Annotated in this window: 38 protein-coding genes (1 of these 38 running past the window's edge); 21 read left to right on the top strand and 17 right to left on the bottom strand. The window is 59.2% G+C overall.

The window, feature by feature from the left end; translation table 11 throughout:
* Nucleotides 1–73: 73 nt before the first annotated feature.
* A complete protein-coding gene (locus A4R35_RS04385) occupies nt 74–364 on the bottom strand; it encodes a hypothetical protein (RefSeq protein WP_112426901.1) in 291 nt (96 codons plus the stop codon).
* A gap of 176 nt (nt 365–540) precedes the next feature.
* Between A4R35_RS04385 and A4R35_RS04380 the strand changes: the two genes are divergently transcribed.
* Nucleotides 541–1,206, top strand: coding sequence for a thiaminase II/PqqC family protein (locus tag A4R35_RS04380; RefSeq protein WP_112426899.1), 666 nt, complete (start codon nt 541–543; stop codon nt 1,204–1,206).
* A 228-nt stretch (nt 1,207–1,434) separates the two neighbouring features.
* Here the strand turns inward: A4R35_RS04380 and A4R35_RS04375 are convergent, their stop codons facing one another.
* The 4 genes from A4R35_RS04375 to A4R35_RS04360 form a co-directional block, all read right to left on the bottom strand.
* Complete coding sequence (locus tag A4R35_RS04375; protein ID WP_112426897.1) at nt 1,435–2,295, bottom strand: class I SAM-dependent methyltransferase; 861 nt, start codon at nt 2,293–2,295, stop codon at nt 1,435–1,437.
* A 196-nt stretch (nt 2,296–2,491) separates the two neighbouring features.
* Nucleotides 2,492–3,259 (bottom strand): 3-oxoacyl-[acyl-carrier-protein] reductase, encoded by a 768-nt coding sequence (fabG, locus tag A4R35_RS04370; protein WP_112426895.1) that lies wholly within the window; start codon nt 3,257–3,259, stop codon nt 2,492–2,494.
* Between the two features lie 243 nt (nt 3,260–3,502).
* Nucleotides 3,503–5,371: a pentapeptide repeat-containing protein gene (locus A4R35_RS24950; protein WP_317615963.1), complete on the bottom strand. Its 1,869-nt coding sequence runs from the start codon at nt 5,369–5,371 to the stop codon at nt 3,503–3,505.
* A 193-nt stretch (nt 5,372–5,564) separates the two neighbouring features.
* Nucleotides 5,565–6,467 carry an IclR family transcriptional regulator gene (locus A4R35_RS04360; protein ID WP_112426893.1) on the bottom strand — a complete coding sequence of 301 codons (903 nt, stop codon included), beginning with the start codon at nt 6,465–6,467 and terminating at the stop codon, nt 5,565–5,567.
* 498 nt (nt 6,468–6,965) lie between these two features.
* On the opposite strand from A4R35_RS04360, the gene A4R35_RS04355 reads away from it, so the two are divergent.
* The 5 genes from A4R35_RS04355 to A4R35_RS04335 all read left to right on the top strand — a co-directional run bounded on the left by A4R35_RS04355 (nt 6,966) and on the right by A4R35_RS04335 (nt 11,921).
* Nucleotides 6,966–8,057 carry an amidohydrolase family protein gene (locus tag A4R35_RS04355; protein WP_112426891.1) on the top strand — a complete coding sequence of 364 codons (1,092 nt, stop codon included), beginning with the start codon at nt 6,966–6,968 and terminating at the stop codon, nt 8,055–8,057.
* Between the two features lie 150 nt (nt 8,058–8,207).
* Nucleotides 8,208–9,017 (top strand): iron-sulfur cluster assembly protein, encoded by an 810-nt coding sequence (locus A4R35_RS04350; protein WP_189361315.1) that lies wholly within the window; start codon nt 8,208–8,210, stop codon nt 9,015–9,017.
* Nucleotides 9,014–10,048 carry an NAD(P)-dependent alcohol dehydrogenase gene (locus A4R35_RS04345; protein ID WP_112426887.1) on the top strand — a complete coding sequence of 345 codons (1,035 nt, stop codon included), beginning with the start codon at nt 9,014–9,016 and terminating at the stop codon, nt 10,046–10,048. The genes A4R35_RS04350 and A4R35_RS04345 overlap by 4 nt, the downstream gene beginning before the upstream one ends.
* A 610-nt stretch (nt 10,049–10,658) precedes the next feature.
* On the top strand, nt 10,659–10,988 hold the full coding sequence (locus A4R35_RS04340) for a hypothetical protein (protein WP_112426885.1): 330 nt from the start codon (nt 10,659–10,661) through the stop codon (nt 10,986–10,988).
* Between the two features lie 243 nt (nt 10,989–11,231).
* The gene (locus A4R35_RS04335; protein WP_112426883.1) at nt 11,232–11,921 is read left to right on the top strand and encodes a hypothetical protein; all 690 of its coding nucleotides are present in this window, start codon (nt 11,232–11,234) and stop codon (nt 11,919–11,921) included.
* A gap of 1,097 nt (nt 11,922–13,018) precedes the next feature.
* On the opposite strand, the gene A4R35_RS04325 is transcribed toward A4R35_RS04335, so the two are convergent.
* Both A4R35_RS04325 and A4R35_RS04320 read right to left on the bottom strand, forming a co-directional pair.
* Complete coding sequence (locus A4R35_RS04325; RefSeq protein ID WP_112426879.1) at nt 13,019–14,581, bottom strand: APC family permease; 1,563 nt, start codon at nt 14,579–14,581, stop codon at nt 13,019–13,021.
* Nucleotides 14,582–14,718: 137 nt separating this feature from the next.
* Nucleotides 14,719–16,227, bottom strand: coding sequence for an APC family permease (locus A4R35_RS04320; protein WP_112426877.1), 1,509 nt, complete (start codon nt 16,225–16,227; stop codon nt 14,719–14,721).
* Between the two features lie 406 nt (nt 16,228–16,633).
* Here A4R35_RS04320 and A4R35_RS04315 point away from each other — a divergent pair, with 406 nt between their 5' ends.
* Nucleotides 16,634–17,035: a hypothetical protein gene (locus A4R35_RS04315; protein WP_112426875.1), complete on the top strand. Its 402-nt coding sequence runs from the start codon at nt 16,634–16,636 to the stop codon at nt 17,033–17,035.
* A 159-nt stretch (nt 17,036–17,194) separates the two neighbouring features.
* Here the strand turns inward: A4R35_RS04315 and A4R35_RS04310 are convergent, their stop codons facing one another.
* Together A4R35_RS04310 and A4R35_RS04300 are read right to left on the bottom strand one after the other, a co-directional pair.
* Nucleotides 17,195–19,405 (bottom strand): S9 family peptidase, encoded by a 2,211-nt coding sequence (locus A4R35_RS04310; RefSeq protein WP_112426874.1) that lies wholly within the window; start codon nt 19,403–19,405, stop codon nt 17,195–17,197.
* A gap of 589 nt (nt 19,406–19,994) precedes the next feature.
* On the bottom strand, nt 19,995–20,201 hold the full coding sequence (locus tag A4R35_RS04300; RefSeq protein ID WP_112426870.1) for a DUF3311 domain-containing protein: 207 nt from the start codon (nt 20,199–20,201) through the stop codon (nt 19,995–19,997).
* A 421-nt stretch (nt 20,202–20,622) separates the two neighbouring features.
* Here A4R35_RS04300 and A4R35_RS04295 point away from each other — a divergent pair, with 421 nt between their 5' ends.
* From A4R35_RS04295 to A4R35_RS04285, 3 genes are all read left to right on the top strand, one after another.
* The gene (locus A4R35_RS04295) at nt 20,623–22,215 is read left to right on the top strand and encodes a sodium:solute symporter (protein WP_399358674.1); all 1,593 of its coding nucleotides are present in this window, start codon (nt 20,623–20,625) and stop codon (nt 22,213–22,215) included.
* A gap of 249 nt (nt 22,216–22,464) precedes the next feature.
* Nucleotides 22,465–23,097 (top strand): DUF4388 domain-containing protein, encoded by a 633-nt coding sequence (locus tag A4R35_RS04290; RefSeq protein ID WP_112426868.1) that lies wholly within the window; start codon nt 22,465–22,467, stop codon nt 23,095–23,097.
* 5 nt (nt 23,098–23,102) lie between these two features.
* Nucleotides 23,103–24,242 carry a pentapeptide repeat-containing protein gene (locus tag A4R35_RS04285; RefSeq protein ID WP_223258192.1) on the top strand — a complete coding sequence of 380 codons (1,140 nt, stop codon included), beginning with the start codon at nt 23,103–23,105 and terminating at the stop codon, nt 24,240–24,242.
* A 197-nt stretch (nt 24,243–24,439) separates the two neighbouring features.
* On the opposite strand, the gene A4R35_RS04280 is transcribed toward A4R35_RS04285, so the two are convergent.
* The 7 genes from A4R35_RS04280 to A4R35_RS04250 all read right to left on the bottom strand — a co-directional run bounded on the left by A4R35_RS04280 (nt 24,440) and on the right by A4R35_RS04250 (nt 39,236).
* On the bottom strand, nt 24,440–28,804 hold the full coding sequence (locus A4R35_RS04280; protein ID WP_112426866.1) for an ATP-binding protein: 4,365 nt from the start codon (nt 28,802–28,804) through the stop codon (nt 24,440–24,442).
* Complete coding sequence (locus A4R35_RS04275; RefSeq protein ID WP_223258191.1) at nt 28,801–30,000, bottom strand: RNA-guided endonuclease InsQ/TnpB family protein; 1,200 nt, start codon at nt 29,998–30,000, stop codon at nt 28,801–28,803. The genes A4R35_RS04280 and A4R35_RS04275 overlap by 4 nt, the downstream gene beginning before the upstream one ends.
* A gap of 110 nt (nt 30,001–30,110) precedes the next feature.
* A complete protein-coding gene (locus tag A4R35_RS04270) occupies nt 30,111–30,704 on the bottom strand; it encodes a hypothetical protein (protein ID WP_112426862.1) in 594 nt (197 codons plus the stop codon).
* 805 nt (nt 30,705–31,509) lie between these two features.
* Entirely contained in the window at nt 31,510–32,403 is an 894-nt protein-coding gene (locus tag A4R35_RS04265) for a hypothetical protein (RefSeq protein WP_112426860.1), read from the bottom strand.
* A gap of 26 nt (nt 32,404–32,429) precedes the next feature.
* A complete protein-coding gene (gene mads7, locus A4R35_RS04260) occupies nt 32,430–34,133 on the bottom strand; it encodes a methylation-associated defense system protein MAD7 (RefSeq protein ID WP_112426857.1) in 1,704 nt (567 codons plus the stop codon).
* Nucleotides 34,130–38,128 (bottom strand): serine/threonine protein kinase, encoded by a 3,999-nt coding sequence (locus A4R35_RS04255; RefSeq protein WP_112426855.1) that lies wholly within the window; start codon nt 38,126–38,128, stop codon nt 34,130–34,132. The genes mads7 and A4R35_RS04255 overlap by 4 nt, the downstream gene beginning before the upstream one ends.
* Before the next feature lie 247 nt (nt 38,129–38,375).
* Nucleotides 38,376–39,236, bottom strand: a complete 861-nt coding sequence (locus tag A4R35_RS04250) for an SPL family radical SAM protein (protein ID WP_146747110.1) — start codon at nt 39,234–39,236, stop codon at nt 38,376–38,378.
* Between the two features lie 198 nt (nt 39,237–39,434).
* Here A4R35_RS04250 and A4R35_RS04245 point away from each other — a divergent pair, with 198 nt between their 5' ends.
* The 7 genes from A4R35_RS04245 to A4R35_RS04215 all read left to right on the top strand — a co-directional run bounded on the left by A4R35_RS04245 (nt 39,435) and on the right by A4R35_RS04215 (nt 48,992).
* Nucleotides 39,435–40,508, top strand: a complete 1,074-nt coding sequence (locus A4R35_RS04245) for a LacI family DNA-binding transcriptional regulator (RefSeq protein ID WP_223258190.1) — start codon at nt 39,435–39,437, stop codon at nt 40,506–40,508.
* Nucleotides 40,509–40,857: 349 nt separating this feature from the next.
* A complete protein-coding gene (gene iolC / locus A4R35_RS04240; RefSeq protein ID WP_112426848.1) occupies nt 40,858–41,904 on the top strand; it encodes a 5-dehydro-2-deoxygluconokinase in 1,047 nt (348 codons plus the stop codon).
* Between the two features lie 179 nt (nt 41,905–42,083).
* Complete coding sequence (iolD, locus tag A4R35_RS04235; protein ID WP_223258189.1) at nt 42,084–43,970, top strand: 3D-(3,5/4)-trihydroxycyclohexane-1,2-dione acylhydrolase (decyclizing); 1,887 nt, start codon at nt 42,084–42,086, stop codon at nt 43,968–43,970.
* Between the two features lie 174 nt (nt 43,971–44,144).
* On the top strand, nt 44,145–45,095 hold the full coding sequence (locus A4R35_RS04230) for a TIM barrel protein (RefSeq protein WP_223258188.1): 951 nt from the start codon (nt 44,145–44,147) through the stop codon (nt 45,093–45,095).
* 124 nt (nt 45,096–45,219) lie between these two features.
* The gene (gene iolG, locus A4R35_RS04225; protein WP_112426844.1) at nt 45,220–46,239 is read left to right on the top strand and encodes an inositol 2-dehydrogenase; all 1,020 of its coding nucleotides are present in this window, start codon (nt 45,220–45,222) and stop codon (nt 46,237–46,239) included.
* A gap of 95 nt (nt 46,240–46,334) precedes the next feature.
* Nucleotides 46,335–47,351 (top strand): tagatose 1,6-diphosphate aldolase, encoded by a 1,017-nt coding sequence (locus A4R35_RS04220; RefSeq protein WP_112426842.1) that lies wholly within the window; start codon nt 46,335–46,337, stop codon nt 47,349–47,351.
* Between the two features lie 510 nt (nt 47,352–47,861).
* Nucleotides 47,862–48,992 (top strand): DUF929 family protein, encoded by a 1,131-nt coding sequence (locus A4R35_RS04215; RefSeq protein ID WP_112426840.1) that lies wholly within the window; start codon nt 47,862–47,864, stop codon nt 48,990–48,992.
* Between the two features lie 104 nt (nt 48,993–49,096).
* Here the strand turns inward: A4R35_RS04215 and A4R35_RS04210 are convergent, their stop codons facing one another.
* On the bottom strand, nt 49,097–51,442 hold the full coding sequence (locus A4R35_RS04210; RefSeq protein ID WP_112426838.1) for a xanthine dehydrogenase family protein molybdopterin-binding subunit: 2,346 nt from the start codon (nt 51,440–51,442) through the stop codon (nt 49,097–49,099).
* Between the two features lie 339 nt (nt 51,443–51,781).
* Between A4R35_RS04210 and A4R35_RS24165 the strand changes: the two genes are divergently transcribed.
* From A4R35_RS24165 to A4R35_RS04180, 4 genes are all read left to right on the top strand, one after another.
* Nucleotides 51,782–53,512 (top strand): cellulose binding domain-containing protein, encoded by a 1,731-nt coding sequence (locus tag A4R35_RS24165; RefSeq protein WP_189361313.1) that lies wholly within the window; start codon nt 51,782–51,784, stop codon nt 53,510–53,512.
* A 345-nt stretch (nt 53,513–53,857) separates the two neighbouring features.
* A complete protein-coding gene (locus tag A4R35_RS04200; RefSeq protein WP_112426836.1) occupies nt 53,858–55,027 on the top strand; it encodes a LacI family DNA-binding transcriptional regulator in 1,170 nt (389 codons plus the stop codon).
* Nucleotides 55,028–55,576: 549 nt separating this feature from the next.
* A complete protein-coding gene (locus A4R35_RS04185) occupies nt 55,577–57,184 on the top strand; it encodes a glycoside hydrolase family 16 protein (protein ID WP_112426830.1) in 1,608 nt (535 codons plus the stop codon).
* A 301-nt stretch (nt 57,185–57,485) separates the two neighbouring features.
* Nucleotides 57,486–57,671, top strand: partial view of an ABC transporter substrate-binding protein gene (locus A4R35_RS04180; protein WP_112426828.1) — the 5' end (the start) only. Its footprint extends 1,524 nt past the window's final position; 186 of the gene's 1,710 nt are visible here — the first part of the coding sequence; the start codon lies at nt 57,486–57,488; the stop codon falls past the right edge of the window.

The raw sequence follows: 57,671 nt of genomic DNA, 5'->3' as shown, positions 1-57,671 counted from the left end.
CTGCCCTCTGGTTGAGTGGCGCCAGCTCGGCCAGCACATACATGTCTGGCGCGCTTCCCTCTCTTTTGCGCGCTTAGCGCCTGGGGCTGATGAGACGGGCAAGCTGCCCCAGCAGGGCACAGAGTGCTGCTATCAGCAGCAAAGCAGTGATTCCAATGAAGATGTACCACTCGCCGCTGGCGTCAAGCAGGACATAGGCCACGGGTAAGAGCAGCAGACTGCTCAATGCCAGCTCCAGGCAGAAGCGTGCCAGGCTAGACAAGGAGAGGCCACGCTCAACAAAGCTGTCGATCGCCAGTCCCATAAACATGAGTGCGGCCAGGGTAAAAGCAAACAGTGGGATAAGCGTCAAGTTATCCAGCATGCTTCTGTTCCCACCTCCTCCCGATCCTGTTCAGGTGCAGGCAGCATTATGCAGCGGCTGCACCTACAGTGTAGCCGATCGGTGGTCTACCCGGCAACAATGAGACGGCGTCAGCTGTCTGAGCCGGACCGTCAGCATGAGATAAGAAAAAAGAACAACCGAGAGGGAACTGAGTAATGGTATGGTTTGATCAGCTGCTCACGCCAGAGCTACGGTCACTGCGTGAGCGCATTCTTCACCATCCCTTCTGGAGCGGCATAGAGACAGGTACGCTGGCTCGAGAGAGACTGGGTCTCTTTGCTCTGCAGGACTGGCTCATTGTCCAGGATGCCTATCGTCTTGATGGTCTGGCCATTGCGCGGGCCGCCCCCAATTTAGAGCTGCAGGAGATGCTCATCGATAAGCTGGTGGCTAAAAAAGGAGGTCCTGAGCTGCTGCTGCGCTTCGGAGCGGCGGTCGGAGTACCGCGAGCGGCCTTTGCCCAGGTTGAGCCGTTAGCGGCCTGTCTGGCGCTGCTCAATTTCTTTTACTGGATTGTTGAGACGGGTACCCCTCTAGAATGGCTGGCGGCGGTAGGGGCCAGCGAGGAGGTCTTTGCCCAGCTTTGCCTGCGCGTCTACCCGGCGCTCATGCGCCATTACAAGCTGGAAGCCTCCCAGGTAGCCTTTTTCAGTGCCCATCTGGCCATCAGTGAGCAGCTCACTCCCCTGGAGCGCTGGCTCAGCGAACGGCACTTCGAGCCGGCAGAGCGCCAGCGCCTGACCCAGGTGATACGTCTCAGCCATCAGTACGAAATGCAGTTCTACGATGCTGTACTCCAGGCGCCGCTGGCCTCCGCTTGATGCCTGCCGGCGAGCAGCAGCGCCGGCATCCCGGCGCCTGGAGCGGCTTCTCTCAGACCACTACAGGGGAAGGATGACCTGGGCCAGTGGCCCAGCCCAGGAGAACCTCTCCGGCGGCGGCTGATTGAAAGTGGGTAGAGAGCAGATGGTGTCTGGCTAAGCGAGAGCGAGCAGTGAACCGTGGCGCAGTGGCTTCGGCTTCCCGTAGGCTCGCTGTTGCCGGCTTCGTCAGGCATCCTTTATCGCCACCATCTGGAGCCACATGCGAGGAACCTCCTGCACACCTAGCTCCTGACCAGCCTCATAGACGGCTACTGCCAGCGCCTGGGCCCCGATCGGCAGCGGTACACCGGGCAGAGCGCCCTCAATAAAGAGCCAATACTGGCCCAGGTCCTTCCAGGCATCGAGCGAGATTGATACCTGTCTCTGCGTCATTTCCACACGGCTGAAGCCCCCGTCGCGGAAAAGCGTGGCGTATTCCTCAGGAGAAAGCCACTGCATCGCCTGAGCCTTGGTCTCGCGCGAAGGACGAATATCCGGGTGAGTCTTGCGCAACCAGCCCACAGCGCGGCGTGTCCACATCCGATAGAAGCGCTCGGTTCCTGCGACATAGGTGCCTTCATAAAAGGCGCTGTTGCAGGCGAAGATGCCGCCCGGGCGCAAAATAGCGGCGATCTGACGGAAAGCGGTCAGCTTGTCAGCAACCAGATGGATGGCATTGCAGAAGAAAGCCATGTCAACGTTCTGCACAATGCGTGGCAGGTCCTCGCTTTCGCCCTGGATAAACTCGGCCTGCATTCCCAGGGCCTCCATGCTTTTATGCGCGCGGCGCAGGGCCTCCGCGGAAGGGTCGACCCCGATTAGGCGTGCCTGTCGTCCGCGGCGGGTCAGCTCTTCCGCGATCAGGCGTGTGACTGCGCCGGTGCCACAGGCCATATCGACGATGGTCAAAGGCTGCTCACGGGGTTGCCCTTCCAGATGAGCCAGGGCCTGCTGCACGAGCGCGCGGTTAATCTCCGTATAGAAGTGGTGTGCGGCGAACGGTTCGAACGTGAACTGGTTGGTTTCCTCGGTTTCAATCAAGCCCATCAGTTGAGCCTCCTGAGCTGGTGTCGGTGTTATCGAATTAGAGCAAGTTCGCCCCAAAATTGTTTCAGGATCAGTCGCCCTGCGCCGAAAATCCTCCTGTCAAAAAAGGGAGAGCCGAGCAAGGCGGAGGGAAAGAGGAGCAGCAACAGAGGGAATGATCGAAACCGAGGAGCCAATGGAGAGGGAGGCCGGCTGATCAGATATGCATGGCCATGCCTCCGTCAACGCAGATCACCTGACCGGTGATATAGCCGGCCTCGGGCGAGCAGAGGAAGCAAATGGTGGCAGCAACCTCCTCGGGGGTCCCAAAGCGCCCAAGAGGAGTCAAGTCGAGCATCTGCTTACGCTGCTGCTCTGTCAGCTTGGAAGTCAGCTCCGTCGGGACAAAGCCGGGTGCCACGGCGTTAGCTGTGATGTTACGGCTCGCCATCTCGCGAGCGGTGCTCAGCGTTAGCGCGATGAGGGCGGCCTTCGATGCGCTATAGTTAGCCTGGCCGGCATTGCCGAGAAGGCCAGCGACCGAAGTGACATTGACAATGCGACCCCAGCGTGCCTTCATCATCGACCGGAGGGCAGCGCGGGTGCAGAGAAAAGCTGAACGAAGGTTGATATTCAAAATATCTTCGAAATCAGCGAGTGACATCTGCAGAATCAGCTTATCGCGAGTGGTTCCTGCATTATTCACCAGAACAGTGACCGGTCCCAGCTCTCGGTTGATCTGCTCGAAGAGCCGGCTGACCTCTTCCTCCTGGCTTACATCGGCCTGAACCACGATAGCCCGCCTGCCGAGGGCTTCGATCTGGGCCCGTACCTCCTCGGCGGCTTCTGCGTGGCGATAATAGTTCACGGCGACATCAGCTCCCGCCTGAGCCAGACGCAGAGCCACTGCCCGCCCGATACCCTGACTACTTCCAGTCACAAGTGCGATCTTGCCTTCCAGTGGCAGATGCTGTTCTCTGGCCATAAAACATCTACTCCTTGTCAAGTACCTTGGCGTCCCCGCCCGTTTGCCGCTCTAGTATAGCATATTTGTGCTGCCTGTGGAGTGCCGGAATGGCGGAGCCGCTCAGCTGACAAGGGCGCCCCGCTCGCCCTCGGGCGGAGGCACATCACTCTCCCTGTAGCGCTGTAGGGCGCTGCAGCGTGAAGGGAGCCTTGGGTTTGTTTGGGGAAGTGCCAGGGAAAGCCCAGGGAAAGCCCAGCCTCTTTATGAAGAGGCCTGCTCTCCAGGGGCTGGTGACTTCTGCTTGATCGCCCGCAGCTCCTGGGTGTCGACAATATGATCAGTCACCTGGGGATCGAGCAGGCTTTCGGCGCTGGTGCGCTCCGACTGAGGCAGAGGATCAACCAGGCGCTCGATGAAAGGTAGAGTATCCAGGGTAGGAACAGAGAAAGGTGTTTCCGGAACCTGCGGGAAGGTCGTGGAGGAAGCAGAGGCGGAAGGCTCCTCCTGCGCCTCGCTGCCGCTGATGGACTGAGTCTCGTAAGCGGTATCAGGTACGCGGAAGGTGAACGGGGCGGCGTTGGCCGTTGATCCCTCGGCTTCTTGATTGTTTCCCCCCTCAGCTGCGCCTGTCTCTTCCTGAGAGAAGGAGCTGAGGCGCTCAACGGCCTCCTTCCAGGCACGTTCCCAGGTAGAAGCTGTCCAGGGGAGAGTAGCAGAGGCAGGAAATTCCTCCTGCTGCTCAAGGCTCTCAGAGGCGTAGAACGAGGTTTCTGCGCTCTTAGCTGCAGTCGCCCCATGCTCTTCATCAGCGATGCTTGGCGAAGGGAGGCCCTGGGGTTCAGCCTCAGCACTGGTGGTGAAATTCAGAGATGCGCCTCCAGCCGAGGTTTCAAGGGCCTTCAGCCAGGCAGGGATCTCAGACTGCTGGCCGGCTGGTCGCTCTTCCATCATATAGGCCAGGCTCTCGGGGGAAAAATAGTCCTCGTTGCTCCCCATTTGCTGGCCTGTCTCATCGGTTTCGGCATCTGGCAAAACAGCCGGGGTCGACGGCTCTTCCTGCTCCTCATGGCCCGGCAAAGAATCTGCTGCCGAAGCTGATTCAGACGCTGCGCTGGCTGTGAACAAGGGCGAAGCGGTCGACGGGTTCGGCGGTTCCGGGTTGGCCGGGGAACCAGTCGTGGGTGGGGTGACAGCGCTGGCAAAGGAAGAGGCCGCCTCTTCCACACGAGGGGAGGCACTAACGGAACTGGAACGCGGGCTGCTGGTGCTGGTTGCGTTAACTGGAAGGGTAGTCTCCGCTGCGGCAGAACCATCGTGGCTCCGCGAGCGTGAGGCACTGCTACCCGCGCTAGGAGCCGGGCGTTCGGGGATAATGCGCGTTGGACGGACAGCTGGCATTCGTGGCGAGGTTTCTTCTACTTCAAGCTCGCTGTGGATCTGTGAACCACGGATGGCCGAGCGCAGCTGCTCCTCTGTCACGCTATAGACATTATCCAGACGAGCCCCTATCAGGTTGGTCTGGTGCAGATCGGCGACCAGCAAGGTGGCCTCGCTCAGATTAGCCTCGCGCAGATCAGCGTACGAAAGATTGGCCCCTGTCAAATTAGCTCTCGTCAGATCGGCGCCAGCCAGGCACGCGCGCGAGAGATCGGCCATCGAAAGATTGGCGCCAACCAGACGGGCCCCACGGAGATCGGCGCGTCCCAGATAACGATGGGAAAGGTCGCGCTGCGAAAGGTCGGCCTTATAGAGATTTGCTGGCCGCCAATGGGCAGGCATGGCGGCCCCCTCCTCGGCAGCTTTCGAGAGAATGGGGGTCTCATCCACTCGCGGCAGGCGCGCTAGCTCTAGCTCCACCCCAAACTGGCTGATTGCCTGATTGAGGCGTTCCTCGTATGCCTTGCGCAACTGCTCAACCTGATTGGCCAGGCTCTGTTTCTGGGCTGCCATCTCGCGCTGCTGCTTCTGCTCCCAGACCTGGCGGCGAGCCTCCTCTGCCCGCTCCCAGGCTGCTTGCTGCTTACGGACGCTTTCGATGAATAGGCGCTGAACACGCAAGCCGAGGAAAATTCCCAGGCCCCCTGCCAGCACGAAGATAATAACGCCCCCAATAATCAACGTTTCGACCATAGCACTAGACTCCTGGCTTGATCTCTCTTCTCCGCACTATTGTGAATGGTAGCAGCTCCTGTGTCCCTTATTATAAACAACTACGTACGTCCCGGTCTATTTTTGACTGTCGAACAGGACTTTTGCGAGGGATAGACGATGGTCAGAGATCAACCGGCCACGATGCCGGTCCTCTCCAGCCTGCAGGGGCCAGCTAGCATTGCTCGCATGGCCTGCTGAGGCGTAGCTCGGCACTGGCCTGGCGAGCGGCGCGCAGGACCTGGGCGATGAGCCATTCCCCGCGACGGGAGAGCAGATCACTGCGAAACGAGATAGCGATAGCTGCCATCACTCGGCCCTGGGCATCTCTGACAGGCGCTGCCAGACAGGCAGTGTCAGCATGTAGCTCTTCGCGATCAATACTGTAGCCCTGGTGGGCGATGGTGTGAAGCTCCTCGCAGAGAAGAGTGCGTTCCACGATGGTCCGTTGAGTCAGGCGAATCAGAGCATGACGGGCCAGGTAGTCCTCGACGAAGGCCGGTGAGCTATAGGCCAGGAGGACTTTGCCCAGGGCGTGGGCATGAGCCTGGCCGCGATAGCCGATGTAGATGCCCGGAATGCGTTCGGCGTGAGCTGGCTCGACGATGGCCTGTAGTTCCACCTCACCGTAGCGCCAGCCAGCCAGATAGGCTGGCTCCTGGCTGCGCTCGCTCAGACTGTGAAGGATGGGGCGCAGCCGCTGCGATAGCGAAGGCCGATGAGCTGGGACTCGCGCTACGGCTTGCCAGCTCTCCTGCGGGTCCGTCGCCGGCCAGTCGTGGGTGAGTGTGCGCAGGTAGGCGTCATTCAAGTACGGGATCTGTGGCCCGAGCACGTAGTGGCCACTGGGGAGGCGCTCGACATAGCCAGCGGTCAGCAGCGTATTCAGACTATGATAGCAGGTGCTGATATTAAGCTGTAGCAGTTTGCTCACTGCTCGGACGGTCAGTCCACCAGGAGTACGGGCAATTAGCTCAAGGATTGCAAGCACGCGCTGCGCCGAGCGTAGGATATCGCGCTTAGACTCGGAAGGGGACGATGCCTGAATGTGAGGGTGGGCGTGAGAGCGCTTGGCCATAACTCTATTGCTCCTTTGCACGGCTGGGCATACGGGCTACGGTTGGCTTGCTTGCCGGTAGTGGCTACGATCTCTCCTTATAAAGCAGGGCCTTCCTTACCTGGGATTATACTGAGCCGCGTCTTAGTGTCAAGCAGATTGAGACGGTATTTCAAATAATGAAATCGCAATCTACACACTGATACCGTTTTGTGCTATGCTGGCAATGGAGGCAAGGTGGCTGGAACCGGTTTGACCTCAGCCCTGACTGGAGTCTGTGGCCGGGTCGAATCAGCCTGCGCAGGCATGGCCCCAAGTCGTACCGCCCAGCAAGCAAACAAGCAAAAAGGATTCGCCTGTTCTGAAGGAGTAGGGAGCGTAGTGCGTTTTGACTCCCGCGCTTGCTCGTAATCTAGTGAAGGCCGGGGCTGGCTCTGAAGCTGGCCTCGACCGAGCGAGTTGTGGAGGAGTCACTACCCGGGTCGCTGTTGACCTGCTGGACACAAAGGAGGCCAGCTAATGTTTCGTACCTCGACGGGCGAAGAGATCTTCATCATTGACGCCCACACTCACCTCTGGGATGCCAGTCCTGCCAACCAGCGCAACCAGTACGGGCGCGGCTGGATCGACTGCTTCTATGATTATCACCGCAACCTTTCCCCAGCTGAGTATGTCTGGCCGCTCAGCGACTTCGAGCGCTATAGCCCGGAGCGCATGGCCCAGGATGAATTTGTCAAAGGCTATGTTGATATGGCCATTCTCCAGCCTACCTACCTCACCGAGTTCTTCATCAATGGCTTCAACACCATTGAGCAAAACAGCGTCATGAAACAGCGCTATCCTGAGCGCTTTATCCTCAATGGCGCCTGGGATGCGCGCGATGGCGATGCGGGCCTGGAGTATCTACGGCGTCAGAAAGACGAATGGGATATCAAGGGGGTCAAACTCTACACCGCGGAGTGGCGTGGCGCCTCCAAGGGCTACAAGCTCTCCAGCCCCGAAGCCTATCGTTACCTGGAGGAATGTGCCAGGTTGGGAATCACTAATATCCACGTGCACAAAGGCCCGACCATTTATCCACTCAATCGTGATGCCTTCGATGTCGCTGATGTCGACGATGCTGCCTCCCGTTTCCCCGAGCTGAATTTCATCGTTGAGCATGTCGGCCTGCCGCGTTTGGAAGATTTCTGCTGGATTGCTGTTCAGGAGAAAAACGTCTACGCCGGTCTGGCGGTGGCCCTGCCTTTTATTTACCCGCGCCCACGCTACTTCGCTGAGATCATGGCTAACCTGCTCTTCTGGGTTGGGCCGGATAAGATCCTCTTTGGCAGCGATTACGCCATCTGGGAGCCGCGCTGGCTGGTTGAGCGCTTCATGGCCTTTGAGTTGCCCCAGGATCTCAAGGACGAATTCAAGGTTGATTTGACACTCGATGTCAAGCGCAAAATTATGGGCCTCAATGCGGCGCGTCTCTACGGCATTGACCCCGAGGAGCAGCTTAAGAAGCTAGGTAACGACGAGCTAGCCCAACAGGCGTCCAGTGTAGAAGGTATGAGCAAGTCCCAGGCGGGCGGGGCCGGCAGCTCTGCTCGGGCTGAGACAGGAGCCTGAGCTATACTGAGCGGCGGCCAGGCAGCTCAGCCGGCGGCCAGAGCCTGGCCTGATTGCCAGGAGCTGTCGCTACCAGTGCAGCTGCTGTCCCGGCTGCCGCTCTCCGAATGGATGGACTGTATCGATGGCGAGACAGGAGGAGAACGAACTATGCCCATCCAAGAAGCCGTGAGCGCTCCCCTCGTAAGGCCAGAGCAAGTCTGGGCGGCCATCGCCGATGTCCTTGATCCCGAGCTGGATACGCCCCTGGTGCGCCTGGGCTTCGTCGACCGTATCGAAATCAGCGGGACGAAGGTCGACATCTTTTTGAAGCTACCGACCTTCTGGTGTGCTCCCAACTTTGCTTATCTGATGGTCTCAGACCTGGCCGAGAGAGCGCGAACTGTGCCAGGGGTGAGCAGCGTTCAAGTGCATCTACTCGACCACTGTGAAGGAGAAACCATCTCGGAGGCAGTCAATAGTGGTCTCAGCTTTGCTGAGGCTTTCCCCAATGAGGTCACGACGGACAGTAACTTGCAGGAATTGCGGCGTACCTTCCTGCGCAAGGGTTTTCTGATGCGTCAGGATCTCCTACTGCGTCGTTTGCTGCGAGCTGGCCTCAGTGAAGACGTGCTGAGGACGCGGTGTCTGGAAGATCTCTCTTGGGATGAAGCGGCTGATGTAGCCTGCGTCTGTCTACCCGGGGCCACCTTGCAGTTACCGACGCTGGGCAGGTCTGCCCGAGCCTATGTTGAGCGGGGGCGGACTCTGGGAGTGTTGCGAGTGGGTGGTCCCCTCTTTGTCGACGAGCAAGGGGAGCCTATACCTGCCGGTGAACTCCAGGACTTTCTGCGTCGCCTGCGCTCTGTGCGTCTGAGCCTGCTCTTCAATACGGCTATGTGTAGCGCTCTCTTTCGCACCCGTTACCAGCACGCTAGCGCAGAGACAGCGCACAACGAAGAAGGAGAGAATCCCCTATGAAAGCCGTTCGTCTCCATGCTTACAATCAATCGCCGGTGGTTGAAGAGGTTGCCGAGCCGACCATCAGCGGCCCCTTCGACGTCATTGTGCGCATTGGGGGGGCCGGCCTCTGCCGCACAGATCTACACATTATTGAAGGACAGTGGGTCGAGAAATCGGGCGTAACGCTGCCTTATACGTTGGGGCACGAAAATGCCGGCTGGGTGCATGCCGTTGGCTCGGCGGTCAGCACCGTCGCCGTTGGCGACACGGTCATTGTGCATCCGCTCATTACCTGTGGCTTCTGCCGGGCCTGCCGTGCCGGGAACGACATGCACTGTGCCAACTCAGCCTTCCCGGGGATTTCCACCGATGGTGGCATGGCCACCTTCCTGAAGACCACGGCGCGCGCAGTGGTCAAGCTTGATCCCTCGCTGGCGCCCAAGGACATCGCCGCCCTGGCTGATGCGGGTCTGACGGCCTATCACGCCGTCAAGAAGGCCGTGCCTGTGCTCTATCCTGGCACCAAGGCGGTGGTTATCGGAGCTGGAGGGCTGGGCCATATTGGTGTGCAGTGTCTCAAAGCTCTGACCCCTGCCGAGGTGATCGTTGTCGACAGGTCGGCGGAGGCCCTGGAACTGGCGCGCGGCTGGGGAGCAGATCACACGGTGCTGGCCGATGGAGGTGAGGTGGCCAGGGTGCGCGAAATCACCGAGGGCCAGGGTGCCGAGGTGATCCTGGATTTCGTGGGCGAGGGTGGTGCTCTGGAGAGCGGGATCGCTATGCTGCGCCGTGCCGGCTACTACTATGTCATTGGCTATGGTGGTCGTCTAGTCGTGCCGACCATTGATATTATCTCGACCGAGATCAACTTCATTGGCAATCTGGTCGGGACCTATAACGATCTAGTCGAGCTGATGGCCCTGACTGCGCAGGGGAAGGTCCGGCTGCATACGGCGGTCTATCCGCTGGAGGCGGCTCTCGATGCCATTCACGATCTGGAGAGTGGGCGTCTGCACGGGCGGGGCATTCTGGTGCCGGAGGAGGCCTAAGAGGGCGCTGACGGCTCTTCTGAGCACAGAATAGAAGATCGGGGACCGGTCACTAGCCCCTACCACACCGCTGGTGGGTCAGCGCTTGACTGGTCCCCTTTCCTCTTCCTGACAAAGCAGGGTTGGGCCTCCTCCTTAGAGAGGCGAGCCGCTGTATGATATCTCAGCTCATCCGCGCGGAGGGCAGAGTTGACTTATAGAGCTATATCTGTCGTTTCTTCTGAGCAAGTGCTCTGTAGGACCTTGATTCTGTCAATATCTCATGGTTTCATCTAATATGATTAGATCCAATCTGACAGTTGACTGTCTGTATTCAGAAAGAAAGGGATAGTACCATGAGGTCAGTATTGATAGTTTTAATTCGATCATGGCTATCTTGGTAATTTTGTTTTTTTAATTTTCTTTTGAATTCAAAGAAGTATTTGCTGCCAAAGAAACTTGGAGTCCCACCGCATCGAGTGCTACCACCACCGATTTGGCCAAAGGCCGTGTTCAGGTCGGCATGACGCAGACAGGCATAAAAAGGTATGATCTGACCAGCGTACTCCGCAGACCACATCGCATAGTGAGGCAGACTAGAAGAATTCCGATTCTGGGGAAGAGTCGGGGGGTGCATCCCGCAGTCAACTTTACCCTCACTGTTGAAGCTGAAATTGACTATGTATTCTATGGGGATCAGTTTATCTGTGGCTATGGAGTGGGTCTGGCTTCTGCTGATCCTCTCTATGCCGAAGTTAGTGAGATGGGTGATCTTTATATTAACGGCAATCTGATTGATGGAACCGATACGCTAGGCATTGCTTTTACAGCAGGTGAAACGGCGTGTTACGCGGGAGCCTCTGGCTCTTTCTGGGAGATGTACATCACTGGAGCTGCAGAGTGGCTTGCTGCAGGGCCGGTGTTATTCCAAGAGGCTGATGTCTGGTCCTTCCAGCCTTAATCACGAAGGGGCAGCTAGATGTGGTGGGGGCTTTTGCCTCCTACTCTGCCGATAGTTGGGGCGGAAGGGAGGGAGAAGGCAACATATCCCCAGGAGGAAAGTGAGATCCTCCTGCAACCTTCCTCCTCTCAGGGGAAAGACAGGGAGTGAGTGACAGCGCTCTTGAGAGAGGTTGACCGACACTCTCCAGTAAAATGGCCGAGAGCAATCTGCTCATTGCAAGCGAGAAGGAGAGAAATTACCATGTTCCTTCACATGATGCCCTGGATTCAAGCACTGCTGCTGCTCTCTCCAAGGCGTCCCCCTGGGTTCGATCAACTGATAGAAGAGTTGCGTTCCAGATTTGGGGGAGAGCAGGCTCGCTCCTGGAGCGATGATATCCTGGAGGACATTCCGATTGGAGAGCAAGAGATCCCGCAGTCTCCTCAAAATCAACCCTCCTGGCATATCCGAAGAATTGAAAAAAGGGTCTCAGTGACTGTCAGTGATGGGCGATCGATCAGAGATACTGTCCAGGACGAGCCGTTCTGGCCGGGCCTGCTGCAGCCGCAGGCAAGCCTGCTCCTGTCCCTCGGGAACGGTGTAGTGGTGGCCCGTCTTCCGCAGCTCATTCCCTTTATCATCTACTGTGTTGTCTGTGGAGAGGGGAATCCCGAGCTGTCGTTTGAAATTAGCGGGCCGTATGACCAGGCTACGCCGGCCCGCTCTGTCCTGCGTTCCGCTCCCAGGAGCTTGCAAATGCGCCCTTTGAGCTTTTTTGGCCAACATGTGACGACCTATCCGCCTGGCAGGGCTGTCATACGGGAAGCCGTGCAACCTATCTTTGAAGCTGAAGGATTACATTTTGTGGTAGCCAGGTTGAACGGCCTTGAAGCTGGGCGTCTCCCCCTGATGGTGAAGGTAGCCGCCCAGGAACAAACCTCTGTCTTCTAGCGAGCGCTTCTCTCAGCTCATGGCCCGTTGGGGGGCGGAGCTGACTCCTTACGCCGTCAGCTATCCGCAGCAAGTCGAGGTACTGCTCAGCGCTGGTCCTGCCCTCAGGCCGTTCGCGCCGCACCTGCTGGCGGCTCCCGGAGCCGCTAACTGGTTTAGCGATCTTGATCGTCAGCACCAGGAATGGGTTTCTGTCACAGGCCAGCCTCCCCAGGCGGCTGCTTTTGTCCCCGACTTGCGGCCCTGGGGGGCTGGGATCACCAAACCGCGTCAGGCGTTGTGGACCTCCACCAGCTTGAGTGAATCAAGCAGTAACTGGCTGCATTACCTGCGCCTGAGATCGGAGCCTCCTTTCCTGGACCCTCCCTTCAGGCGCTGGCGCCTTTTCGTCGCGCCCTCGGCGCGGGTGTATGAGATTCACGGGCCACAGGACTGGCATGATCTCTGTCGGGCCTATCCGGCGCTCTCCTCTCTGCCTGGGGCCAGGCAGCTTCACGCGGACCACGGCAGCAGGCCGGTGCTGGTTGAGCTTCTCCCCCTGCTTGCCTCTCCACAGGCCGCCAGGCAGGGCAGAGGAACAAGGTTGCCAGGGAGACGGCCAGGCCTTTCCTTCAGGCTACCAGGCACATTCTGGCGCTGGCGGAGGCTGCTCACGGCTCACAGAGCCGCATCAGCCCGGCCTGAGTTTCCTTCTGGCTCTGGCACTGCTGACGCAGAAGAAACCTTCATTGAGCCGGACTGGCGAGCCGTGGCGCGCGACTGGGATGGAGTCCATCTGTCGCTTGGGGGCTTCTTGAGCAGCGAAGGGGTGATCTGGGGCAGTCCAGAAGAAGGACACGCCCACCTTTTTGGCTGGGGTACAGAAAGCACGCTTTGGTTACACTGGGCGTTCGAAGGCGTAGAACCTCTGCCAGATGCCCCCTAAAAGCCGGCCCTATCTCCTCGGCCAGCCGGTGCAGGTGCAGGGCTGTCACTCTCAAAAGAGAGGGGAGCGGCCAGGGAGTAGCCTGCCACGGACATGGCGGCTGCTGGCGATCGCTCCTCTCTCCTCTTCCTGACAAAGCGAGGTCAGAGCCTGTCCTCTGCCGCGTTAGCTATTAGTTGGTGCTGGAGGCGGCCTCGTCGGTCACTAGTTCGCCGGAGACACTTCCAAGGGTCGAGCGCTGCTGCTCAAAGCGGCCCCACAGATAGAAGACCACAGCCACCACCAAGACAATCGCGATCGGCAGCAGCTGAGTCAACTCATAGGTCAAGCGACTGATCTGGTAGCCGCTGACCGTTTCGTCCGTAGGGACCAACGTAAAATAGGCTGTCACCAGCACTGACGCTAGAGCCAGCAGAGTTACGATCCAGGGACCAACCATGCCCCCGGGCACCCGATAAGGGCGCTCCACCTCTGGATACTTGTAACGCAAGATAAGGTAGGAGATGAAGATGAACGCATAGGAGAGAGCCGTTGTCGAAATTGTGAAGCCCAGTACCAGTGAGAACAGCGTTGATAGCTCGCCGGAGCCGAAAGCCGTCACCAGAATCGCTGCCACCATTGCCACTGTTGCCACCGTACCCGAAAGCAAGTTCGTGGCCAGTGGGGTACCGAAGCGAGCGCTGAAGCGTCCCAGGATCAGCGGAGCGGCCCCGTCGAGAGCCGTCACCGCATAAGTGCGATCGGCCCCCATCAGCCAGGTACCGCCGGCGCTGGCCAAAGTCAGAATCAGAGCCAGGGCGATCAACCAGCCGAGAGCCGTCGCCACTGGAGTGGGCAGAACGCTCGCCACTGCCTGGTAGGCATCGAGGAAGCCCCCGACGTTGGAGAGCTGATTTTTCGGCAGCGCCAGCAGAATCACCAGAATTGGGATCGCATAGGCCAACACTCCGATCACACCGGCGCGTAGCAGTGAACGAGGGACATCGCGCTGAGGCTCAAACATCTCCTCGCCGGCTCCGTTCTGCAGCTCAAAGCCGGCCCAATTGAAGACCAGCACTGGAATAATGCTGCTGAAAATGAGCCCCAGATTTGTTGTCGGTAGCAGGTCTCCCCAGCTCAAGTGAGCGCCGCTCGCCTTGCCTCCGAAGAAGAAAGCCAAAGCCAGAATCACAAACAGCCCCAGCAGGGAGAGCTTCAAAATAATCCCGATCGTCGAGAACCACTTGCCGATGCGCAGAGAGACGATTGCACTCCAGGTCGTGAACCAGATAAAGATCAGAGCGATCAATATCTCAACGATTGCATCGCTAACTTTACTCCCACCGAAGAGCAAATCGCTGTTCCCGAACCAGAACGTCTTCAAAGCGGCGATAGTGGTCACAGCCAGAGTCCCGCCGACCCAGAGTGGATTAGACACCCAATAGAAGATCGAAGCGATGGCCGCAAAGAAGCGCCCGCCGGCCAGCTTGCACCAGACGTAGATGCCACCCTCCTCCGGGAACGTGCTACCCAGCTCTGCCGTCAGCAGGCCATACGGAATCAGAAACGTAAGAGCTGTAATCAGCAACCAGGGGAAAACCTGGCCTCCCTGGGAAGAGACAGCCCCCAGCGTATCGATATTGATCATCGCTGTCAAGGTGAAGCAAACCATGAAGAAGAGCGACAGCTCCTTGCGCAGCTTGCGCTTTTCTTTCTGGGCTGCCTCACTCAACACCAGTGGTTGCGGCTCTAACATAGCAAGCCTCCTTCAGATTGATCTTGTCCAGTATCATCAGCCGAACCTGGATGCATCGTCAAGGGAAGCAGGCGAGACAAGCTGCGGGCTGCTCATGGGCGTCTGCTTCCCTGGGGTGAGCGGCTGACCTGCAAAGGTCACAAGCCAGCCTGCCCTCGCCAGCGCTCCCAGCTTGCCTCTCCTCGCGCCACCATGCTGCCTAGCAATCCTAGCGTAAGACAGGCGAGCGTTGTACCGCCGACTGCCAGCCACCAGGCGGTAGGGGTCAACAGATCGGGAATCCAGGAATTGAGCAAGGTATCCACGATAGCCAAGAGGCAGGAGAGAGTACCCAACAGAGCAAGGAGCCAGAAGAGGGGATAAGGAAGAATGCGATACTTCTGGAAGAGCGCTGGCTGACGCCGCGCGGCCACAAGTACGTCGATAAAGAGAAAAGGGATCGAGGTGAGCCAGACCAGGGTGAGCGCGGCCAGGGAGACCGTGAAGATGATCGTTGACAAGTCGGCAGGCTGACCAATGGGGAAAAGGTAGGGAAGGGCGAAATAGCTGAGGGCAGTAAAAACCAGAGCCACTGCCGACTGGAAGTAAATGGCGTTGGCCGGAGCGCGTGCGCGATTCAGCTTGGCCAGACTTGTCGGCAGATGCCCATCGATGGCTGCAACCAGCAACAAGCGCGCAAAGGTGTAATTGTAAATCAACGGGGCGATTACGAAGAAACAGAGCAGGCAGACTGCCGTCACATTGCCTGCGATTCGTCCCAGTGCCTGATCAACCAGGCTAATGAAGACAACAGGATCAGAGGCTCCCTGCGGGCCGCGAACCACAAGCACTGCAAAGGTGGTCACAAGGTAGCTGGCAACAACAAGCAGGCTGCCCCAGCGCAGATGGGAGCGAATCACTTGCCTGCGCTGCTCGGGGCGGATTTCACTGGCCATCGCCAGAGGGACCTCAGTGCCCAGGTAAGATTGGATGAGAAAGCCGAAGAGCACAAAGTTGGCTGGTCCTGGTTGCCAGTCGTCCAGATGACTGAAACTGGTGGCTGGGGCGTGACCGGTGAGGAGCCAGGCGAAAGTTGCCACAGTGATCAGGAGCACTGCCAGCAGAAGCAAGCCTACTGTAACATTCAGCACTCCCTGTAACACCCGCAGTGGCTGCACGGTCAGGACAGTGCCCAGAAGAATGAGAATGGCTAGCACCACTCCCTGTTGCCAGGGGGCGGTCAGCCAACCATCGTGCAAACCTTGGAGATAAGTGATGGCTGTGCCGAAGCCGCTGACGAGGGCTAGAATGCCTGGGAGCCAGGCGCAGAAGGCAGCAAAGAAACCCCAGAAGGTTCCCAGAGTACGATAGGTCCAGTTGTAGAGAGCGCCCTCGTGGGGAAACAACAGGCCCAGCTGCGCCGTACTCAGGACGCAGGGGAGAAAGAAGACGACTCCGCAGATCAGCCAGTAGAGGAAGGAAACTGCGCCAGCAGCAGCCGCTGTGGCACTGTTCGTTAAGTAGAAGATGGCTGCAAAAAAGATAGCCGTCATGTCCAACTTGCTGAGGACAGGAGGCATCACCCGTTCCACGTAGTGCTCGGAAGGTAGTGCACTTCCTGATGGTGGGTGTGTTGCTAGCTGGGCAGCAGAACTTTCCACTTCCATAAGGTCCCTTCCTTTCTTTTGTCGTTGCCTCCTGGCAGGGAGAGACTAAAGCAGAGCTTTTAATAGAAGTCTACCTTTATATACCAAAATGTCAATGCTTTAGGGTATCTTATCCCATTCACTCAAGATAGATTGCATAGGGATGGTAAAGTTTAGAACTACAGGAAGCCAGGAGGCTCCTCGTTACTCGGCGGGCAAATCCTGGCCTGTGGGCAGCCGTGGCTCTAGAGATCACAGCGGCATTGCTGGGCTACCAGCCAGCAAGTATCTAGAGAAAAAGGGGGCCACTAGAAACCCAGAGCGTTGCTCACGCGTCTACTCTAGTGAACTTAGTTTCAGTTTCATAGGGCACGGAAGCACTTATGAAGAGCAATCCGCCAAGGAAGTTTCTGTTCTAACGAGAGGTATGTCTATCTTTCTGTTCATCCTGCTCAGCCTGCTTGTATATATTGCTGCATTAGTGACCCTTGTCAGGGCCACAGCGCGCTTGCGCTACTATCGTTTCGATGAGGCCGGCTTTCTGGGTATGGCGGCCCTCGATATAGTCGCGGCTATTCTCCTTTTCTCGGCGGTCGCGACGCCGCTGGTTCTGCTGACCGGCAGTACCGTTGAGAACGTCGAGGGCCGTGTGCTGGCCTTTCTTCTCCTGCTAGGCATTATTCTCGTGACTGGCGCCACGGCCTGGCGGAGCCTGAGCTGGAGCCCAAGTTCTCAGACTCTCTCGCGTCTGCTGGGGGGGATCTATTGCCTGCTCCTGGCTCTCGCAGCTCTTGTCTGTATGGTCCTTATCTTCTTGCCGGGTCGTTAGCCCGCCTGATGCCCTCAGGCGGCGCTCGTCCAGCAATGCTACTGGACAGATCTGCAGGCGGGCGAGGGGGAAGGAAGGCCTGGCTCCCCCTCGTACCGCCGGACCTTCTCTGAGAAAGACCGGGTCTTTGTCTCCCTGAAAGCATTAATGATCTGCAATCTATCCTTCCTGCAGCAGAAAGCGCTGAAACCACTCCAACGTACGGCGCAGTCGATCACAGCGCTGAGCTGGTGTGCCAACCGTTGGCCAATCCATCGTATGGCTGGTTCCCGGATAGCGCACCAGCTCGACAATCTGGCGACGTTTGCGCAAGGCGGTAAACAGCTGCAGCGATTCGCTGAAGGGACAGCGCAGGTCATCGCCGGCGTGCAGGAGCAGCAGAGGTGTCGTGATGCGGTCTATGAAAGCCAATGGTGAGCGTTCAAGGAGGCGCTCCTCTCCAGCGCCGCCCATCGCCAGGTCGAACCAGAGGGCTTGATCCGAGAGCAAACGGCAGAGCGGTAAGTAGGTCACCGGATTGCGGCTGACCGCGGCCTTAAAGCGCGTCGTCTGAGTAATGGCCCAGGCTGTCATATAGCCACCGTAGCTCAGGCCAGTGATGCCCAGGCGCTTCTCATCGATAGGAGCGGTGCTGATCACGTAATCCAGACCAGCCAGCAGATCGCCCAGATCCTCACCGCCCCAATCGTTGAGGATGCGACGGCGAAAAGCCTCGCCATACCCGTCGCTGCCACGTGGATTGGCGGCCAAAACGGCGAAGCCCTGGCCAGCCAGTACCTGGAACTCGTGGACGTAGGCGTCGCCCCAGGCGCAGCTTGGACCACCGTGGACGGCCAGAATCAGCGGGGCCCGCTGACCAGCGGCTAGCGGCGGCAGATAGAGCCAGCCCTCGATCGTCAGTCCATCAGTGGCCTGCCAGGTCAGGCGTCGCGGGCGAATCAGCTGATGGCTGCGCAGAAAGCGCTCATTGACGCCTGTCAGACGCTGCAGCTGCGTACCATCGCCTCGTAAGGACCAGATATCGCCTGGTGTGAACCAGTCAGCCCGCACGACAGCGATCAGCGACCCATCACCTGCCAGATGAGGACTCAGGTAGCGCCCGGGGCCACTGGTCAAAGGCGTTAGCTGCTGCGTCTCGTGATCGGCACGGTAGAGGTGAGCTTGGCCACGCTCGTGGATTGTCACCAGGAGCTGTCGGCTGTCGGGATACCACTGCGGGCGGGTGAGCCACTCGTTGGTGGGACGTAGTTCATCAGTAATGGTGACCTGGCACGTGTAGTCGGCCTGCTCCGGAAAGACGGGGCGCGGCGCCTCGCTACCGTCGGCAGCTACGATCCAGGGGATGATATTGCAGGTCTCGGTCTGATCGGGGGCGTAATAGTAGGCAAGATAGCGACCGTCGGGCGACCAGGAAGGCATCTGGGCCAGCCCTTCCTCGGGAGTCAGACGCCGGAGCTGTCCTGTGGCCAGCGTCAGGACCCAGAGGGCCATGCTGGTACTGAGGTCGGGCTGTGGGCGGCGATTGGCACAGAAAGCGATTTCGCTACCATCGGGTGACCAACATGACTGCACCAGGTGCACCGGCTCAGCGGTCAGGCGTACCACTTCTCCCTCCAGGGGAACGAGCCAGAGCTGCACCCGGCGCCCATGCCAGTGCCCTATCCCGTCCCAGTGCTCGTCGAGCCGTGTGTAGACAAGTGCTGGCTCCTCCTCCCCCGGGCCGGTCTGCTGATCATCAGCTGGTTTCCAGGGACTATGCACAAGCAGGGCCTGACCATCGGGACGCCAGCTATACTCGCTGACTCCGTTGGGCAGGTGGGTTAACTGGCGTGCCTCCCCTCCATGAAGCGAGAGTAGAAAGAGCTGGGGCTGGCCGCCGTGGCGGGTGCTCAAGAAGGCCAGGTAGTCACCTTGTGGCGACCAGCGCGGTGCAAAATCCTGATAGTCGCCAAGGGTTAACTGGCGCGCACCACCGGCGGCTTCTTTGCGGCTCGGAACCAGCCAGATGGCGCTTTTACTACTCTGAGTACTACGATCGTTCCGCTGGAGGGTGAAAGCAATCAGAGAGCGATCGGGCGAAAGCTGGGGGTCCGAAGCAATCTGCAGATCTAGCAGCTCCTCTACCGTCACAGAGGTCAGTCTGATAGGTGCTGGAACTGCAGCTGAAACTGGGGCTCCAGCAGCAGCAGCCTCGACGGACACAGCTCTCTGGCCCTGGACGGTTGCTGTGTCTGAGACCTCCGGTTGCATGACCGTGCTACTGGCTTTCTCCTGATCTGGCTCTGCCTGATTGGAAGCTTCGGAGGAGGCGGTGACCTGCGCTGGCACCAGGCGCGGCTCCGTTTTGTTTTCATCTTGCTCTTCTAACATTGCTCGCTCCAGTACGTGTTCAAGAGAAACATCATCTTCATACTAATGAACAGTGGACAAAAAGGCGGCCAGCAGCAGTCGTGTCTGCCATCGGGCAGGTGAAGGCAATTTCACCTTCGATAGGCGTAGGAGCAGGGGCAGCCTGGCCCGAAGAGGGGGGTGACCTATCAAACACTGGCATGCAGAGAAGGAAAAGCTGTGATTATCTAACCTGAAGGCAATGGGCGAACAAGGCGCTCTTGGTCGTCGACGATGATTGAGACTTACTATGGGCAGACTGTCAAGCCGTGTCATAGGAAAGTGATACCACATTGAGGACTACCACGCAAGCGCCGCAATCGATGCTCAGGAAGGTGCTGACGGCTGCCAGCAAGATCAACGGCTTGCGAGCGAAGTCGCCGCTGAGGATAGGCGCTCGACGGGAATAGTTGTCGAGGAGGTAGGCGAGCAAGCAAGCCAGATACAAAAGATCCCCTAACTAGAGGAGCTGCCGAAGGCACACACCCCCAGCTACTACCCGCATCGAAGCGAGGGATGGTAGAGGAAGCGAGCGACCCGCTGCTAAAAGGAAGACCCTCTCTCCTGGCAGTTACTCGGTCAGTAGCGCCACCAGGCCCACGATGGTGGCCGTGACAATAATCCAGAGCATCTGAAACCAATAGAAGAAGGGCACCCCGAACAGCGTTGGCTCTACCTGGTTATAGAGAGCCGGGCAAACGGTGGTGAGGAAAGGAATAAGCAAAAGCGCAAAGGGCCAGAGGCGTCCTCGCCTTGGGAGCGATTCTTCGGGTAGCATCGTCGTCTCACTCTCTCCTGATCATAATCGTCTTGCCTTGTGGGAACAGGGACTACCTCTTTCCCCGAGGCTGGACTACTCAGGTTTAGTATAGGCTCACGAGAGAGGCTCATGTGGCTTTATCTTGTCAGAATTAGGAAAAAAAGGCTATGGTCCCGCGCTGTACTTTGATGTAGTGCTATACTGACACTTATCGAAGAGCATACAACATGATAAAAACGAACCAGGTAGAGAGAGGATGGAACAGACTGAATTACTTGGATGCAAGGTACACAAGATACAGTTAAGGAAATGAAGCACTACAGTTGAGTAGCTCTTCACGCAGGAAAACAGTAGGAGCGGGTCAGGCTCATTTGGCATACACAGCGCTGTGATGTGGCGTTTTCCTGAAAGAGTCGTGCCATAGGAGAAGAGACATATGATTCAATGGGGAATGCTGGCGGTCTTCGTAGGCGTTTTCATGGTAATGACCATCATGGGCCTATTGGCCTCGCGTTGGCGGCCTGGGGATCTGAACAGGCTCCAGGAGTGGGCCCTGGCGGGCAGGCGCTTTGGGCCGGTGGTGTCCTGGTTCCTCATTGGGGGCGATCTCTACACTGCCTACACGTTCATGGCGGTGCCGGCCCTGGTTTATGCCGAAGGTGCGCAGGGCTTTTTTGCCTCGCCTTATCTGACCCTGGCCTTTGTCTTTGCGCTGATCATGATACCCCGCTTCTGGGTTATTGCGCGCCATCGTGGCTACGTTACCCAGGCCGACTTTGTACGTGAGCGTTTCGGTAGCAGTGCGCTGGCGCTGGTCGTGGCAGTCACCGGCATCATGGCCACCATGCCCTATATCGCCATTCAGATCTACGGTATTCAGGTCTGCATTGCTCAGATGGGGATCAATGTCGAGCTGGCCCTCTTCATCGCCTTCCTTATTCTGGCTCTCTACACCTATGTCAGCGGTTTGCGAGGACCGGCTCTCATCGCTATCTTTAAAGATCTCTCTATCTGGCTGGTGGCCATTGTCAGCTTTGTAATCATCTCTCTCCGCCTGGGTGGCCTGTCACACATCTTCGCGACTGTCCCTGCTGACAAACTGACCCTCTCTCCGCCGCAGTACAGCACCTTTTCGACGCTCGTTCTTGGCTCGGCGATGGCGCTCTTTCTCTATCCACACGCCTTTACTGCAACGTTGAGTGCCAATAGCCGCCGTACGTTGAAGCGGACCCTGCCGTTTCTGCTAGCCTACACCTTTCTGCAGTCGCTCATTGGCTTATTTGGCTTTATGGCCATTGCTGCCGGTATCAAGCCATCTCCTCTCTACAAGACCAATAGTGCCCTGCCAGCGCTTTTTGCCAGCATGTTGCCGCCGTGGCTGGCCGGTTTCGCCTTTGCGGCCATCTCCATTGGGGCCCTGGTTCCCGCTGGAGTCATGTCGATTGCGGCAGCCAATCTCTTTACCCGCAACATTTATCGCGAATATTTCCATCCTAACTGTACAGAGCGTGAGGAATCGGCGGTAGCCAAGACAGCCTCCCTGGTCATTAAGTTTGGAGCTTTGCTGTTCATCCTCTTCTTCCCGACAGATTTCGCCATTAATCTGCAGCTTTTCGCCAACGCCTGGATTATTCAGGTCCTGCCTGCGGTGCTCCTGGGCCTCTATACACGCTGGTTCCATCATCTGGCTCTCATCTGTGGTTGGGCTGGGGGGATGATCCTTAGCACCTGGATGGTCCTTACGCAAAACTTTAGCACAGTCTATCCGCTGACTCTGGGCGGCCTCTCCTTCCATGTCTACGCTGCCTTCGCCGGGCTTGTGCTGAATCTGGCCCTGTGTTGTGCTCTGACGCCCCTCTTTGACCTGCTCGGTTTGCCGCGTGGGCAGGATAACACCAGTCCGGCTGATTATGCGATCCGCCCAGTGACCGGTTTCTCAGAGGAACGCCTCCTGCAGCAGGCGCGCCAGCTCCGCCAAACTACTCCTGCCGGGGCGTTCCCTCTAGAGGACGAGCGTATAGCCAATCGCTAGCGCCCGTTTTACTGGCTGGCTCGGAGACGAGCGAGGAAGCAACCCAAGGAAGGCGGACGCCAGGTCAGAAAAGGAGCATCTTGCGTCGGCAGAAGGGAGCCGCCTGGACACAGGCATCGCTTTCCCTGTCTTCTCTTTCGGATGGTCTGGTTCTGCTATGGGGCGCTATCCAGGCTCGTGCGTCCTTTGGCAAGGATGTCTTGATCTGGGGTGTGTCGGTTATGGCTGGTTTCTCTGGGGAGCAGGCTTATGTCAGAGCAGGAAGGCGTGACGGATCACCTGGTCACCGTTATTCAGCTGATCCAGCTCGCGCGCGGCAGCGGTACACTCACGGCCTGGCGGGGAACTGGCGATCTCTTCGAGCAGGGAGTGATCACCTTTGTGAAGGGGCAGGTCACCCAGGCTAGTGCTGGTCGCCGCAAAGATCATGCCGCGCTCAATTGGCTGAGTACCTGGGGGAGGTGTCACTATAGTTTTAGTCCCGCGGTGCTCGATGAGGCCACAAAGCAGTTGCTGGCCTGGCTGGCTGCTGGCATTATGCAGCCACCGCGCCCGGCGACGCCTGCGTCCTCGCAAGGGCCACCTTCTGCTGCGGCTCGTGGCTCTCTGCCGGGGGTGAGTGCTGGAGGGCATCGACAAGATGCTCGTTCCTCCGATGCTTCCTACTATGCCGTGCCTTATCCGGTGCTGCCCTTTCAGCAAGCCCTGCTTCTGATCGAGCAGTATCATCTCTCGCGCGCTCATCGCCAGCTCTTTTTGCTGATTGATGGCCGGCGCCGGCTGCTCGATCTGGCTCAGCTGATGGGCAAGGAGCCGCAGGTTGTGAGCCAGCTACTGAGCGATCTGGAGCAACGTGGCATCATTCAGCGGAAAGGATTGTAGGTTGTATGCTTGAAATTGAGCCACAGTTAGGAGGACTCGGACGGGAAGAGGCCCTGCTGGAGATCGTCCAGGCTTACCGGCAGGAGCGCGTTCCTATGCTTGACGGGGCCGATCTGAGTCGGCTTGATTTACAGAAAGTGGACCTCAGTGGAGGCAACCTGCGCGGGGCGAATCTCTCGGAGGCCAATTTAAGCGGGGCCTATCTCTGTGGGGCCTATCTGCGTAAAGCTGATCTCAGTCATGCCAATCTCAGTCGGGCGAACCTCAGTAAGGCCTTTCTGATCGGGGTCAATCTGATCGGGGCTAATCTGTTGGGGGCCTCGCTGCGTGAGGCTGACCTGCGCTCAACCGATCTGGGAGGGGTGGACCTGCGCGGGGCCGATCTCCACGGGGCGATGCTGGTGGAGGCTGGCCTTATTGGGGTCGATCTCCGGCGCTGTGATTTAAGCCAGGCTCGCCTGAGTCTGGCCAATCTGAGCCGCGCTAATCTCTCTGGGGCTGATCTGAGCGGAGCCGATCTGAGTGGTGCAGTTCTGGATGAGGCTGATCTGAGCCGCGCTGATCTGAGCGGGGCCAATCTGGTCGGTGCTCATCTACGCGAGGCCAACCTGAGTGGGGCCAATCTGAGTGGGGCCCGCCTCAATCTGGCCGTCTTGAGCAAGGCCAACCTGAACGGGGTCTATGCCTGTGGGGCCTCGCTCTATGGCGCCAACCTGGTCGATGCCGCTCTCCACGAGGCCAATCTTCGAGGGGCGAGTCTAAACCGTGCCTACCTGTTCCAGGCTGTGCTCAGGAACGCCGATCTGAGTAAGGTTGACTGCGCCAGAGCCAATCTCTCGCGTGCTGATTTGAGTGGCTGCGATCTTAGCCGGGCCTCTCTGGTCGAGGCGCTGCTCAAGGGGGCGGATCTCTCCGAGGCCTATCTGTACGCTACCGATTGTCGCGCTGCTAATTTACAGCAGGCGCGCCTGACCGGGGCAGTGTTGACTAACTGCCTCTTTATGCAGGCCGATCTGCAGCAGGTCCAGGCGGAGCCCGAGCAGTTCAACGGTCTTGATCGCGGAGCGCTGGAGGAGATTGTGATCGATGCCTATACTGGTTGGCGCCTGGGAATCGGCTCCAATGTGGTGCGTCGGCCCCTGTGAGCCAGTGTCATTGACGGATCTGCTGCATGGCAGCAGGCGATGACCCGGAAGCTGAGGCAGTTCTCTCACTCTACTGGGGAGGGAGCAGTGAGCAGGCGAGTTCTGCTGATAGCTGGTGAGGCAGCCCTTGCGAGCCTGCTTCACTGCTGCCAGCGAACCCGCCTGCTCGTTCCTCTCGCACCTCCTCTACGAGCTTACTAGGAGCCGACTCCCATGCGCACGATGAGGGCCCGAGACGTCTCGGGGGTCTGCACATAGGCGTAGCCGACGCTCAGTCGTTCGAGGTGTTCTGCCGCCTGACTGCCCCGACCAGTTTGGATGACGCTCGCTGCCTTGCGCGACTCGGGGGAGTTCATGCGAAAGAAGATGCGCGTACCTGCATTCTGGAGGATCTCGGGATGAAAGTCGCTCAGGCTCTGGCTGGCGACGATAACGACGATGCCGAACTTGCGCCCTTCTTTCATGAGTTTGGGGAGTGTTCGGTCCTTTGCCAGGCGGTGAGCCTCGTCGAGGACGATGGCCAGACGTGGACGCGCGGTAGGACCCCACTGGAACATGTCTTTGTAGATTTTGTATAGCATGAAAGACCCGGCGCTCAATTGCAGCACCTCGGCGTAGAGGGTATGCAGGTCAATAACAAGCCCATTGCCGATGAGGGAACGCAAGTTAATGGAAGAACTTCCAGGACGGAAGAGGTCCATGTCGAGCAAGGGCCGACAACGGGCAGTGACGTTGCTGATATGGCGCTGCTGCTCCTGCTGTCCGATACGCCGGAAAACCTCCTGGAGAGAGGGATAGGTCAGCTCGCTCTGTTCCTCTTCGCTCAGATCGTCTTCAAAGCCGTGAGCACGGTAGGCATCGCGAATGGCGGTGTAGACGACATCGCGTTGCATATCTCCGAGATTAGCCACCTGGGCGAAGATTTCCGAGATGGCCACAGTATTCTTGCGCCAGTCAGAACCCGAGACGCTACATTCGAAGGGGCTGAATGGCAGGCCCCTGGCTGCGTCGAGGACATTTGGATGAACGCGCTGGTAGAAGCGCCCTTGTGGATCGGCGAACTGACCATGAAAGTCCAGCACGAGAGCCGGCACGCCCTGCTGGCTTAGCTCGCTCAGGAGATGCTCGATTGTCCAGGATTTTCCTTGCCCGGGGATGCCCAGAATGAAGAGATGTGGGCTGCCCTGAATGGCTGGCTGCCAGTAAACTGGGCCACTGGCGGCCTGTCCCAGCAGGATACGAATAGGCGTGGAGCCTGAGTCTGCGGTCTTCCCCTGGCCTTCTTCATGGTCGGCTCGAAGAAGCAAGGTGCCCTCGGCCTCTTCTCCTCCGAGTCTCGCTAACCGCTGCTCAAGCCCATGCGGAAGGCCTGGCACCGCGGCTGGTTGAGTCCCTGCTTCCTCGGTGGGCAAGTCTAGAGCGGGAGTTGATGATATCTGCTCTTCAAGCTCGGAAGGCTCCTGCTGCTCGGATGTGGCCAGTTCGTCAGAGACAAGGGTCTCGTCCTGGCCATTATGGTCGGAAGCCTGCAAGAGTTCGGGCAGATGGTGGAAGTCGCTGGCGGTCAGCAGGCGAATGCGCGCACCCTCAACGAAGAGGGGCTTGCGCGGCTCGCTCTCTAGACTGACAATGTAGCCTTCGTAGCTGGGACGGAAGTCCAGCTCTTCTTTTTCGAAACGAGCCAGGTTGTCCAAGAACGTCGCTTCGGCTTCAGGGTCGAACAGCTGGTAACGTCGGGCACGCTCGAAATGAAAGCGCAGTACATTGGCCAGATAGGCACGCTGCAGTGCCCCATCGAGCTGCTGGCGATCGAAGAAGCGCTGTTGCATGGTGTTAGCGGTAGCCTGCAGCTGCAAGGCCATATCGGTGGCCAGGCGCTCGAGGGGTACGGTGCCGCGGCGCCACTTGACCTCGATAAAGGTGGCTTCGACGATATTGCGCTTGAGAGCAACGAGCACGAGATCGCAGCGGCGCTCGCCCCGTCCCGGTTGTCCTGTGCCGCTCGGGGAGAAGATGCGGGGATAGAGATCGACAGGTAGCAAGACCGCCTGCTTGAGACGATTCTGACGTTGGAGCCAGGCCGTGACCACGCCAAGGCCCACAGCGGTGGCGGCGCTGGTTGGGGACTCTAGAGCCTCCAGGGCCAGACGTCCCGAGATGATTTTCAAGTAGTGCAACAAGTGACTGACACTCTCCTCAATGCGCGAGAAGCCCAGCTCTTCCATAGCCTGAGCAAGCATCGAGCCGATTTCCTCGTGCCAGGAAGTCGTCACCATCATGCGATGGCCCAGCCCCTCGGTAAACTCCGGCGAATAATCCAGCACGTACTTGCGGGCCATCTCCTCCAATCCGGGCAGATGAGGCGAGTCGTAGTAGTCCAGGGTAAAGAAGCGGTCCAGCGTAATGACCCAGTTCGTTCGCTGGTGCAGCTTGTCCAGCAGTGCACGGCGCTCAGAGGTAAGGGCGACCTGCAAGGCCGGTTGCGCCTCCTCTTTGCCAGAGAGCAGGGAGCCGCCGGCTTTCAGGAGAGCTATATGGAGATTGACCAATGTCTCGCTGTAGCGCGGTCCCTGGGGATGAGGAAGGAACCTGCTGCCGAGGCTGTTGATCTGATAGCGCCAGAGCAGGGTATCGTTCTCCTGACTAAACTGGAACTGAGGCACGAAGCGCGCCAGCAGGCCATAGAGCGAAAAGCTGCTCACCTCGCTGTTCAGGGAGGGAGCGCCCTGCATGGGAACAGCAACCACGCTCGGACGCATGAAATCGCTGACGATGGCCAGGTGAGCCTCGGGTGGCTCCTTCTCTTCCTCTTGCAAGAGACGGAACGGGCGGGCAGTGGTCGCCAGCGTCGGCAGGAAATGATCGGTTGGATGCCCCTGACCCTGAGTGAAGCGATTGCCGTACTGTTGCAGGAACTGGGTGAGGGTCTGCAAAGTGCCGCTCTGCCAGCTTTCGCTGTATGAAGTGATCTGGAGGAGGGGCAGCGTACCGTCTGGCTGCTCGGTCTCCTCGTTCTCATCTGGCGAAGGGGTCAGGCCCTTCAGGGCCTCACCCAGGAGCGCCCCACGATCCGGGTTCACGAGCGTCAGGACCAGCGGATTGGCGTAGGGATGGAGGTCCTGGAAGCGCCTGAGATGCTCGCTGAGACGCTCGGGACGGATATCGCCAGGGACGGCCTGCTCTGGGCTGGCCTTGAGCAGCGTCGCCACGTCGGTGTAGCGCCGGTGAGGATCGGCTGCGTCAGCAGGAAGAGCTACACCGTGGAAGAAAAGAAGATTCTGGAAGAAAATGAAGACAGTTGGCGTAGCGACATGGTAGGCAAATGGCGGCACATTGGCTGGAACCAGCAAACGCAGTGCCTCCAGGTCAATCTTCTGCTTACGATGCCTCTTTTGCTGCTCTAGCAACTGCTCCTCCCAGGAAGCCAGCAGCCGTGTGTAGCCGGCGAACCAGGCGGCGCGCAGGGGATGAGTGGGGAGAATGATCAGCGCCTCTTCGGCTCGCTGCTGCTGGTTGAGGAAGCGGATGAGCAGGCTGTCAACAGAAAGCGCCTGCTTGAGTTCGCTGGGGTCAGCTCCACTCTCCCGAAGATGCTGAAGTAGCTCATAGTAAGCCTGGGCATAGCGGACAGCGGCATCGGCCAGCTCAGGGCTGCTGCTCCAGTCAGCAACCTCGATGAAGTTACGTGCTTCGGACTGGCGCAGGCGTCGGAAGAACAGATCTCGCTGGCGCCAGAAATGTTGCCAGCGCTCACTTTCACCGGAAGTGAGAGGGAACGGCTGAATGGCATCCTCATCGACAGGGTGTAGATCATCAACCTCCAGGAGAAAGCAGCCGCCCTGCTTCGGCTCCTCCAAAACACGCCGCTCTAATTCCAGCAGAGTTTTACTCAGCGCCAGCGTGAGCCGCTCTCTTCCATTCACCAGGATGCTAAAGTAGGCACAATCGCGCTGTTGCCACTGTGGCTGGCTTTCTTCGAGAATCGTTTCGCGGATCTCACTGCCTAACTTGAGCCGTCCGAAGGAGAGCGTCGAGACCGTCCGGCGCTTTTCGGACTTTGCCGTCTCTGGCGGAAGATTGGCCGAATCAAGGGTCAAATAGAACGGCTCGCTATCTTTGTAGAAGAGTTCCTTCTTGTCCTCATCTTTATCGGAGGACCTCACAAGCTCGTTGCGATCAGGTCCCAGCGGGGCAATACGCACGCAGACCGCGAAGTCGGGCGGCTCCTCGTTATCGAGCCCTAATTTCTCCAGCTTGATCGTGATCTTGCGACGCCCGGGCGTGAGGTCCTGCTCCCAAAGGCTTTCGCGGAAACCCGGCTCGCTTTGCTCGGGTACGATGGCTACTCGCCAGCCACCCAGGTTCCGCGACTTGTCTGGCTTACACTTCCAGCGCACTACTACATCGCCATTGCTACCATAGTAGGCGTAAAGAGCCCCGCCGGGGCCATCGGGCTGAGCCAGGTGGCAGAAGTGTTCAACTTCGCCTTTGGAGTTAGCGAAAGGTTCGATCTCAAAGTCGCGCAGGTCGCTCTCTTCATAGTCAACGACCCCTGGCTTCAAGCGAGGGGCTTGCCCGCAGCCTCAGCGGCCCGGGCTTCAGGGCTGGTTGACAACAGCCCACTGCCCCGTAGGACAGTAGAGCGTGCACGCGTTCGAATGTTGCGCGCGGCATTGATATCGGCGTGTTCCTGGAACCCACAGTGGGGACAGGTGAAGCGATGCCGGCGACGGGTTCCTCGCTGGCCACAGCGCGAACAGGTTTGACTGGTGTAGGCCGGGTTCACTTCTCCCACGCGCAGCCCTCGCTCCTGTGCCTGCTGTTCGGTCCAGCGCCGGATCAGTCCCCGCTGCCACAGCGCGAGCCGGCGTCGCAGGGCCCGCCCCCGGATCTGCTCCTGCTGCGGTGGGGGGAGCTGCAGCCGCTCGAAGACCAGGACCGCCTGTGGGGGTGCCCACTCTCCCAGGCGTTTCGCCACCGTCTGGGCAAACGTCTGGGTGCGGTGCCGTTGCCGGCGACCAAGCCGTTTCAGCACCCGCCGGACACTGCGCGTGTCCCGGTGCTGTGCCTTACGGGCCGCCAGCTTGCGTTGCAGTCGCGCCCGCGTCTTCGCCGTGCGCCGATTGCGCACCTTCACTGCTTTTCCACTCACAAAGAGCACCCGCTCCTCTCCATCCACGGCCACCAGCGCATTCGTCTCGTTTAGATCAATCCCTACGACGGCCTCGGTCTCTGGGCATGCCGCTGGGGGATCAGGGACCTCCAGCGTGATCGTGAGGCGCCCGATGAGCTGCCCACCCCGTTCCAGCACCGTGAGACTGTCGATGGTCTTGGCCTGGGCCAGCCGCTGCTGAAACGCCGCTGGTACCTGGTAGGGAAGCGGCTTGCGTCCGGCCACGGTCCAGAGCGAGAGGGTGCCATCAGGTCGCAGGGAGGCATCGCGTCCTCGTGGCCCGATCAGAAACAGCGCCCGTCGGCGCCGAAACTGGAACGGACGCTGTGGGGGACGGCGGTTGCTCTGGGCACTCTGGTAGGCGGCAGCCACCAGCCGGATGGCCGTGCAGGTCATCTGGGCGTTGAGCTGGCCCTTGACCTGCTGGTAGCAGGCCCGGTGCAGCCTCACCGCAGAGAGGGGCTGGCCCCCGTTGAAGCAGGGGGCAGAGAGTTGCTGCTCGACCGCCTGGAAGACCGCCAGGGTCTGACGCAGGTCCTCATCGGCTGGCAGCAGCAGCGGGATCGTGCGCTGCACCTGGGCCATCGCTTCCTCCTTCCGCTGTTCGTTCATGCCCTTTCTGATCGCCGGTTACTTTGCTGCCAGGGTCCTCTCGGGCTGGCCGGCAGAAAGGACCCTGGCAGCAGCAGCCTGGCCTAGTGGGCGACTGCTGGATCGCTGGTCAGAGGAGGCAGACAGGTGCAGGGATCGTCGCAGCGGGGGCAATGCCCACAGGCCCGCACGGGCTGATGACACGCTTCACAGTTGCCGTAGAGCGGCAGCGACGAGGGCAGGCGGGCCGAGATCAGCCCGGCCATGAACCCGGCGGTCCAGGCAGCCCACTCCTGCCAACTGCTCCCATCGGGCGGCTCCTCATAGGCTTCGCCTTCGGAGAAAATTTGCAGGAATTCCTCGATGAGGGCCTGATCCGTCAAGACACGGTGGGAGTCATCTTCCCGATAGCCATCGATGAAGTAGTGCAGAGTCCCGTAGTAGTACCCCCTCACGAACTCGGGATCGCTGACCTCGATGTAGGGGACGTGAACCAGCTCCGGGGGTTTTCCCTTCGCCACCGTGACGAGCATCGCGCAGCGAGGCGACGGCACGGGGACGGTCTGAGCGGGCGAGGCAGTGACAGCAGCACGCTCACCAGACGGCGCAGGTGGGAACCCCGCGCGGTCGGCGAACAGGACGGTCTCTAGAGACTGTTGGGGATCAGGGGACCCCGTAGGACAAAACAGCTCGGCCATGATGGTCTTCCTCCTTGCTTGTTTGCCAGTCGTTCACAAGACAGACAGGCAGACACAACACACAGAACGCGGGAACACCTGGCCTGCTGGGAGACGCGGGGTCTTGACAAGACAACACGACCCCGGCAGCCAGCAAGCGACCAACAGTGCACCATCGTAGACTGCTGATCGCGCTTGACAGCCGGGGTCAGACGTGGCATACTACATCCAGACCTCGCTGTCTGAGTATATTGTGGCTGACCATGGTTCCAACTCCGAGTCAGCCACAACGATCGCGACCAGCGAGCTCGATGCCTAGAGTGCCAGCTCTAGGCATCACTTTTCGTACGCTTACACAACTTGAATGTTTTCAAGGTCTGACAAAGACAGAGGCTCCATGCCCTGACGCCTTCTCTCCCGGTTAATAGCTCCGAGAACTCTAACGGCAGTTTTACGCTTAACACGTTGACCTCCCACCAACCTGGCAAAAGCTTCGTAGGAAATTCCTGTGCTTCGAACTATATCCCCAGCGGTCAAACCCAATTCTTCGAGCAGACGCTCAACAGTAGCCATAGAGTACCTCCGGCAATCTCCTCCCTACCAGCAGCTTCTCTTCTCCTCACTTAGGACAACTATAGCATACAAACACTTCCATGTCAAGACATCTGTCAGCGAAGATGGCCATTCTTGTACAAGAATGAAAGAGAATCCACAGCGCTCTCCTCATGGACTAACAGACTAGCTGTACGAAAGAGCCCAACCAGCGACGCCAACGCAGTGATCGGCCTGACCACCCACGCTGGAGTTGGAGCGTCCGGTCACCGTTCTAGAGGGACTCTGTCAGGAGGAGGGAGCCGCCTTTCTCCCCTGGATTCATCCAGGGGTCCCCGGCGGCACACAAATGGATGAATTCCCAGCGATCAAGCGTCAGGTCCTCCTCCACCAGTGCACGAGACCAGCTTTGGACATCGCTGAGGGCTTTGCTCTTCAAGAAGCGCAGTAGCCTTGTAGCGGTTGTGCTCTCAACTTTCAGTTCCTGCACGCGCTCGACCAGGGTGGCATCGAACTTCTTAGGACGCGCCAGGAGCGTCGTCAGGCGTCGATTGCGCTCCAGAAAATCGGTAAAATTGGGACGAGCGTCGCAGATGAGGCCGACGCGCCAGAGTTCCAGGCCGATCTGATTTGCTGTGCCATCCAGCACCTGGGCGTAGACGGCGACCACGAAGTCCAGGCGCCGCTCATGGCTCAAGCCGGGCCAGCGCCGCAGGTGGCTAAAGACTGTCTGAACCTGGGCCGCGGCCTCGGGAGAGCGCTCTTGAAGGCGGTGCTGTAGCTCGCGCAGAGCTGTCTCATAGAGCTGACGCCCATCGATAGGGGCAAAGGCATTGGCCAGCGAGCTGACAGCGGCGTCCACGCTGCCAGCGGGAATAAAAAGGCAGAAACGCCCGCTCTTGCGGTTGCGCAGCTCGATGGCGCGATCGGGAGTGATAAAAAGCGGATCATCGGGAGCGTGCTCTCGCTCCGTGGTTAGAATGTGAAACAAAGCTCCCCTCTCTGCAGACTTGCTTTCACGCAAGCGCTGACAAAGAGGCCTGGCATCGTCCAGCTCCAAAAAATCGATGCGCGCACAGTGGCCGGTGCCTGTCCCCCTGATTTCTTTCAGCAGCGCCTGAGCAAGTAGCTCGATCTTCAGCTCGCTCTGTGGAGAAGAGATGATCATCGGTAGACCCTTTCCAGACTCAACGCTTAGTAGTGGCTGGCTAGCGCGGATGGCGTGGCATACGGTGGATGCAGACGTTGGACCGTAAAGTCGTCAGAGAGGTCGCGGAAGATGCCCATTTGACGCAGGCGGCGCAGCATGGCCCGCAGATTTTCCTGCGCTGCAGCAATGTACTCGGCGCCCACAAAGGGAGCGGGCGGATGATCAACCAGCAGGCCGAAGCGCTTCTCGAGAAAGCGCAGGAAATCCTGCAGGCGGATAGGCATGAGTCCTTGATCGCTCGTGTCTCCATTTCCACTGCCGCTCAGGCGGGCGGCGGCCAGCTGTACCAGGACCGCTAGCAGATCGTTGGTCGGTGCGTAGTACCAGGATGAGCGATACTTGAGCTGCCCTCTGAGCAGGCCTTCAGCGCGTGTTAACCCTCCTGTGCTCCAGTACCAGCGCACAAAATTCTGGGTAGCATCGCGCTGGCCCTCCTTCAGCAAGGTTACCAGGCCCTCTAGATCGCTCTCGGCGCTCTCGAGCAACTCATCCAGAGGTCTGGTGGCCAGCGGATTTTCCGGGTCCTCTGGATCGCCATTCGCCTCATAGATATCGTCGATATCGTGACGGGCCTGAGCCTCAATATCGTTCTGTATACCACCCTGCTCTCGCAACGCCAGCAGCCCTTGCAGGTAGAGCGGGCCGGCAGGCTGGTCGCCAAGCAAGCGCTCTATAGTCGCCCGGCGGCGAGGATTCCTTTGGAGCTGCTCGGCATAGCGGTGCAGCTGGCGCAGGAGCAGATTAGCCGACAGAAAGCTCTGGTAGACTTCGATATCGCGGCGCACGCAAGCGTGAGCCATCTCTTGACTGGGGCCGCGTTGGCCAGTGAAATCCACGTAGAGCGCTGGAGGGGAAGGCTCCACTGGCTCGCGCATCGCCGGAGGTAAACTTTCTGGCTGCTCGACCAGGGTATTTACCGCGTAGACGACCTTCAAAGTATACGTGAACAGCTCAAAGTTTAACAGGATCAGGAGATAGTGAATAAAGGCCGGCGTTGGCATGGCCTTATGATAGGCCAACATATATTGCGCAAGGTCCGCCGCTAGTTCTCGTGCGAGTCCAGGACAGGCTCCCAGATGTATATATTTCTCTCGGCTCAAGCCTGGTCGTACGCTCTCAAAACCGTCGAGAAAGGCCAGCGAGAGGCGAGTGAGCGTGTCCACCTCAGTGACCCCATCGTATTCCCCACCTAACTCGCCGGCCTTACCGAGTTTAACGCCACGACCGAAAACCGCCTTGAAGAACTCGCGCAGCTTCTGATCGCTTCCCATGTAACTGCGTAGGGCCTGGTAGAGAAAGAGGTCAGCGCTGCGCAGGCGACTCGCTTCCTTGGGGAAGCCGGGCTTGTGTGAGAGCAGACTGTAGGTCACAATGGAAGTGATCTGCTCATCTTCATGCTTGCGGCCAATTTGGCCAGTTGTTATTAAGGCTGTGCGTACCAGGCGCTCCAGCAAACGTCGCTCCTGAAGACCAGAGAAACCCTCCACAGCCGGGTGCTGGCTCAGCTTATTGATATAGACGTCGATTGCCCGGGGATCATTGGGAATACGGGCGCGTCCCCGGCCTTCTGCCAGGATGCTGAAGAAGAGGAGGGGCAGAAGCAGATCGATATCGAAATCGTTCATCTCAATGGGCAGGACCTGGGGAAAGCGCACCCCGCGCAGCTCCTTCGGCAACTTGACCTTCACAATTGCCCTCCTTCCAGCGGATCAAGCAATGGCTGTCTGATCACCTTACCATCGCGCTGAGTCAAACGATGGAAACGCTGGCCATTTTCGATCAAGATCAGATCACGTGTCTCCATCAGCAGCAGTGCATGCTTGAAATGGCGCAGATCCTCTAGCAATGGCTGCAGCTCAGCAGCCTCTGGTTGCAGACCATCCGCCAGGCGCAGCAACAGCTCAAACAGATCAAGTGAGATCTCCAGGCGAGGCGTTCCCGAGCGATGGCGCAGCACCAGAAACTCGGGCAAGGTCTCAACCACCTCATTATCGCTGGTTCCGACTGGCTCCAAAATGAAATCTGCCAGTGGAAGCTGCTTCAGCATAATCAGCTGCTGTTCCTCCGAAGCGCGTACCACCACGCTCAAATGACCATCCGGCAAATCGGCATTGATCCCATCTGAACGCAAGATCCCCAGCGCTAGCTTGCTGCGTGTCTCCTCCAGCTGCTCCTGCTCCCCTTGCAACAATTGTAGATACAGTAGAGCATAGCGATAGGGCAGCAGATCGAGCCAACGCACGGTAGGCAGATATGACTGCCCATCCTCGTCCAGGCGTGGGCCATAGAAGTACAGGCGGCGCTTCCAGGCAGCCAGCCAATCGCGCTCCTCCCTGAAACGCTGACGCGGCAGATCTTTCGCATCAGCCATCAGCTCGGCGCGCAGCAACGCATCCTGTGGTCCCTGATGGAAATGTAGGAAGCGGTCGAGATGAGGCTGAGGAAAACGTGCGGGATCAAGCACGCGCAGATCGCGCAGCAGCTCATCATCGATCTCTGCCGGAGCAAAAGCGCTCTGCCAACAGGAACGCTCAATCAAAGACGCCCCGCCATCCTCGCTCTGGCGCGCCGCATGCACCTCGTGGCAGCTCAAATTACCGGTGATCAGGTAGGCCAGGGCGGAGCGCAAATCGCGCATGGTGATATGGCGTTGATGGCGTAGATGAGTCAATAGCAACAGGTATTCCAGACGCTGCTGTGTACGGTTCCTGCGCAGCATCTGAGCATTTTGATAGATTGGACAGATAGCCTCGGCACAACAGTTGCGGCAGACAGCCCAATGCTCTTTCGCCAACAAGCTATTCAATACGCGCCGAAAGAGCGAGCGCTCTTGCTCACCAGGAAGGCTGACAAAAGCGCGTCGCTTCAAATCAACCAGCCAGACATCCTGCTCGCGCAACGACTGACTGCGGCGCGCCTGCTGCAGCTGCGTTTTCAACCAGGCAAAGCGCTCACCGTAACGCTCAAAGTAGTCGGCCAGGCGCCCGTCATTGATCGCCACCAAGACCGTCAGGGCTGCCTGCGGTCGCTCCGAACCCTCCAGTCCTGCCAACTTCTGTGTGAGCTGCTCATCGGCGCTCAGCCCACGATGGGCCTCAGAGGCATCGTAGCAGCTGCGGAAAACGTGGCCATTGTAGATCAGTTCCCAGCCGCTCTGATCAGAGCGCTCCTCGATAGAGCTTGCACCCTGCTCGATAAGCTTCTGGCGAACCTGCTCTAAGAAAGCGGTCTTGCCGTCGCCAGGATTGCCCGACAGGAAAAGCGCGAATGGGCGCTGCTCCAGCACAAGCGGCAGCAGCTCGCGATCAAGCGCCGTTGGCACATAAGTCCGACGTGTAAAGTCGCTGTCCAGGCCCCGGTTATCGGCATTGCCGCTGGCACTGTGGCGATAGAGACCGCGCACCTGCTCCACCCAGGGATTGACCCGCTTCTCTCGCTCCTGACCGCTTTCCAAAGCCGGCGTTGTTTCCCCCGCCGCTACCATCGCTGCCAGCCTGGCCTGTTCCAGCTCCTCCAAAAACTGGCGGGCACTGACCGGGCGCCTTGCAGGATCTGGATCAAGCGCGCGTAATAGCACGGCAGCCAGACGCCGCACCTGCTCATCCGAGATGGGCAGATCCTCCACAGCGCGCAGGATGCGTCGCCCACTCTCATCGTAAGCAAACGGAAGCTGGCCAATCAGAGCCTTAAAAAGGACCACCGCCGCCGCGTAGCGGTCGCTATCGGGGGGTGGACTGGCCGCTGTTAGTGCCTCGGGAGGCAAGTAGAGCGGTGTGCCGGCCAGGCTACGCTCCTCTCCCTGACGGATCGCGAAGCCGAAATCGATCAGAACCGGATGGTGGTCAACCTCATGCAGGATAATGTTGGCTGGCTTAATATCGCGGTGAAGGATACCCCGATCCTCTAAAACCTCCAGGGCCCGGAGCAGGTCCTGGGCAAAGGGCCACCAGCGCTCCAACGACCAGGGGAACTCCTCTTCGAGCTGCTGTAACGTAGGGCCGGGGATATACTCCATAGCGATATGGGCGTCTTCCTCCGGCCTATAGATCTGCCTGATGGTCGGAAAATACTTGCTCTTTATATTCTCTAAAGCTTTGTACTCTTGAATTGCATGGTCATAGACCGCAGCCGGCTGCAAGAACTGCTTCAGCACTAGTGGACCCAGTCCTGGGAACTCCTGATAGCTCGCCAGATACGTACGGGCCATCGATCCCTGGCCGAGCAAGCGCTGGACAACAAAGGTGCCATTCAAGAGCGTCTGAGGGAGGTCGCTCACCTGCTTCTGTTGTACCTGGCGCGCGATCTCCTCTAAGCAGCGCGCCACCTCCGCCGCGCTGGGAGACTGCTCCTCCTGAGAGGGTACCAGCACCGAGCGGAAAAGCTCCGTCAGAGCCGCGGACTGCTCGGGGGCAAGGAAGACAGTCCAGCGGGGAGAGTCGGGCAGATGCGGTTTTTCATTGACTGTTGGGCGAAGTGAAGCAATAGGGGTGCCGGAAAGGCGCTCCAGCATAACCAAAGCCAGGCTAAAGGTATCCGTCTGCGACGTTGCAAACTCGTAGCCGATGAGCACATCCTCGGCGGCGTAGGGGTCATCGACCGCAGTCTTATCCAGCTTGGCTGCAATAGACATACCGCCGACGCGTGCTGCATAGAAGTCACTGAATAACACACGAGGAGACTGACCTTTTGTAAACTGCACGATGAGTGCGGCAGGAGTCAACGCGCGATGGAGAACACCCTGAGCATGGATCTGGGCCAGTCCTCTAAAGGCCTTGGCAGCGATCTGCAGCTCCTGCAAAAACTCCTCGCGCGTCTCTGGGAGGGGGAGAGCGCTCAATGTGCGGCCCTCGGGTGGGACGATTGGCACCACCATAAACCGATCTGCCCAAGGGAAAGGCGTCTCAGCCTGTGAGACCAGGCCCGTGGACTGCAATTTCTCCAACGCCTTATAGGTGCGCGTATAGAATTCCTTGGCCTCCTGTTGCTCCAGTGGATCGTGATCAAGCTCATAGAGCATAACGATACGAGGTCGATTAGCCCCCGAGATCTTTCCCACCGCGTGACAGCGATAGAGCTTCGGGCGTACCTGCTCGGCCTCCTCGATCTGGAGCGTATCGCCGATGTGGCGTGGTATTGGCGGGCGCGTGGGCAAACCTGTCAGCCAGCTTTTCAGCGCCGCATGGAGCTGACCAACCAAAGGATTGCCCTCCTGCTCGTCTCTCTCCTGCAAACGCTCGCACACCTCGTCCAGCCTGAAAAGTCCCCTGGAAGCCCGAGCATCATGGATCATCGGTTGAACAGTGGGAGAAGAGAGCAGCACAATTCCATGAACGAAGTGCTCGCCTCCCTTCAATGCAGCGAACCTCTCCTTCACAGAACTGGCCACAATCTTGGCCACATAATCAACCTTTGCCAGCGGACTCCGCTCTGACGAACCGTCGGCTCGAGTCCAGAACTCCTCATTGCCACGCAAAGAGCCCTGCCAGGACTTCTCGTCGATCACAAAGATACAGCGATTGCCTATCGCTAGGAAATCGATTTCAAAGGATCTCCCGTTCTTGGCCGGGAAAACCTTATTGCAGATCAGCAGCCACGAATCAGGTAATCCCTGACGAAGAACCATAGCGGCCTGCTGCTCTCCATCACTAGCGAAGGCGATGGTCGTACTGATCAACTCGGCCACAGAAGCGCCTCCTTACTACCTGATCGAAGAGAGGCAAGAAACGAGACTGTGGAAACACACCTCACGAACCTGGCCCCTTGTTGCAGTTGAACATCGTTGATATATCGATGCAAAACGGATGCCGGATTATATCACGCTCTTCTCTTGTCGGGCAAGCCTCCATGTTCGGCATCGACCAGCGCAGGCAGAGCAAGAGAGATACAACGATCTCTCTTGCGGCTCCACGGTGGGAGTAGAGTGGGACAAGCTAGTGGCGGGGAGCGATGCCGCAGAAACCACTTGCGCCCCAACCGACAGCCACCCCGTGATCCGTTCCATGAGCCTGTAGATACGCATAGAGAATGTGCGCGGGTTGCGTATCCCTCCAGGCCGGTTCCTGGCGCGCAAAAGGAGTGCGAGCCGTGCGCTCACCGCCTGCGCCGTCGCCCTCAACTGTGTCCACGACCAGACGACGTGCACCGCTCTCAAGGAGCTGTCCTCCAAAGGTCTCGACATCAGTAAAACGCAGACAAGGGCTAATTGTAATCTGCGTCTTTACTCCCAGACGACTGGCCTGGCGTATCAGCTGCCAGCGGCCTTCCAGAGCTGGCCCACCGCCGAGGCGACGCAGGTAGGCCATATCATCCGTCTCGATGGTCACTGAAAGCCAGGCGTAGGGGATCTGGAGAAGCAGATCGAGATCACGCGTCGCCAATGGCGAGCGTGTCTGCACCACCAGCAGATCGAGGTCGGGATAGGAGGCAAAGATCTCCAGACAGCGGCGTGTCACCTGATAGCGCCGTTCCACTGGCTGATACGGGTCAGTAGTTGTGCTCATAAAAACGCGCAGGCGGCGACGTCGCTCAGGAGACATGTGGCGCAGCGTCTGCTCCAGCACAGCAGGAGCGTTCACCTTTACCTGCACCGCCAGGCCCCACGAAGTGCCCAGGCCGGCGGTCATCCAGTTGGGTAAGAAGCGGGCGTAGCAGTACTGACCGCAGGCTGTCTGGCCGTAGGCACAGCCCGTATAAGCTGACAAGGCATGAGTAAAGGGATAAGGAGGCGCAGCCAAAAATCCCCCACGCTGTGGTGTGAGAATGCTGCTGGCCTCCGTCGAAGAGACATGCATGGCTTCCCCCTCATCTTGAGTCCAAACTCGCTCTTTCAGCATAGCACACTGTCGGAGAGAAACTTCTGCTGCCGGCGAAAAAAAGCGGCAAATCCTCTTGACAGAAACCCACGCCATCCGCTATGCTGCCAATGCACACGTGTGCAAATGGCTGCGCCAGAGCGGCTGACACCCAGAAGCAGGAGGAACAGGAGTAGAGTGAGTAGCCCATCCGCCACGGGTCGAGTTGCTGGTACGAGACGCTCGCGTGAGATTTCCATTGCCGATATCGCGCGCGTGGCTGGCGTCTCCCACACCACCGTTTCGCGAGCCTTGCGCGATAGCCCCCTGATCAGCCAAGAGACGCGGAAGCGCATCCAGCAATTGGCGCTGGAGATGGGCTATACGCCCAATGCTATTGCCCAGAGTCTGCAAACACGGCGCACCAGCACAGTCGGTCTGGCGGTAACCTCGATTGCCGATCCCTTCCTCAGTGAGGTCGTGCGTGGCGTCGAAGAGGTCGCGCGCTCGGCTGGCCTGAGCGTCTTTTTGAGCGCCACGCATAACGATCCTGAGCAGGAGATTGCGGTGATCGAGACGTTCCATCGTCGGCGTGTTGACGGCATTCTGGTGGCTTCTTCACGCATCACGGGGGAGTATAAGCAGCGGCTTGACCAGATTCGAGTACCGACGGTCCTCATCAATAGCCAGGCTGAGTCGCAGTACGAGCTGCTCCACTGGGTAGCGGTGGATGACCTGCTCGGGGCGCGGCTAGCAGTTGAGCATCTGCTGGCTCTTGGTCACCGCGCGATTGGCTATGTGGGTACGAGTAGCCGCCCACGCTCCTGTCGCCAGCGACTGGAGGGTTATCAGGCAGCTCTGGCTAGCGCCGGCTTGGCCCCGCGCGAGGAATGGGTGACAATCATGGCTGCGGAGGAGGCTTCTCCCCAGGAAGACGTGCTTTGTGGGCGCCGTGCTCTCCTGCGCCAGCTGGATGCTGGGGTGACCGCCATCTTCTGCCAGAATGATATGATGGCCATCGGGGTCCTGATGGCCTGCCATCGTCGCGGTATTGCTGTACCTCGTGAGCTAAGCGTGGTTGGCTTCGATGATATTGAGATGGCCAGCTGCATCATTCCTCCACTAACCACGGTACGTCAACCGCGTATCGAGCTTGGGCGCCTGGCGATGCAGGTCTTGCTCGATCTGCTCCATGAACAGGAGGGGCGCAATCATGTCCTCGCCCCGATGCTGGTGGTGCGCGAAAGCTCCGCTCCGCCGCCCGCCTCGTAGCCTGTGGTGGGCGGCGCGGATGCAAGGCAGGCAGACAGACAGGCAGAACGCAGGGCGACCGGCTCCGGCTGGCGGACCCGCATTCATCTCCAGGCAGGGTGAGATCAGATGGATAGACGGAATGGTCAGAGAGTAGTCGATCAGCTGGCCTTACAAGCGCTTGTCCGTAGGACAGATCAAGCAGGCGGCTTGTGATCAAAGGTGGTGGCGGGTAGTGTGGAGTGAAGGCAAGCCAGAGTGCAATAGGGTGGCGTGGGGCTGGGTCAGGCTCTCCTTGTTTGAGACAAAGCTGCGGGAGTGAGGATGTCCGTTCGGTCAGGGAAGATCAGATTACACAGGAGGCTCGTCGATGGAGCTAGAACGGCGGCAGAGAGCCTATGACCTCGTTGCCATAGGGCGCTCCTCTCTCGACTTGTACTCCAACGATATCGGAGCGCCGTTTGAGGAAATTAAAAGTTTCGCCGCCTACGTTGGTGGTTGTCCTACCAACATCTGTGTCGGGGCCCGGCGGTTGGGGTTGCGCTCGGCACTGCTAACCGCCGTTGGCGATGATCAGGTGGGCAATTTTATTCTCCATTTCCTGGCTCGCGAGGAAGTAGAGACGCGTTATGTGGTGCGCAAGCCAGGCTATCGGAGTAGCGCTGTAGTGCTGGGCATCCAGCCACCAGATTGTTTCCCGCTCACCTACTATCGCGATCACTGCGCTGACATTGAACTGACAATCGACGATGTCCTGGCGACGCCGCTGGGGGAAGGACGTGTGTTGCTGATCACCGGCACCGGTCTGAGCAAGGAGCCCAGTCGCAGCGCCACCCTCTTTGCCGCCGAGCTGGCTCGCGAGCAAGGAACGATGGTGGTCCTGGATATCGATTATCGCCCTGACCAGTGGCATGATCAGCGCGCCTTCGGCGTGGCGCTTCGCTCGGCGCTGCCGTTGGTCGATCTGGTGATTGGAACCGAGGATGAGATCAAAGCAGCGATGCTGCGCGATGCCAGGCAGGTGCAGGTGGCGCACTCTCAGATCTCAGATGCCCGGGTGAGCGGTGACGTCGAAGAGGCGATCCGTGAGATGTTACGTCGGGGTCCGCGCACCCTCGTGGAGAAGCGGGGCGCTCGTGGCTCGCGAGTCCACCAGGCCCCATCCGGGGAGGCGAACGGTTCTCCGTCCTGCCTGGAGGTGCCCGGCTTCCCGGTGACTGTCCAGAATATTCTGGGCGCCGGCGACGCCTTTGCCGCTGGTCTGCTCTATGGCTTGTTACAAGGCTGGGATTGGTATCGGGCCGCGCGTCTGGGTAACGCTTGCGGTGCGATCCTGGTAACGCGGCATGGCTGCGCCGATTTTATGCCGACCTACGCTGAGGTGATGGCCTTCGTCGAGGAACACGGTGGCCTCTAGGTGAGGCAGCTGAACTGGAATGAACTGGAGAGAAGTGGAGGGCAGCTCCAGTAGGGAACGGAAGTAGAACAAGAAGCGCAAGGGGAGAACGGTGGTTTCTGCCTGATCCTGCTGCCCTGTGTGCTCTCCTGCAAGCGCGTTCGTTGGCTGTGAGCAAGCTGACTGCCCGGAGGAGAACGATGAGTGAGCATGCTGGCCGACGCATGACAATGGCACAAGCGCTGGTTGCTTTTCTGCGCAATCAGTATGTAGAGCGTGACGGCGTAGAGCAGCCTTTTTTCGCGGGCTGCTTTGGAATCTTCGGTCATGGCAATGTGGCAGGCATTGGCCAGGCCCTCCAGGAGATGCCGGATTTTCGTTATTATCAGGCTCGCAACGAGCAGGCAATGGTTCATACGGCCATCGCCTATACAAAAGTCAAGAACCGCCTGCAGACCTTTGCCTGTACCTCCTCGATTGGACCAGGAGCTACAAATATGGTCACCGGCGCGGCTACAGCTACTATTAATCGGCTTCCAGTGCTGTTGTTGCCCGGCGATTTCTTTGCGCGGCGCAATGTGGCTCCAGTGTTGCAGCAGTTGGAGTCAGAGCATACTCAGGATATCTCGGTCAATGATTGCTTTAAGCCAGTGAGCCGCTACTGGGACCGTATTACGCGCCCGGAGCAGCTGCTGACGGCTCTGCCCGAAGCGATGCGTGTGCTGACAAGTCCAGCGGAGACGGGAGCGGTGACCCTGGCTTTGCCCCAGGATGTGCAGACAGAGGCCTATACGTACCCAGAGGCGTTTTTCCGCAAGCGGGTCTGGCATGTGCCTCGCCCGCGGCCTGATCGCCGACGACTGGACGAGGCCGTCGCCTGGATACGAGCTAGCCAGCGCCCCCTGATTATCGCGGGCGGAGGCGTGATCTATGCTGATGCCTGCTCGCTGTTAGAACGCCTGGTAGCTGAGACGGGCATTCCTGTAGCCGAGACGATGGCTGGGAAGGGCAGCCTGCGCTTTGATCATCCTCTCAATCTGGGGGCGATCGGGGCAACGGGTACGTTCGCGGCGAATCGCCTGGCCCGCGAGGCCGACCTGATTATCGGGATTGGAACGCGCTATAGCGACTTTACAACGGCTTCGAAGACTGCCTTCCGCCATCCGGCGGTACGTTTTGTCAATATCAATGTATCGGAGTTTGATGCGGCGAAGCACTCGGCTCTGTCGCTGGTGGGCGATGCCCGCGCGACGCTGGAGGAGCTGCTGCCGCTGCTGGCAGGCTATCAAGTGGCGCCCGAGTATCGACAGTGCGCCGAAGACCTGCATCGCGAGTGGGAGGCTGAGGTTTCGCGCCTCTACGGCATGCGTCATGGGCCGCTTCCCTCGCAGAGCGAGCTGATTGGGGCTGTCAATGAATGCGGCTCTCCCGATGGGATCGTGGTCTGTGCCGCCGGAAGCTTGCCAGGCGATTTGCATAAGCTCTGGCGCTCACGCCATCCAAAACAGTTCCACTTGGAGTATGGCTATAGCTGCATGGGTTACGAGATCGCAGGAGGCCTGGGAGCAAAGATGGCCTCCCCTGAACGAGAGGTCTATGTCCTGGTCGGCGACGGTTCCTATCTGATGATGAACGGGGAGATTGTGACCTCCGTCCAGGAAGGCTATAAGCTGGTGATCGTGCTCTTCGATAACCAGGGCTTCAAGAGCATTGGCTCGCTAAGCCGCTCGCTCGGCCAGGGCGGCTTTGGGACGCGCTATGCTTATCCTCGCAATGGAAGCCTGCCCGGCGATGAGGACGGCTTCGAGGTGGTACCACTGCCTGTTGATCTGGCAGAGAACGCTCGCAGCCTGGGCGCTTATGTGATCCGCTGCCGCGATACCGCCGATGTGGTGGCCGCCCTGGAAACTGCTCGCACGCTGGACCGCACAACGGTGATTTATGTACCCTGCGACCGCTATGAGAGTGTGCCTTCTTATGAAAGCTGGTGGGATGTGGCCGTGGCTGAGGTAAGCTCTAGCCCCCAGGTCCAGGCGGCTCGCCGTGAGTGGGAAACAATGCGCGCTGAAGAACGATACTTCTTATAGTCATAGAATACGGAATACCTGTTGACCCTGTTGACCCTGCGCCTTCCGCGCCGGGAAGGCAAGGCGCCGGAGAAGGCTCCGCCAATGCATGGTGAGAGCAGTGTAACATCGAAGCGTGGGCTGTAAGACAGATATCTGATCTATGGTTGATCTTGAGCTACAAGGCGGGTAGAAATGGCAATGGAGAAGATCGGCGTAGCCAATGCCCCCTGCTCCTGGGGGACGCTGGAATTCGATGAGACCCAGAAGCAGGGGCTGGTCATTCCCTGGAGGCAGATGCTGGATGAGCTGCGGGCCACTGGCTATGAGGGGACCGAGTTAGGAGACTGGGGCTACCTGCCCACTGAGGCAGACCAGCTAGTCGCGGAACTGCGTAAACGCGAGTTGACGCTTGTGGCGGCCTTTATTCCCGTGATGCTCAGGGAGACGAGCGCGCTGCGGGCTGGCCTGGATCTGGCTCTGCATATTGCCAACTTGCTCGCCGCAGTGTCCCGGATCAGCGGAGCTGCCTGGAGACCTCTGCTGCTCCTGGCCGATGAGAATGGGGGTGATCCCCTCCGGACGTCCTGCGCTGGACGCATCTCTCCCAGCCAGGGATTAAGCGCGCGCGAGTGGCGCATCTTCGCGCGCAACAGCGAGACCGTTGCTCGCATGGTCTACGAGACCACGGGACTACGCACAGCCTTCCATCATCATTGCGCCGGTTATGTGGAAACACCAGAAGAGATTGCTCGCTTCCTGGAGTTGACCGATCCGAACGTCATCGGCCTGGCCTTCGATACTGGCCACTACCTCTACGGCAGCGGCAGCAACGAGCCAGGGCTAATCGAGGAGGCCCTCCGTCGCTTTGATTCGCGGATCTGGCATGTTCATTTTAAAGACTGCTCGCCAGCAGTGGCCCAGGAGGCTCGTGCCCAGAGGTGGGACTACTTCACTGCTCTGCGCCACGGCCTCTTTTGTGAGCTGGGACAGGGAGCAGTTCCATTCCCTACGGTGGTAACCTGGCTCCAGCTGCATGGCTATCAGGGATGGATCGTCGTCGAGCAGGATGTGCTACCCGGTATGGGCAGCCCCTATCTCAGCGCTTTGCGCAATCGCCAGTACCTGCGCAATCTTGGTCTCTAGGCCGGCTGGTACCCTTCTCCAAGGCAGAGACGCACCCACATGCCGATGCTCAGAAACGCCTGTCAGCTTGCTAAGCAAAACCTGCCACAGGCCGCCAGACAATAGGATAGGAAAGGATAACGGGATGACTGCGAGACAGCTAACCGTTGGCTTGATCGGCGCCGGACGGATCGGACGCCTCCATGCTCATCACCTGACGATGCGACTTCCACGGGCCTGCTTGCTGGCCGTGGCCGATGCCCGGGCTGAGGCCGCCGAGTCCTGTGCCCGCGAGTGCAACATACCTCGCTTCTGCTCCGATTATCGCGAGATTCTGGCAGACCCGCAGATCGAGGCTGTCCTGATCTGCTCGCCGACAAGTACCCATGCTCAGCTCATCGAGGAAGCCGCTCGCTCTGGGAAGCATATCTTCTGTGAGAAGCCGCTGGCCCTTGACCTGGAGACGATCGATCGGGCACTGGCCACCGTCGAGCAAGCGGGAGTTAAGCTCCAGACAGGTTTTAATCGCCGCTTTGATGTTCACTTCCGCCGTGTCAGGCAGGCTGTTGAGCAAGGGGAGATCGGCTTGCCATTGATGCTCCACATTACAAGCCGTGATCCCGCTCCCCCTCCAGCGGCCTATCTTCGAGCCTCCGGCGGCCTATTCCTTGATATGACGATCCACGATTTCGATACGGCCCGCTTCCTGCTGGCCAGTGAGGTCGAAGAGGTCTTTGCCCTGGCCCATGCCCTGAACGAGCCAGACATTGCCCTGGCTGGGGACGTGGCCCACGCCGCTGTAATGCTGCGTTTCGCCAGTGGAGCAATTGCCACGATCAGCAATAGCCGCCGTGCTAGCTACGGTTATGATCAGCGTGTCGAGCTGTTCGGTAGTGAGGGCTGCATTGCCATCGACAATGCCTATCCCAATACAGCGGTGGTCAGCGACCGCCACGGCGTGCGGCGTGATCTTCCCCTGCATTTCTTTATGGAGCGCTACGCTGAAAGCTTTGCTGCCGAGCTGCAAGCCTTTGTCGAGGCCATCCTTGATGACAGGCCCGTACCTGTCAGTGGCTATGATGGCCGGGCCCCGGTAGCCATTGCTCTGGCAGCCCAGCGCTCTTTACAGGAACATCGCCCAGTCTCCCTGCGTGAAGTAGCCTGAACAACAAACGCCTGCCAATAGAAAGCGGCAAGGTGACGAAGGAGCGGTCTTCGGTAGCAAGAAGAGGAGAGAGCACTGTGCATGGAAGAGAAGAGATGAGTATCAACTCCAGGCAGAATAAGCTGAGCAGGCTCCAAGCCTGTGCCGATGAGCACGGCATTATTACAGCCCTGGCCGTTGATCACCGGACAAATCTGGCTCAGGCTCTGGCCATGGCTCAGGGCCTGCAAGGGCAAGCCAGCGCCTCTGACCTGTGTACCTTCAAGCGCCTGGTCACGCAGATTCTGACTCCCTACGCGAGCGCTGTCCTGCTTGATCCCGAGTATGGTCTGGATGCCCTGGCGGTACGCCATCCCGGTACGGGCGTGATGCTCGCATACGAGCGCTCAGGCTATAGCGCCAATGGCCGCTATGAACCTCCCGAGGTGATCCCTGACTATAGTGTACGGCGCCTGGTGGAGGCTGGAGCCCAGGCCGTGAAGGTCTTGCTGTACTATAACCCCTTCGATAGCCCACGTATCAATCGTGTCAAGCAGGCCTATGTCGAGCGCATAGGGGCCGAGTGCCAGGCTCTGGAAGTGCCTTTCTTCCTGGAGCCACTTGTCTATGCCGGCGAGGAGCTGGCTGGGGAGAACGCCGCGCTGAGCTTTGCGCAAGCCAAGCCGACCTATGTCGCCCTTACTGTGGCTGAGTTTGGACAGCCACGCTACGGCGTTGATATCCTGAAAGTGGAATGGCCCATCGTACCGACCTACACCTCTGGACTGCAGAGCTGCGAGGCACCAACGCCAGCTTACTCGCGCGAAGAGGCCATTGAGCAGCTACGCGTCGTGGGAATGGCAGCTTCGAAACCCCTTGTCTATCTGAGCGCGGGCTACAGCTCAGCCACTGTCTGTGAGCTGCTGGAGCTGACCGCCGAGGCCGGCGTACCTTTCTGTGGCGTGGTCTGTGGCCGCGCCTTCTGGCAGGGAGGGATCGCTCTCTATGCCAGAGGGGGAACCGCTGCCCTGGAGCGCTGGCTGGCACAAGAGGGCGTTGCCGCCCTGCAAGCAATCGCCCATGTTCTGCGTCGCTGTGCCACACCCTGGTGGGAGCTACTGGCGCCCGGCTAATGCCAGCTCTCTCCCAAGTCTCTCCCAAAGCCAATCTCTCAGTTCAATCAGCAACAGCCTGAACGCCTATGGAGAATTAGGCAAGTCAGACAGGACCCAGACAGGACCCAGACAGGACCAGACGGACGCAAATCATGGCCTGAATCGTTGAAACTGGACTGACGAATCTCCAGCATTCTACGTACTTTACGTACTTCAGGCAAGGCCCTCCTTTTGATAGGGTGTTGACTGAAGGAATCAAAGGGGAGAGGGAGACCGTTTCGCCTGCATCTTGCTGCTCACTTCCTATCCCGGCTTGCGCTCCGATTCTCTGGATCTCGCCTGAAAAAGCCTTGGACATTTGCTACTATCGGCGGCGACCGAACCGGCTGGCAAAAGCACCACCAGGGCAGGCCTTCATGCTATAATGTGAATATCGCCAATCATCTCGCTGGCGCCACCCACTCAGGCGAAAGCGAGCATTGTTCAAGGAAGGACAGTCCACAATCTACATTCAGGGAAGAGAGAACTATGTCTTCATCCACATCCAGGAAGCAAGCAAATCCTCCCGTCTCACAGGCGCGCTCGCAAGGGCACATGTCCCACTCCTCCACCAATTCCCTTAGCAAACGTCCGCAGACTGAGAGCAGACTGAGAGGAACAGCTCCTAGACAGACGCAGCGGGCAGGCCGACGACGAGGTGTCTCAGTCTGGCGCGCCTACCGCTGGTGGCTGGTAGGCCTCACTCTCGTTGTGATTGGGGCCATCGTTGGCCTCTTCCTCCTCCTCGGCCACCAGAGCACGGCGAACCCCACCAGCAGCCGCTCTGCGACAGACCCGCAGGTCTTGAACGATCTGGCTCTCATCAGCGACAGCCAGTTCTCCAAAGTAGGTACTGGTAACCTGTCGAGTCCCCTGCGCGTCATCGCTGATCGCCCAATGCTGCGCGGACCCACTGGCAAGCCTGAGTTCTTCTACTGGGGCGCCGAATTCTGCCCCTACTGCGCCGCGGAGCGCTGGCCGGTTGTTGTGGCCCTCAGTCGCTTTGGCTCCTTCAGCAAGTTGCCAGAGACAACCTCCTCTGACACAGATGCCTACCCAAACACCGCAACGTTTACCTTTCATGGCAGCGTCTACCAGAGCAACTACCTCGATTTCGCCCCGGTTGAGCTGGAGGACCGCGAGGGTCATCCTTTGGAAGGGCCAACGGTGGAGGAACAGCAGATCATTGGCTCGCTCAATCCCGATGGCAGTATCCCATTCCTGGACATTGCCAACCTCTACCTTGTGCGCGGCCAGAGCTATGACCCCGGCATCCTCACAGGGCTGTCTCAGCGCGACATCGCCTTGCAACTGACTGATCCCAGCACTCCCGTAGCCAAGAATATTCTGGGCGTCGCTAACTATTTGACCGCCGCTATCTGCGTAGCGACAGCGGATCAGCCGGCGAGCGTCTGTAACACTTCCTATATCCAGTTTATTCAAAGGCAGCTGCCGCGCTCTCCCTATGCTCCTACTCCTACTCCCACGCCATCTGCCAGCCTACCGTCAGCTCTCCCGACAACGGCACTTGGGCTGATAATGCTGCTGCCCACAGTCCGCCGGCCCCAACGCGATGTGAGACGCCATACAAGTCAATACCAAGCGCGGAAAAAGTGTTGAGAAAAGACACAACCAGCCGTGGCCCGTGAGGGAATAATCCCCATCCACGGCTGGCTGTTTTCTTCTTCTTCTTCTTCTTCTTCTTCCTCTTCTCTCACCGCTGGCTAAGAGCCTGCTGACGGGGTGCGATTGCCACCCTCTTGCCAGGCCCGTACGATGCGCTCCGGGGTCATAGGCAGCTCCGTCAAGCGTAGTCCGAGTGCATCGCGTAGGGCATTGCCAATCGCAGCGGCCACCGGGACGACTGGCGGCTCGCCGGCCCCACGCGCTCCGAAAGGACCAAGCTCACACGGCACCTCGACGATCAGCGGCGTAATCGAAGGCACATCCTGGCTATGGGGCAGGGCATAGTCCATCAAAGTCCCTGTGAGCAATTGGCCCTCCTCTCCATAGACCAGCCGTTCCTGCAAGGCCCAGCCAATGCCCTGCGCTACGCCCCCATAGATCTGGCCCTCTACCTCTCCGCGGTTCAAAGCGCGTCCCACATCCTGAGCGGCAACATAGTCCAGGACTCGTACCTCACCTGTCTCTGGATCAACGGCTACCTTCGCCAGGTGCACAGCGAACATTGGGCCGGACGTAGCGTTCGCCGATCGACCGCGGCCAAAGACAGGGGCATAGCGAGCGCCGAAATTGGTCGAATGGGCAGCCACCTGCTGGAAGGTCACATATTTATCAGGAACGCCACGCACGGTAACCCGCCCATCGCGCAGTTCGAGATCCTCACGGGCCGCTTCCAGCAACTCCGAGGCAATCGTCAAAATTTGCTCACGGGCATCCTGCGCCGCCGCCAGGACAGCGGAGCCGAGGGAGTAGGTTGTCTTGCTGCCAGCCGTCAAGCCACTGTAGGGCATTGTGTCGCTACCCTCGTGAACCACTGTGACCGCGCGCGCTGGCAGGCCCAGAATCTCCGCTGCGATCAGGGCCAGGGAGCTGTCGGAACCTGACATATCTACACTGCCAACGATCAGTGTGCAACTGCCATCGCTTTCCAGGCGACAGAGAGCCGCTGCAGGCTCGGTAGCCCCTGGCCAGCCACCAGCCGCCAGGCCGATGCCAACCCGCCAACCGCTTAGCTCCGCTGGTAACTCACTCCGCACCCGCTCGCGCTCACTCCAGAGTGGATGGCTTCCGACGGCCTCCAGGCACTCCACCAGGCCGATACGGGGCCAGCGCCCCCCCGGAAGACGCGCGTCCCCTTCACGCAGGGCATGGCGTAGACGGAATGCTAGCGGATCAAGCCCAAGACGGCGACAAAGCTCGTCGACCGTCGACTCCAGGGCAAAATAAGCCTGTGGACCGGTCGGAGCCCGGTAGGCGGCGCTGCCCGGCTTGTTGGTTTGCACCAAATAAGACTGGATGGCAAGGTGAGGGCAACGGTAGAGATTGCTGAAGTGGAAGCCGCTCAGCCCCGCTAGCGGGTAAGGATAGGCGCCCGAATCGAGGATCAAGCGCACCTGAATGGCCGTCAGGGTTCCATCGCGCCGCGCCCCCAGTTTCACCGTGATCGCGGTCTGCGGCGCTGGATTACCGGCCAGCAACTCCTCCTGCCGTGTATAGACCAGGCGCACCGGTCGACGCAGCTGCAGAGCTGCCGCCGCCACCAGTGGCTCCAGCAAAACCTCCTTTCCTCCGAACCCGCCGCCGACCGGCACTGGCTCCACGTGGATCTGCCGCTCGGATAGGCCCAGCGCCAGAGCCACAGCCCGACGAGCATTAAGCAGTCCCTGGGTACTGGAATAAATGGTCAGCTGCCGGGTGTGCGCATCAGGAACAACCAGGACCGTCTGCGGTTCTAAGTAGGATTGATGCACGGGCGAAGTCCTGTAGTGCTCCTCCACAATGACCTCCGCCTCTCGCAAACCCTCCTCGATCGTCCCCATACGCAGCGCCGGCAATGCGGCAGCGTTGGGCGATAATCCCTCCTCCTCCAGTGAAGCACCTGGTGGCAGAAAGAGCGCATGACTCTGCCGCAGTGTCTCGCGAAAATCGCGCTGCAAGCAGGCTCGTGGAGCCCCCGGGCGACAGGCTGCCTCGGGGTCAAGCACAGCCGGCAGTGGCTCATAATCGACCTCAACGGCAGCAGCTCCATCTTCGGCCAGCGCCTCCGTCTCTGCCACAACCAACGCTACAGGATGACCGCACCAACAGACCTCGGTGCCTGCCAACGGCTCCAGCGAGCGCACGCTGCCGTCCGAGGACCGCAAGCCTAGATTGGCCGCAGTGAAGACAGCAACTACCCCTGGCAAAGCCAGGGCTACCGAAGGGTTGATGCGCCGGATAAACGCATGGGCATACGGACTGGTTACCAGACGAGCATGCAGCACCCCCGCCGGCAAATGATCGCCCGCATAGCGAGCACGCCCGCTTACCTTGGCCTCTCCGTCCTGGCGGGGGAGCGCCGTGCCAATCAGGACAGATGACACCTGCCTCTGTGCTTCATGCAACATCGAATAGAGACCTCCTTTCGCCTCCTGCAGAAAAAGGAGAGAGAACCAGGCTTGTCTCAAGACAGCCGGGCGCCAGCTCACTCGCCCGCAGACCAGGCAGAGCGGCGCCGCTTTTCATTGAATGCCAGCGGCAATACTCCCGTCAAGTCCTCAAACGCCATCAAGGATGCTGTGGCCCCTGGAAGCCAAGCAGAGCAGCCAGCATGACCAGAGCCCCAGTTGCCAAAACAGTGACTGCCAGATGTCCACTATCTGTTCTGGCTTTTCGGAGCAAGCAGCCCTATGCTCTCCCTTAGCAAGGAATGCCATAAGGGGTGCCTCACCCAGAAAGGATGCAGTATGTTCAGCAACGGCAGCAAGGAGCCAACCTACCGCTACCTCTCCTCGCTACTTGGCTGCGCGGCCATCACCGTTATCGCTGCCATCAGTAGTCTTCTCCTCATCAGTAGCCCGCACCATACAGCGCAGGCCGCCTCCGGCTTTGTGACCCGCTGCGGCATCCACTTCTGCCTCAACGGCCAGCTCTTCTACTACGCTGGAGCCGATAGCTACGACATCTTCACCTTCGGCGACGGCAGCAGCAGCAGTACCCAGGACGACATCGAGAACAAATATATGGACAAGGCTGCCATCGATGCCTACTTTAGCAACGCCCAGAGCGATGGCATCACAGTCGTACGCACCTGGATGTTCGATCACGAGACGTGGCATGGCTTCGAACCTTCGAAGGGGGTCTACAACGTCGCCGAATTCGATGAATTTGATTACATCATCCAATCGGCCAAGGCCCACAATATCCGCCTCATCCCCGTCTTCGAAAACTACTGGGAGGCGTATGGCGGTATCGATACCCGCCTGCAATGGGAAGGGCTGCCCACCGGCCAGTCCAACCGCTGGCGCTTCTTTAATCAGCAGCAATGCCCGGGTTGCTTCACCCAATACAAGAATTACGTTTCTTATGCCCTCAACCACGTTAATCACTACTCAGGCGTCGCCTACAAAGATGAGCCGACGATCTTCGCCTGGGAGCTGATGAACGAGCCACGCTACGAGAACGCCACGCCCGATGAGAGCACAACCGGCACCACCCTGCGGGCCTGGGTCGACACGATGGGCGCTTTCATCAAGAGCATCGACCCGAACCATATGCTGGGGACAGGCCTCGAAGGCCAGGGGACAGCCTACGGCTACGGCGGCAACTCCGGCAATCCTTTTGTCTACATCCATCAATCTCCATATATCGATTTCACCTCCGCCCACTTCTACCCGACCGAGAGTTGGGCCAACCTGAGTATGAGCCAGGCCCAGCAGGTCATTAACAAATGGGTCAGTGACTCGCACAACGTTGTCGGCAAGCCCTTTATCCTTGGCGAGTTCAACAGCCGCTCGGATGCTGGCAACCGGACAGGCTGGTGGACTATGTTCTACAGCACCCTGGAGCAGGACGATGCCGACGGAGACAACTTCTGGATGTACGTTGCGCGTAATCCTGACAGTATCTATGGCGTGACGCACGGCGCACCCGAGCTGGCCATCTTCATGCAGCACTCCCAGCACCAGCAACAGAAGTCCGGCGGCAGCCCAGGCACGGGAACTACCCCGACGCCGGGCGTGACAGTCACACCCACGGCCACCACAGCTGCCAGTCCGACCCCGACACCCTGGCCGACGGTCACCCCAACTCCTACGCCATCACCGACTCCCGGAGTCACTCCGACGCCGACCCCGACACCTTCCAGCGGACTGAGCTGTCGTGTGCAGTATGTCATTACCGCTCAGTGGCCCGGCGGCTTTGGCGCCAGCATCTCCATTACCAACACCGGCAGCACGGCCATCAATGGCTGGACGCTCAGGTTCACCTTCCCGAACGGACAAACGATCACTCAGGGGTGGAATGGCAGCTTTAGTCAACAGGGCAGCACCGTCACCATCACCAATCTGTCCTATAATGCCACCATCCCGGCGGGGACGACACTGGGCAGCGCCCCCGGCTTTAATGGCACCTGGAACGGTACCAACTCACCTCCGACGAGCTTCACGCTCAACGGTGTGACCTGCAGCACCCAGTAACCCCTAGGAAGCCAGCTGCCAGATCTGGCCAGTCCGGGTCTGGCCCGCCTGCAGGCTGTCAGAGCGAGCGCCCTGTTAGCAGGGCCAGAGGAGTCCCTCGTCACGAGCGGACCCCTCCTTGCTTTCCCGCCTTCTCTCCCACCCCTCCCTCCCATCTTCATCTCCTCTCATACTCCGATCTCGAAAATGTTGCGAAAAAAAAGTCCTGGAAGACTTGACGGAAACCGGTTTCAATGTTATAGTTTCGCCAGAAACCGGTTCCAGAAGCTGGCACCAGTCGGCGCCAGCTGGCACCACCCGCGCAGGAACCAGATGCACTAAGCCTTAGACGTGGGAGAGACGACAATGGATGAGAAGCTCACCATCCAGGATATTGCCCGCCTTGCCGGCGTCTCGAAGTCGAGCGTCTCGCGCGTCCTCAATAATTATCCGGCTATTAGCCAGGAGCTGCGCGAGCGCGTGATGCGGGTGGTGCGCGAATATAACTTTGTGCCGAATGTGACTGCGAGAGGACTGGCCGGCGGCAAAACTCGCCTGGTCGGGGTGTTGACCCCGCCGCTGACCTGGCCGGCGATTCCAGAGATGCTGCGTGGGGTGGCGGAGTATATCGAGCGTACCTCCTACGAGATGGTCCTCTATAGCATCAATTTTGAAAATCCTACCCACACCGACGTCGTCGACCGCATTCTGTCTCTACGGATGGTCTCGGGCCTGCTGGCCATTCTGCCCTGCGATCTGACTCCTCATTTGCTCAAGCACTTTGAGCGCGGATTGCCGATGGTCATGATCAATGACCAGGAGCCGCCAGAGCATTTCCCTTGCCCGTGGGTGGGCGTGGATAATCGCACTGGAGGCTATCAGGCAACCCGCCATCTGCTCGATCTGGGCTATCGGCGTATCGCCCATGTTATGGGGCCGAAGCGCTACTACTGCGCCCAGGAGCGGTTTGAAGGCTATTGTCAGGCGCTGCGCGAGGTCGGGTTGGAGCCTGACCCCGAGCTGCTGCTACAGGGCGAATTTGATCCCGCCAGTGGTCGCCGCTGTGCCCGCGAGTTGTTCGCCCGCGAGCGAACGCGCTGGCCCGAGGCGATCTTTGTGGCCAACGATCAGATGGCCTACGGCTTTCTAGAGGTAGCCGAGGAGCAGGGCATCCAGATCCCCCAGGATGTCGCTCTGGTCGGCTTCGATGATAACCTGGTCTCGTCTCATGTCCGCCCCCCGCTGACAACGGTGCGCCAACCGTTCTCTCAGATGGGGGCGAAGGCGATCGAGCTGCTCTTGAAGATGGTCGATCCCGATCATGTATTGCCGCGCGCGCGGGCCGCTGAGGACGAGGGGCACACTGAGGCCGGGGCAAGGATGACCCCCGCCACTGGGCCGCTGGCCGCTGCCGCCGATGGCTCTGGCCATCAGCTGCGCGTGCACGAAACCTCTGCTCCCTATCGCCTGGACGGGGCCATTCATATACAACTCGATACCAGCCTGGTGGTACGAGCGTCAAGTGTGCCTGCCTGACGCCGGCTCGCTCCTCCGCGTTGGACCGCACGAAGCGAGCGCTTCATCCAGATAACGCTTGCTTGCTCTGCCAGAGGATAGGATGTGTCTTAGTGTTGCATGGAGGCATCTCTCTACCGGAGAACAGTATGTACTGTCGTACTGTTGTCCTGCTTTCTAAGCTGGCCGGTGAGCTGAGCTGCCTGGCAGCAGCTCCGGCATACATCGCCTGGAGTCCTGTCCTGTCTGCCCCGGCTCGCCGGGTCCTGCTCTCTGCTGGCTGCCAGACGGCAGGCAGGCCAGCTGTCTGGCTCAATCACTCTGCTGGCCATCCAGCATACCACCAGGGAGGATGAAGGGAGGTGGAAGGCTGGCCAGTGCGCTGTGGCTGCTGGCCACTCTCGCCGGCACTGCTGCTGCCGGCACTGCAGCACTGCTGTTGGCTGCGTCCGCTTGCTGGATGCCTGTCAGAGCGCCTGCGGCGGCGCTGGCTCTTCTCTGGCCAATGGGGTGCTGCCAACTCAGCTGCAAGGCAGCTGACGACTTTTCCGCAGGAGAAAGGAGTACTGGATGCGGATACCTCAGCGTAGAGTTCACAGGGATGTCGATGAGTCTGCTCGTTCCGGCACCGCTTTCCGTCGCCTGCCCTTCAGGTGGCTCCTCTTCGCCGTCTGTGCCCTGGTAGTCTGCCTATCAACCGGGCTGTTTCTGGTGGCCCGCACGGCTCCCCAGGCCCATGCTGCTACCTGGACTGAGGTGTGGGGCGATGAGTTTAACGGGCCGGCAGGCTCTCCGCTGGATACTTCGCAGTGGATCTACGATATTGGCACTGGCTATGGTACCGGGGAGATCGAGACAACGACCAATAGCACGGCCAATGTCTCCCTGGATGGCAATGGTCACCTGGCCATCACGCCACTGCGCGATGCCAATGGCAATTGGACCTCTGGTCGCATCGAGACGGTCAACGATAGCTTCGCGGCTCCTCCCGGCGGCGAGCTGGAGGTGACGGCCTCTCTGCAGCAACCCAATGTCTCCGGCAATGCCGCCCTGGGCTACTGGCCGGCTTTCTGGATGCTCGGCACTCCCTACCGCACCGACCATAACTGGCCCAAAGATGGCGAGGTCGACATTATGGAGGATGTCAACGGCCTCAGCTCGGTCTTCGGGACCATGCATTGTGGCACCTATCCCGGTGGCCCGTGTAATGAGCCAAATGGCATCGGCAGCGGTCAGAGGCCTTGCCCTGGCTGTCAGACGGGTTTCCATACCTATACGGTCATTATCGATCGCAGTGTCTCGCCGGAGCAGATCCGCTGGTACCTGGATGGCAACAACTACTTTACGGTGAGCGCCAACCAGGTGGACCCCACAACCTGGGCCAATGCCGTTGATCATGCTTTCTACATCATCTTCGATCTGGCCATCGGCGGAGGCTTCCCCGCAGCCTTTGGCGGCGGCCCGACCTCAGCCACTCAGCCCGGCGTGCCAATGTTGGTCGACTACGTGCGCGTCTATACTGCCAATGGCTCGGCGGTGACGCCGACGGCGACTCCCACCCCTAGCCCAACACCAACGGCCAGTGGCGGCAGCGGCTTTGCGCAAGGGGTCAATGCCATTAGCAGCAATCAGGTGCAGTTCTGGTTCCAGCCGAGCGGCTGGACGGCGGGCTACGTGATCCTGCACTACACGATCCCGGGCCAGGCTCAGCAGAATGTGCAGATGAGCTACAACAGCAGCGCCGGCCAGTGGCAGTATACGGTGAGCGGCGTCAGTTCAGGGCAGACAATCACCTATTCGTTTACCTACCAGAAGAATGGCCTGCAGTACGATACGGGCACCTATACCTATACGGTAGGCTCCTCGGCGGCAACCCCCACGCCGACACCGACTCCCTCGGGCGGTAGTGGCTTCAGCCAGGGGGTCAACAGCGTCAGTTCTACTCAGGCTCTCTTCTGGTTCCAGCCGAGTGGCTGGACGGCGGGCTACGTGATCCTGCACTATACGATCCCGGGCCAGGTTCAGCAGAATGTGCAGATGAGCTACAACAGCAGCGCCGGCCAGTGGCAGTATACGGCTGGCGGGATGAGTTCAGGACAGACGATTACCTATTCGTTTACCTACCAGCAAAACGGGTTGCAGTATGATACGTCAACCTATACCTGGACCCATCCCTGAAGGCCGGGGCGCCTTTTTCGCCCTCACCCTTGATTGAGGCGAGCTGATTCCTCGCTTCTTCCCTTCTCGACGCTGCCGCCAGGCTGCCGCCAGCAGACCGACGGGCAGCGCCGAGAAGGACTGACGGCGGCCTCAGATCCGGCTGATCTCGGGGCTGGGGCCGGAAGCGATCAGATGAGTTCAGGAGCAACTCGGATTTGCCATCCGATCAGGAGGGCTGGCTGGTCCAGTGCCGATCGCGACGAGACGATGCTTCGTTCGCTCAATCGACGTCCGATTCGCTTTCCAAGGAGGTGCGCTCATGTGCGATAAGACCGGCCTCACTCGTTCTTCACCACGACCTGGCTCCGCGACGGGTCTGGGGCGCACTGTGCTCTCGCTGCTGGCGTTGAGCTTGCTGCTCCTGCTGGCTGCCTGTGGTCAGGGTAGCTCTAGCAGCTCGTCCAATAAGACTCACGTGCTGACGGTCGTGCCTAGCCCTAAAGGT

The organism is Thermogemmatispora tikiterensis (genome assembly GCF_003268475.1).
Classification (GTDB): Bacteria; Chloroflexota; Ktedonobacteria; order Ktedonobacterales; family Ktedonobacteraceae; genus Thermogemmatispora; species Thermogemmatispora tikiterensis.
Note: the sequence above shows the minus strand (reverse complement) of the source record. Positions and strands in the feature narration are given on the sequence as shown.

What these genes read in the sequence shown, in the direction of transcription:
- A4R35_RS04265 (WP_112426860.1), bottom strand. Translation starts at nt 32,403, where the DNA reads ATGATCATCTCTTCTCCACAGAGCGAGCTGAAGATCGAGCTACTTGCT.
- A4R35_RS04275 (WP_223258191.1), bottom strand. Translation starts at nt 30,000, where the DNA reads ATGGCCCAGGTGCAGCGCACGATCCCGCTGCTGCTGCCAGCCGATGAG.
- A4R35_RS04380 (WP_112426899.1), top strand. Translation starts at nt 541, where the DNA reads ATGGTATGGTTTGATCAGCTGCTCACGCCAGAGCTACGGTCACTGCGT.
- A4R35_RS04375 (WP_112426897.1), bottom strand. Translation starts at nt 2,295, where the DNA reads ATGGGCTTGATTGAAACCGAGGAAACCAACCAGTTCACGTTCGAACCG.
- iolD (WP_223258189.1), top strand. Translation starts at nt 42,084, where the DNA reads ATGAGTGAGCATGCTGGCCGACGCATGACAATGGCACAAGCGCTGGTT.
- A4R35_RS04310 (WP_112426874.1), bottom strand. Translation starts at nt 19,405, where the DNA reads ATGTTAGAAGAGCAAGATGAAAACAAAACGGAGCCGCGCCTGGTGCCA.
- A4R35_RS04200 (WP_112426836.1), top strand. Translation starts at nt 53,858, where the DNA reads ATGGATGAGAAGCTCACCATCCAGGATATTGCCCGCCTTGCCGGCGTC.
- fabG (WP_112426895.1), bottom strand. Translation starts at nt 3,259, where the DNA reads ATGGCCAGAGAACAGCATCTGCCACTGGAAGGCAAGATCGCACTTGTG.
- A4R35_RS04285 (WP_223258192.1), top strand. Translation starts at nt 23,103, where the DNA reads ATGCTTGAAATTGAGCCACAGTTAGGAGGACTCGGACGGGAAGAGGCC.
- A4R35_RS04345 (WP_112426887.1), top strand. Translation starts at nt 9,014, where the DNA reads ATGAAAGCCGTTCGTCTCCATGCTTACAATCAATCGCCGGTGGTTGAA.
- A4R35_RS04300 (WP_112426870.1), bottom strand. Translation starts at nt 20,201, where the DNA reads ATGCTACCCGAAGAATCGCTCCCAAGGCGAGGACGCCTCTGGCCCTTT.
- iolG (WP_112426844.1), top strand. Translation starts at nt 45,220, where the DNA reads ATGACTGCGAGACAGCTAACCGTTGGCTTGATCGGCGCCGGACGGATC.
- A4R35_RS04220 (WP_112426842.1), top strand. Translation starts at nt 46,335, where the DNA reads ATGAGTATCAACTCCAGGCAGAATAAGCTGAGCAGGCTCCAAGCCTGT.
- A4R35_RS04325 (WP_112426879.1), bottom strand. Translation starts at nt 14,581, where the DNA reads ATGTTAGAGCCGCAACCACTGGTGTTGAGTGAGGCAGCCCAGAAAGAA.
- A4R35_RS04320 (WP_112426877.1), bottom strand. Translation starts at nt 16,227, where the DNA reads ATGGAAGTGGAAAGTTCTGCTGCCCAGCTAGCAACACACCCACCATCA.
- A4R35_RS04355 (WP_112426891.1), top strand. Translation starts at nt 6,966, where the DNA reads ATGTTTCGTACCTCGACGGGCGAAGAGATCTTCATCATTGACGCCCAC.
- A4R35_RS04360 (WP_112426893.1), bottom strand. Translation starts at nt 6,467, where the DNA reads ATGGCCAAGCGCTCTCACGCCCACCCTCACATTCAGGCATCGTCCCCT.
- iolC (WP_112426848.1), top strand. Translation starts at nt 40,858, where the DNA reads ATGGAGCTAGAACGGCGGCAGAGAGCCTATGACCTCGTTGCCATAGGG.
- A4R35_RS04185 (WP_112426830.1), top strand. Translation starts at nt 55,577, where the DNA reads ATGCGGATACCTCAGCGTAGAGTTCACAGGGATGTCGATGAGTCTGCT.
- A4R35_RS04210 (WP_112426838.1), bottom strand. Translation starts at nt 51,442, where the DNA reads ATGTTGCATGAAGCACAGAGGCAGGTGTCATCTGTCCTGATTGGCACG.
- A4R35_RS04250 (WP_146747110.1), bottom strand. Translation starts at nt 39,236, where the DNA reads ATGCATGTCTCTTCGACGGAGGCCAGCAGCATTCTCACACCACAGCGT.
- A4R35_RS24950 (WP_317615963.1), bottom strand. Translation starts at nt 5,371, where the DNA reads ATGGTCGAAACGTTGATTATTGGGGGCGTTATTATCTTCGTGCTGGCA.
- A4R35_RS04215 (WP_112426840.1), top strand. Translation starts at nt 47,862, where the DNA reads ATGTCTTCATCCACATCCAGGAAGCAAGCAAATCCTCCCGTCTCACAG.
- A4R35_RS04335 (WP_112426883.1), top strand. Translation starts at nt 11,232, where the DNA reads ATGTTCCTTCACATGATGCCCTGGATTCAAGCACTGCTGCTGCTCTCT.
- A4R35_RS04270 (WP_112426862.1), bottom strand. Translation starts at nt 30,704, where the DNA reads ATGGCCGAGCTGTTTTGTCCTACGGGGTCCCCTGATCCCCAACAGTCT.
- A4R35_RS24165 (WP_189361313.1), top strand. Translation starts at nt 51,782, where the DNA reads ATGTTCAGCAACGGCAGCAAGGAGCCAACCTACCGCTACCTCTCCTCG.
- A4R35_RS04290 (WP_112426868.1), top strand. Translation starts at nt 22,465, where the DNA reads ATGTCAGAGCAGGAAGGCGTGACGGATCACCTGGTCACCGTTATTCAG.
- A4R35_RS04350 (WP_189361315.1), top strand. Translation starts at nt 8,208, where the DNA reads ATGCCCATCCAAGAAGCCGTGAGCGCTCCCCTCGTAAGGCCAGAGCAA.
- A4R35_RS04230 (WP_223258188.1), top strand. Translation starts at nt 44,145, where the DNA reads ATGGCAATGGAGAAGATCGGCGTAGCCAATGCCCCCTGCTCCTGGGGG.
- A4R35_RS04315 (WP_112426875.1), top strand. Translation starts at nt 16,634, where the DNA reads ATGTCTATCTTTCTGTTCATCCTGCTCAGCCTGCTTGTATATATTGCT.
- A4R35_RS04385 (WP_112426901.1), bottom strand. Translation starts at nt 364, where the DNA reads ATGCTGGATAACTTGACGCTTATCCCACTGTTTGCTTTTACCCTGGCC.